Here is a 57671-nt window from a genome sequence, read left to right as displayed (position 1 = left end):
TGGAGATGTGACCTGTATCTGTGGGTCTTCTACCGTCTCGTTATTCACTCTTGACCGGGGGTGCCGACGAACGCTCGTCATCATCCCTCGATGTTCCTATTCGACGCCAGCTCGTCACGCCGGCGTTTTCACTCTGGACGAGGGGTGTCTGCCGTGCGTCAGACGCCAAGTGTCGTAATGTTTTCTCATAGAAATGATTGATTCCTCCGTTCGGGAGATACACTCTGGATTGGGGATGTGGTCTCAAACAAGTGCTCCGTTCACCGGGTAGAGATATATTCACTCTTGACCAGGGGTGTGACAAACCCCCTTCAGTCCGGCGTTTTCACTCTGGATTAGGGGTGCCGATCTGAGTTGGTAACTACCGCTCCGAATCCAATTTCACTCGGGACCGACTCGACCCTTTGTGAGGATGAAACGGCAGAGACAAAACATCAAAAGACGACCATAGCCCGATTTACACTCTGGTCGGGGTAACCAAATCATTAAGTAGATCCCTTCTGCGATGTCTGATATTGATGGCTGAGGAACCGTCTCAACTCTCTGACTTCGACGGCCGCTACGAGGATCCCGCCGACGATCCTCTCTTTGACTTTGATGAAGACAATCCCGACCGAGCCAACATTTTCGCTCGAAAGGAGCTGCTGAAGGTGGGCCATGTCCCTGAAAGTGGACGTATCGTCGGCCGAGATGGCGAGATCAAGGCCGTTGCTGCTGAACTCAGGCCGATCGTTCGTGGTGATCCACCCAACAACGTGATTATTTACGGGAAAACTGGAACTGGAAAGTCACTGGTTGCCCGTCACGTTACTGAACGAGCTCGCCGAGCTGCGGAGTCAAATGATGTATCCGTCGGCACAGTTTACGTCGACTGCGCGCAACACAATACGCAGACGCGTGTTGCCCGGACGGTGACGCGTTCACTCAACGAAACGGATGAGACTGACTTCGATATTCCACGCGCAGGGATTGGCAGTGGTGAATACTACGACTATCTCTGGGAGATTCTGGACACAGCCTACGAGTCAGTCATCATCATCCTCGACGAGGTGGACCGACTCGATGACGACGATATTCTCATGCAGTTGTCGCGGGCCCGCGAATCGGGGAAAGCTGATTGCCACCTGGGCGTCATCGCAGTTAGCAACAAGATTGAGTACCGCGACCAGTTGAATGAGCGCGTCAAGTCCAGTCTTCGCGAGGAAGAATTCATCTTCCAACCCTACGACGCGAATCAACTCCGCGAGATTATGAAGCACCGTCGGGACGCATTCCACGATGACGTTCTCTCAGATGATGTGATCCCGTTGACGGCGGCATTAGCCGCCCAGGAACACGGCGACGCCAGAAAAGCGATCGAGATTCTCCGTCACGCCGGCGAGCTTGCCGAACGAGAAAACATCGACACGGTGGTCGAGGAACACGTTCGCGATGCCCAGGAATGGGCTGAAATCGATCGGTTCGAGGAGTTGCTACGCGGGTCGACGACTCAGGTCAAATTCATCCTCTATTCTCTCGCGCTGCTCACCGAAGAGAATCCGAACGAGGACGGATTCTCCACTAACCGGATTTACGAACGGTATCAAGCGACGGCAGAGAAGGCTGATGCGAAGGTTCTCAGCGAGCACCGCGTCTACGAACTGTTGAAAGAGCAGGCGTTCCTCGGTGTCGTTGAATCAACTCGGACCGGTGGTGGCCGGGGTGAGGGAAGCTATCTGGAGCATCGACTGGTTCAGGATACCGGCATCGTGTTGAAATCCGTCCTCCGGGATAGCCGGCTAGAAGACTTGGCCTAGCTCCCGCTTCGGTCGCTCACCACACCCCTGATCACGAGTGTATCATTCGACACGTCGGAAACGTGGGATGGGTGAACCGAGGTCACCTTCTACTCCCCAACTATCGACTTTGACCGGGGATGAAACGACGGAAATGTGGGGGTGTGATCTCCTCAATCGTGGCCTCATTCCCTTCAACGACCTCCAGTACGACGGAAACGTGGGCAGGTATCTTCCCGACGACTCATTCTACCGGGTTGACTGGTCCCTTGTACTTCGACTTCACCTTATCTCCCTCCCGTCACTGCCAGTAGTAGTAGCGCTTGTCATTAATCTCCTTGATCGTGATTGTTGCCTTCGTCGGGACAACGTCCATGCGATGGTCTGGTCGTTTTATCCAGCGAAACTCTCGGCGCAGTTGGCGACGTGTCGGAGGAGTCCGTGTGCCGAGCAAGACGATAACACCGGAACAGATGGGGCTAGGTGTATATAAATAAAAGCCGACACCGGAAGCATCGGAAGCAAAGGTTAAGACGGTGGTCTGAGATAAGCTGCTTAATGGGTGATTTTAGTTTCGAGCCGACAGGTCGTATCTTCAAAGAACGAGAGGCGTTACTTGAGGCGTGGACACCAGACAAACTCGTCGGTCGGGACACCGAACTGCAGCAATATCACGCGGCACTGCAGCCTGTCATTGAGGGCGAGACGCCGTCCAATATATTTCTCTACGGAAAAAGCGGTGTCGGGAAGACGGCCGCGACGCGGTTTCTGCTAAATCGACTCAAAAACAGTGCTGAGGATATCGATGGGCTCGACCTCCATACAGTGGAAATCAACTGTGATGGGCTAAACTCGAGTTACCAAACCGCCGTCGCGTTGGTAAACGAACTTCGTGATCCCGCGAATCAAATATCAAACACCGGGTATCCACAAGCATCTGTCTACCAGTTTCTCTTCGACGAAATTGACAGTCTCGGCGGGACGATTTTGATCATTCTCGATGAGGTAGACCATATTCAGGACGATAGTTTGCTGTACAAACTGCCACGTGCGCGATCGAACGGGGATATCAGTACTGCTCGACTTGGCGTCGTCGGGATTTCGAATGACCTGAGCTTTCGTAATCAGTTGAGTTCGAAGGTTCGCTCGAGTCTTTGTGAGAAAGAAGTCTCATTCTCTGCCTACGACGCAACCGAACTCATCCAGGTGCTCCGGCAGCGCGAATCCGTTGCATTCCACGACGACGTCATCGAGGATGGCATGATCGAAGCCTGCGCTGCTTACGGTGCGAAAGACTCTGGTGACGCGCGGAAGGCACTTGATCTGTTACTTGAGAGTGGAGATATCGCTCGTGAAGAGAATGCTGATGCTGTAATCGAGAACCACGTCACGGAAGCAAGACGTCGACTTCAGACTGATCAGGTGATCGAAGGGATCAACAATTACTCCCAGCACGGGCAGCTTGTATTGTGGGCGTTAACGTTGCTCGAGGAGCGCGACGAGACGCCTGTGCGGACACGAGAGATTCGCGAACCCTATGAAGTGTTGTGTGACCGGGAAGGGTACGATCCGGTCTCAACCCGGGCCGTCCGGGAATACCTCGCAGAACTCGAAACACTAGGGATTATTTCGTCGACCGAGACTAACCGCGGGAAATCCGGTGGCAAGTTCAAAGAACATGAGCTTGAGCAACCAATTTCGAGCGTGAAAGCCGGCCTCAATGAACTTCTTGGAGCGTCGCCGTAGAAGCAACCCCACCACTTCCGCTGTTTAATTGACTGAAGATGAGGAGTAGGCAAAGGAACTTGCGGCGCTACCAACCCCACTACTTCCGATGTTACATTGAAATTTTCTTTGTTCATGAAGGAAGAACACGCCATAAAGAGAGACCCCATCACTTCCGCTGTTACATCTACAATTCAATCTGAGTGAGAGATTTAGACACCCCATTGTTTCAGCTGTTACCGTGGGAAGATTGCCACACCCACCCCACTACTTCCGCTGTTAGGTTGTGAGAGAGTCTATTTGAATACCAGTTTTGCCCACTCCATTCCTAACTCATGTTTCTAGCTGCCTAGAATAGCCTTAAGTTAGATTAGAAAAAACAATATCTGTAGGTTGTTCAACACCGAAAACAAATCACCCTCCTTCCATGGAGGGTGATGTAGCTGTTCAATCGTTAACAGCGGAAGTAGTGGGGTGGGAGGGTAGTGAATTTTAGCTCTCCAGAGGACATCACCCTTGAGTTTCATTTTTGGTCTATCAATGTCTTCCTTGAGGGTAGACGGAATTAATACCCCATATAATCCCAGCAAGGAGAATCCCTATTCTGATGATGGATTCTAACCGTACAATTTGGTTGTCAAGGATGTAGGTAGAAGCGAACACGATTATAGCCAAAAACAGAATGACGTAGACAATTTGATCGAGCGAGTTCGGTCCCAAAACCTACCGAAGAGACATGCTTCTGCGTTAGCAAACCGTATCCATAAAGCCCCTAGCTGTCTTACAAAGACCAGTTCACAGAGAGACTGATCTTAGCGATCGGTATATCCTTTGTATCTTGCAGAGGTGTCACAACCCATCTATTCTCTGTCAAAAGGAGCGTGCGAGATACAGAGAATGTATGCAGGAAGTGGTCATCGGTTTTTACGCTACCGCTTTGAGTTCTCGCCATCTGTTGATCCCGACCCTGTGCTTACCATCGAATTAATGACACTCCCCAATAGTGCTAAGACAGCGATACTGAGTCCGGCAAGCAAAAAATTCGTCGATCCTTCATTGAACGGTAACGCCGTCTGAATGGCAGCGAGAACGAGCACGATACTGAACAGGAGTATATCTGTACTGAGGGACATACTCTGATAACCCAATGGGAAACTGATAATCACATCGATCGAACAAGAGACCGAGAATGATGATTATTTGCTTTGGTTCTCTCGATTTCTCACAGCCAGAACTCTGAGAAGAAGTGCTTGCTGGCGTTTTCACGGTCGAAGAATGTCGCGTCGATAGCGGCGTGACCGCTCGGGTCGTGCAACTGCGCCGAGAGGCGCTGTAGCACTCTGGCGAGTGCTGTCTTGATCCTGTCAAACCACTTCACTAGCGTCGAGTGATGCGGGAGATCTCCGACAGAGGCATCGGCAGTTTCTCGCTTCAACTCCCTAGTTCTGACGGTCGAAGCCAACGCTGTATAGCGATTCACCAGAGCCGATACGTCGTATTCAGTTGGCGATTTGGCGATACTGACGTCACGATCCCGTTCCTCCTCGGCGCTCTCTGTGTCGTCATCGCCATTGGATGGAAACTCTACCGACGCTCCAGAAACCAGATCTCACTTGGAATCCTCTCCAACCAATCAGTACTCATCGTCGACCATACCGCGTAGGGGCCACTCACCATCAGTATCTCTTCTGATGGGCGGCCTATTTGCGATGGACTAGTTGACGTGAGTGCGAAAGTGCTCGTTGACAAATCCTCGGCCGTACTGTCGCATCGCTCGAAGCAATGGTTGTGCGGACACACGTCTGAGTATCGATTTTTCTGGTGGTGTACTGCCGGCGAGTGATGTTTCCCAGCCAGTACGCGTCTGGAGGCGTTCAGGCTCTCGTGTCGCGGCTGTACGAACAGCCTTGATGTTCATTGATTTGACCGATTGCTCCTCCAGGAGCACCTCACCGTCGACGACGACCGTTTAGATATCTCCCGCAGTCACCGAGTTCGTCAGAACCGACGGGAGATTGCTGAACGGCTGGAGGCGTGGCGTATTGACGTCGATGACGAGTAGATCAGCGCGTTTGCCAGGTTCGAGACTGCCGACTTGGTCATCAATCCCGAGTGCGCGTGTGCGCCGGCACCCATCGCCGGCGCACCACAAACACGGATGCAGGCTCCTCACTCGATTTCCAGATCCCCCGTCCCTCCTTCAGCACCCTTGCTGTTCTCGTCCCACTCGAGTTCAAACTCGATGCTCAACTCTCCAGGGCCCTCAGCGGGCCCCTCGCGTTCGGCCTTGACTTCGAATGTCGACCGCGTTGGTGGATCCATCGTGACGGATTCTGACCCTGCCTTCAGGGTGATCGAACCTCCCTGTTCAAGCTTTTCGGCGACGCTCCCGAGGTACGACGCGATTTCGTCTCGGCTCTGGACACTCTCAGATTTGAACAGCACTTCTTCGGGCATACACCACGCTCCACACTCCCCGCTCGGATAAGTGGTCCTCCCACCCTATCCCGTGGAATTCGTTGCCCTATGTTAGGTGGGAAACCTCCTCAGACACGTCGGCATCCTCAAACTCGCCACGCTCGACAGGCTCCCAATACTCACCCGGCTCTGGACTCCACCAACCGACTTGGTAGGCGCCCGGTTCGCCGAAGACCTTAACGCGTGCCGCCCCATCAGGCAGGTCGCGACGCAGTTTCTCGACGACGTGGAGGTTCCAGGTCGTGGCGGAATCGAAGCAGGCGAGCACGGCCTCTTCGTAGCCGCGTGTCTCTCGTGACTCTTGGAGTTCAACCTGGGAGTTGCAGTTCTTGCAGAACACCCCCTCGAAGGGGATGTGGGTGAACACTTCCTGCCCACAGACAGGACACCAAAGGAACTCGAACAGTGCCTCACTGTGTCGTGTGCGTACTTCGAGGCTCATTGTTTGACCAACCCGGCCACCCCGGGCCACCACCTCGTGCCCGGTCGAAAAACAGCACCCAGCGCTCACCCCACTCACTGTTCGGCGCCGTAAACGATGCGTGAGGGCGCTTCATACCCACAGTCGGGGCAAGTTGTACCACCGCTGGACCTTCGTCCCGTCAGCTGACTTCTCACCGATGATGACGTCGTCATTCGGACACTCCGGACAGCTGAGTTTCGGAGCGGGCCGCTCCCGGAACTCATCACGGAACGACTTCGCGTCCTTCGTCTCGTATCCCCGCGACCAGACCGGGTAGCCGTCGATCAGGATTGCCCCACGCTACTTGTACCGGTACGAGTCCGGCGCTCGATGCAAGACGGCTCGCGCACCGGTCTCGGTGTTCCGATACGCGAGCGTCGGTGATCGGCTCTCGCGTCGCCAATTGGAGATCCTGGGCATTGTTTAGAAATGCACGTCAGCGGGCAGGATCCAGAGCACCTCACTTTCCTCGAGGAGTCGATCCAACTGTCCACGGTGGCGAATGCCGGTTCCGTGTTCGGTGTACAGGAAGATCGTCGGGCCGTCGTACGCACCGACCTGGTGGAAGGCGTGCCGCGCGAGGTCCTCGTCGTGCATGATCTCCTCGTCGGAGAGTTCCTCGATGGCCTCTGTCACCCGGTCGAGATTACGCTCGAACTCTTCCTTCGTCGCCTCCCACCCACGCTCGAGGAGATCCTGGCCGTCGTCAGAGTCGGCAGGGGCTGCGGTCGGGAGCTCACCCCAACGCGCCTTCCCCGCAACGGACGTGTCCTCCTCGTCGAAAGTCACGTAGTAGTCGAAGACGGCGCCGGCGTATGGGTCCGCCCCGACCAGGCGGTCGAATATTGACTTTCCGGTGGCCAGCGCGTCGTCGTGGGTCGATGCCTCAACAAGTGCGTAAATCACCATATGCATCTCGAACTCCTCGAAACGCCGACGCACTGGGGGTCCGTTGCTCGCTCGCTCCTGCTGCGCCGGCACCTATCGCCGGCGCTCAAAAAACTTGCCCTGCCGGTTGAGTCTCAGGATTCGTTCGCTCAGTCGACAGTGATGGTCAGATCCCCGGGCTTGTAGTCGGCTTCGAAGTCGACGGTGAATGCGTCCGAGTCGTAGGCGGCGTGATAGGCACGATGACGCTCGAGCGATCCTGTTGGCTTGAAGTGGAAGAATGCGGCCGCCGTGTAGGGCTTGCTCTATGTTTAGACCTGCGACTCGACGGATACGGGGAGCGCGATTTGGGGCGTGCTCGAGTCGATATTCGCAGCGAACTCCTTCGCTTCCTCGACGGTTGCTTGCGAATGCGCTGGTGACTCACCGGTGAGCACGTTCACCGGGGTTTCCGTGTCGTCGGTGAACAGGACGTCTTCGAACGTGTGTGTTCCGAGGATCGCCTCGGGATTCAACTCGCAGTCGAGAAACGGGTTGTCTGAAGTCATCGAATCACGAGCCTATGGCGGGGCCCACTCGCTCATCGCCCCTGAAAAACAGCACCTGCTGAGAGTGCCGGAACATAATTCACATTACCTGTGTTCGAGATTCTCGAATCGGTCAGTACAGGGAAACGGTGTAACACAATGACCAGAGTTCTCCCCAGTATCTGGTAGCACTGGTGTGCTGAATACAGGGCGCGTTTGCAGCACGACTTTGAGATCAGTCAACGACGGCGTTGGTAGCCCCAGTAGGAAGGCGGCCGAACAACAAATCCTATCGCAGATAGTTATCCTGGAAAATTCTGCACAGATAGCGAAACGGGGCAAGTCGAACGTCGGGAAACGCGAGTAGGAATCCAGCGGTGCAACGCAGTAATACTTTAATCGTCCCGGTACTGGGCACTCTCAATGGAGTCCTGGAAGGAAATTGGGACCAATGCTCGCTGGAAGCAGGCTATCATGGGCCTTGGTACTCTCTATGTCATCCTTGGACTCGGATGGGCATACGTGGAGATCACGCAAGGCACACCACTTACAAACGCTCTGATTCTCTCTGTTTTTATTGCCGGGCCTGGTACTATCGTCCTCTATGGTGGCTATCGGTTGCCACAAACAGAGATCGCTCCGAAATTCTACTCCACAATCATGGCCTGGTGTCTCGGGGGTATCGGGGTCATGGTCAGCCTTCTAACGCTCTACCACATCCAACCTGCCGCGAGTATCAGTAACCCCGTTCGGGCAGTTCTCATAATTTCGGCGTTCGTGCTCGTCCCCTCGTTCGCCGGGGGATTCAACGATTCTCGGGCCAAATCAAACGCCTTCGTACTCGACCGGACGGTCGATCTTCTCCATAAATCAGAGCAAATCGCGGACGTCGGTGGCTGGGAGATCAACCCCGAGACGATGGATGTCTACTGGACCCAGCATCTCTTCGAGATTCTGGATGAACCCTACGCCGAAGAACCACCAGTAGACCAGGCCCTCGACATCTACCACGAGGACGACCGACCGGTCATCGAGAACGCGATCGAAGCCGCACTCGAGGCAGGCCAGCCCGTCGATGAGGAGGTGCGATTCCGGACGTCCACGGGCCAAGTTCGATGGCTCCGAGTCCAAGGCGTCCCAGAGACAGATGGCGGTGACGTCGTTTCCCTCCGCGGGGCGGCCCAAGACATCACCGAGCGTAAGGAACGTGAGCGTGAACTCCAGAACGTCCGAGAGCGCATGGAGTTGGCTCTCGACGCAACCGACGCGGTCGTCTGGGACTGGAACGTCGAGACTGACGAGGCTTCATTCTACCCGTCGGCGGAGTCGCTGTACGGAACGACGGTGGAGGACTGGGATGACTTTATCGAAATCATCCATGTAGAGGACAGGGAGAAGGCACAGGAGGCCATCGAACGATCCCTGGAGACCGGCGAACCGAAAGACGAGGAGATCCGCATCGTCCGGGATGGTAAGACTCGATGGATTGAAGCCCCAGGCCACCCCGTAGAGGGCGATGATGGCGCCACGCGGATGATCGGCGTGGCTCGCGACATCACCGAGCGCAAGACTTACGAGCAGAAACTCGAGGAATCTAACGAGCGGCTTGAACAGTTCGCCTACGCCGCGTCTCACGACCTTCAGGAGCCACTTCGGATGGTCTCGAGTTATCTCCAGTTAATCGAGCGTCGGTACGGCGATGCGCTCGACGACGACGGTGAAGAGTTCCTCGAATTCGCCGTCGACGGGGCCGAACGCATGCGTGAGATGATCGACGGGTTGCTGGTGTACTCACGCGTTGAGACCGAAGGGGAGCCGCTCGGACCGGTTGATCTCAATAAAGTGGTTGCAGACGTCCGGGACAATCTCGAGATGCAGATCACCGAAAGTGATGCCGACATAGAGGTCGATGAGTTGCCTCGTGTGCTTGGGGACGAGAATCAGTTGCGTCAAGTGTTCCAGAACTTGCTGAGCAATGCAATAGAGTACAGCAAGGACGAGCCGCCGCAGGTCCATGTTTCCGCCGATCGGAACAGTTCGATGTGGGAAGTGTCGGTTCAAGACGAAGGAATCGGAATTCCGCCTGACGAGCAAGATCGGATCTTCGAGGTGTTCCAGCGCCTCCAGTCCCAGAACGACCACGAAGGCTCGGGCATTGGCCTGGCACTGGTCGAGCGGATCATCGAACGCCACGGTGGCGAGATCTGGGTCGATTCCGAATCTGGCGAGGGATCGACGTTCTCATTTACACTTCGTGCCGAGGATACCCATGACGAGCGAGTTCGACCATTCCGAACCGGCTGATATTCTCCTGGTCGAGGACAACCCTGGCGACATTCGGCTAACGAAGGAAGCATTCAAAGACCAGAAGATAGCGAACACTCTCCACGTCGTCGAGAACGGCGTCGATGCTCTCGACTTCCTCTTCCAACGAAATGACTACGCCGACGCACCTCGACCCGATCTCGTGCTATTAGATCTGAACCTCCCCCGCAAGAACGGAGATGAGGTACTCAAAGAGCTTCACGAGGATCCAGAGCGCCGGCGAATTCCAGTCATCATTCTCACAAGCTCGGACGCCGAAATAGACATCATCCAATCCTACGAACTGTGTGCGCGCGGATATCTCACCAAACCAGTTGATCCAGACGAGTTCATCGACACCATTCGAGAGTTAGAGCGATTCTGGCTGTCCGTGATGAGATTGCCCACTGATGAAGATTTTGATTGAATAACCGGCGTTATGAGAGATCCAGCCTCTGTATTCAGCACGGCTGCGTGAACATCAACGATATCTGGCAGAAACCTCAGCAGTGTGTTCGCAGATACTCTGAGTATCTGGTTCGCTGTTCTTGGGTTGAAAACAACACCATGCGAAGAGGTGCAAAACACGCGCTCTGCCTCGTAGCAAATTACCTACGACTGGCTGTTACTCGCTTTCTTGAAGGGTGATTCCCTGGTCGGAATGAGTAGCTCCTGTCGGTCTCCGACCCGATCGGCCAGCTTCCGTTTCAGGTACTGCCTCGCCGTCGACGGCGTGAAGACACCTTTGTCGAGCATGCCGACGACGACGTCTTTGAGGGCCGCGAACTGCCCCTGCAGGTGACCGTCGCCGACCGGTTCGCTGTCGTACCAGCGCACCGTCGCGAGCGCGCCGTTCCCGACTGTCTCTCCCTGTTCGATTGTCTCCGAATCGACGGAGGACCCGACCGGACAAGCGGAACCTCCACGATACCTCTCTGAGATCCCTGCCGGAGTCGCTCCCCGTGATGTGGTCGTGCTCCCGACGCGCTCGTACGGGCGAAAGCGCGTCCTGTGGAGTGTCGACCAAGAATCGGAATACAAAGAGATCCTGACGACGCTCGGTGCGCTTGACGGAATATCCGAGGGAAACCTCGAGAGGCATGATGCGGCACCCGCACGCAGACTCGCCGACCGTCTCCAAAATCTCGACTTGACTAGTGTCGAGGTCGATTCCTCCGCTCGCGATGCACTCATCAGGCTGTACGAGCGAGCACTCCAGGCCATCGTCTCCAACGATTCGGCTGAATCGAGGACCGATCCCCCACCGTTGTTGACGTATCATCCCACGGAGGCGTCCACAGGGCTGCACGAACGTCCCCTCGAATGGCGACAACTCTCTGACGAGCCTGCCTATATCATCACGAACTCCGACGACCGCGATCCGATGCGTCGGATCTTCCACTCGATCCCCCTCGTCACCGCGGTACTACCGAGCCAGTCCGTCAACGACTCATCGCCGTTGCAATCCCGCCTCCTCACCGTTAACCGTCAGGTCCGATTTGACGAGACCGATGGGGATACCGACGATAGGGCCACCGAGAAACAGGAGGCGATTGAGCGATTGCTCCCACATCTCTTGGCGCTGAGCGAGGCCGTCAGACGTCTCGATATAGACGACGACATCATCGACAGATGGCACAATGGTCGGTTCCAGCAGGTCGAAGATGCATGGGTGGAGTACACCCTCTCCGCGGACAGACGAGAGCTTGACTCCGAGGAACGATACAGAGACGAAGACGGCTATGCGTTCTTCGTGGACATAGACGCTCCCACCATCGTGTTCGATGGTGCTCTGGGCGGGCCATCACACGACCTGACACCGTTCGGTGAGGCCCTCGCGGACCTCCTGTTGGAAGATTAACGCCAGGTCGGCATCCTCTTCGAGCGGGCCCTGACCGAGTACGACCATGATGGTGTCGACAGTCTCGACCGATTCGTCGACCGGAAGGATGCCGGACCTCTCGTAAGCCAGTACGCCCAGTTGCTCTACCCGCTGGACGAGGCCGCAGAACGAAAGCTGTTCGATGCGACCAGAGATGTGCTCACGGCGTCTGAGACGTTCCTTCGAGAAAACAGCGATGCGAAAGTCAGTCCGATGGCACGGCCCGTGCGATTCGAGTGGGATGACCACGAGTGGTCGGGGAAACCATACCCTCACGAAAGTCCCAAAGACCAGCGCACAAACCCGCAAGTTGCCTCCGTAGATCGGTAGCCGAACCCCCAACGTGAGGAATCCTCGCGCTGTAGCGCGGGGAGGATGTCAATCGATACGCTGTCGTCTGATTGGTATCTTTCATTTGGTTCGCCTCTGGGGGTACATTCGATTTCCCTGCGCCCCCTCGAGGGTCGAAAACCATCTTCAGTTGTTACCCTCTGGCGTTACTGGTCGGCTTTACTCTCGAGAATGGCAACGATATCGGCGAGATCGAATAGCCGGAGATCATCACGCTCGTCTGCAGCTTCCTCGACGGAGCGTTTGAACCCAGAGCGGCTGAACAAGGCGAATTCATACGTCTGTTCACCACCTCCGGTGGGTGTCCAATCGATTTGCTCCACATCGTCTTCGAGGTCCGCGAGCACGTCATAGCCGAGGGGGGTGTTGGTAAATTTCGCTTCGCCAGCGATCAGCGTTGACTCGTCAGTTGGTGCGACGACATCTACTTCCTGGCCCTTGTACCACCACTGGCTTGGCACCTGTGTGAGCTGGTAGTCTGCATAGAGCGCCGGCACTGCCTGGTGACAGAGCGATTCGAACGTTTCGCTGACGAAGTCGGGCAATTCCGGTTCGATGAGATCCGCATAGGCGTTCTCGCCGTAGAGTTCGTACTGTCCCCCGCGGCCGTAGAGATACCGGAAATAAAACCGGAACACGGGATCCCGAATCTGGTATCGGGTCCGCTTGCTACGTGCCGGGTCGGCGAGTGCTGGATGGTGTTTCTCGATCTGGAGCGTTTCCAGCCGGTCAAAGTAGTACGACGTGTTGGTGCTCTCGATGCCGGCTCCCTGGGCGATCTCGTTTCGACTGCGGTTCCCGCTGGCCATCGATTCCAGTACGGAGAAGTACGTATTTACCTCGTTGAGTTCCATCTGGAGGACGGTTTCGGGCTCGTCGTGGAGTGGGCCATCCGGGTCGCACAGCAGCCGCGTGATGTTCTCCCCGAGGTTCTGTGATGGATCGAGTGGGCTGAGATATCGGGGTGTACCGCCGAAGACGCCATAAACGAACACCCGTTCTTCGGGATCGTACGTCGGCACGAACTCTTGGATGGAGCGAAACGGCAGCTGGGTGAGTTCGAGGCGGCCATTCGGTGTCTGGGATACCCGTCCGTAGAGTGGCGCACCGCCATCGAGGACGTGGATATGGATCATGCCGATTGCAGAGCCTGTGAGTACGAGTGTCGCCTGACTCTCGTCGATAGCTGTATCCCACAGATGTTGAATGACCGAGGGAAGTCCCTCGTTCGATTCGATGAGGTACGGAAATTCGTCGATGACGATGACGGCGTCTCTGTCGGTGAGGTACGTTAAGAGCGGTTCCCATTCCTCTTTGACGGCCGTGATATCTGGATAGGTCGACGCTGCTGCCTCGACGAATCGCTTGAGCTGTGTCGTCGCTGTCCCTTGGACTGCCTGATAGTACACGGCATCGTCGCGGTCGGCAATCGATTGGCGGACGAGTTCACTCTTGCCGATCTGGCGGCGCCCATAGATGATTGCGAGTTCTGCAATACCACTCTCATAGAGGGTCTGCAACCGATCGAGTTCATCGATACGATTGACGAACTGGTCCATACCTCCTGGTCGTGGCGGGAGATACATATGCGCTCCGAAGTTAGGAACCAGACTATAATAGTCTGAACTATAATATTCTAATCCCTAATACGGTGGGTCAATCATTCGATCCTTCATCTACAGGTGGTCAAGGTAGAGTGCCTCGGGGCTTGACCCCGAGGGTGAATGCGAGGACTGGGAACCGACACTTCGTGTAGCCCGCCGTCTGTATATCGAGTTCTTCGCCGGATTCGAGGTAACCAGCGAGTGTTCGGAGAAACTCGTGTGTCACGATCCTGCCGTCGTAATCGGGAAGACCGTCTTCCCGGACGGCGTAGACCTCGAAGTCGTCGAAGCCCCAGATCGTGAACTCTCTGTCCTCGTCCACCTCCCAGTTCAGCGTCCCGAAGCAGTAGCTCTCACAGAGCTCGCAGACTGCCTATGGATCCGATACGATTGGGCCGGTCGACGTCGTTGCAGCTTGCAGTGTGGCCATATCTGGACCTTGCGGGGCGACCCCTGCACCCCTCTTGGGGGCGATAAACCGACGCGAGAGGTGCCTCCCGAGGCGTGGTCGGGGGTTCCAGTTAGGAGTCTGCGTGGGCATCCGCCCCAGCTCCGTCGCCCGGCTGTGTGAGAAGGCTCACCTCTTCCAGGAGGTCTCTCGCGGTCTCGACTCGCTCACGATCCGCGTCGTCCAACCGGTCGACGTCAAGCCGGCTGAGATTGCTGAGCACACGATGCATCCGGTAGCCCTGTTTGAACTCTTGCTCCATCGGAAGCGCCTCACCGCTCGCCGGCTCACAAGGTCTGGCTCAGGAACGGTTTCGTATGGATGAGCCTGTAATAGCCCGTAGCGCGAAAAGCACGTTCTCTTTGCGCTCACGGACTCGCCGGTAAAAGTACTGGAGCCAGCGAGACCCGTAGGGCACGTACTGGTAGACGTCGACTCCCTCGGATGCTAGCTCCCGCTGGGCGTCCTCGCGAACACCCATGAGCATCTGGACTTCGTAGGGCGTCCCGTACTCGTCGTGGAGTTGGGAGGCGTATTTGATCATCGCGGGATCATGGCTTCCGACTGCGATACCGTCTTCACGGTGTTCGAAGGCATCTTCGAGCAGAGTACGATAGGCCTCGTCGACGTCGGACTTGTCCTTGTAAGCGATCGATTCGGGCTCGTCATATGCTCCCTTCACGAGTCTTACTTTACCGGGGACGTCGGCGAAGCGCGCGAGGTCCTCCCGTGTCCGCCTGAGGTTTGCCTGGAGACAGACACCAATACCGCCACCGTACTCCCGAGCGAGGGCCTCGTAGGTGTCTAGGGTCACGTCCGTTGTCCCGGAGTTTTCCATGTCGATCCAGATGAACACGTCATTGGTGGCGGCCAGATCGACGATTCGGCGTAGATTGGTCTCGAACGCTTCGGCATCAATCTCCAGGCCGATCTGGGAGGGCTTGACCGACACACAAGCGTCAATCGCCGATGTACCGATTTCATCTATCAGTGAGCAGTAAGCTTCTGTGTCAGCGGCCACCTCCTCGGAGTCATCGTGATGCTCGCCGAGCAGGTTCAGAATCGTATTGAGGCCGTCCTCACGGTTCTGAGCTGCACGCTCGAGCGCGGTCACTGATGATTTACCAGCCACGAAGTTGTTCGCGATAGGCGGAATCATCATTCTCTTTATCGGAGGTACTTTTCCCTTATAAGACCGGTACCGACCAAAAGATACACGTAATCTATGGTGGAAATTACGGCGTCCGAGAATTCTCCATCCACGATAAGGCTACATCGACAGCGTTCAACCGAAAACGTCCGTCAGCAGTTAGCGAAGCGGAAGAATGCAGCGAGGGCCGCGAGATGGCAGAACAAACCACCACTTAGGTATCGTTGACAGAGATTAAAGGGAATCAGTGGCCTCATCGATCGCCGGATCGAGGAGCTTGGCCTCCGCTTTACGGAGGTGTTCGAGCAGCGTCGTCTTGGAAACCCCCGCCTCGTCGGCAAGCTCGCGGGTCGTGACTTCGCGCGGCCACGCGTAGTAGTCATGTCTACAGGCAAGTTCGAAAATCTCGCGCTGCCGCTCCGAGAGAAGCGCGATCCTGTCGATGATGTTGCCACCAGAGCTGCTCTGAGAGGCGATTTTGGTAACAGTGATCTCGGCGTCGTGAGAGTCCCGGATGTCGTCGAGACGCTCGTTGAGGCGATCCCTATCGTCGTCGGAGACGAAGACTGACCAGTATTCGGTCCCATTTTGGACTCGGACGGGGCCTTCTTGGATGAACCCGTGGGAGGCTAGCGCATCGCTGATCGTGTTCTCCGGGTCGTACTCGACGAGCAGCTCACGGGTCGCGTTGCCCGGAGGCGCGCGGTTTTGATTGACGCCGTACTGGTTTTGCATCTCGGTAACCGAGTGGGTCAACCTGGATTCGGCAGCGGTCTGTACCAAGCGATCGATGTCTTCGGTCGAATCACCGTATACTGTGAAGTGACCCTTGACGCGTCCATCCGCCGCGTTGAAAACCGTCTGTGCGAGTAGACTCGCTGGGGCTTCGTCGGTTACCTCCAGTGTCCAGCAGTCGGGATGCCATATCTCCAGCGTGAGCAACGCATCACCTGATTGTTGCTCCTCTGCCTGTGCCATACGTTATACTACTCTCAAATAGCCATAAACGTGTACACCCGACCATGGAAGGGAGGGAATACTATCGGCCCGATAGGAAGGAGTACGTATGAGTCAAACAGTCGACTCGGACGTCCACCGGAACTACATTGGCGGCGAATGGTCCCACAGCGATGGCACTGAGACCTTCGAGAGCGAGAACCCAGCAACGGGCGAGTCGCTCGCGACGTTCCAGCGGAGCACCGAAGCGGACGTCGACCGAGCACTGGCCGCCGCCGAGGACGCGTTCGAGGACTGGCGGGAACTGTCGCACATCGACCGGGCGGAGTATCTCTGGGACATCTACCACGAACTCCGCGAGCGGACGGACGAACTCGGCGAAATAGTCACCAAGGAGTGCGGTAAGGAGATCAGCGAGGGGCGGGCCGACGTAATCGAGGCGTACCACATGGTGGAGTGGGCTGCCGCTAACGCTCGCCACCCCCACGGGGACGTCGTACCCAGCGAGATCGCGGCGAAGGACGCCTATATGCGCCGGAAGCCCCGCGGCGTCGTCGGCTGCGTCACGCCCTGGAACTTCCCGGTGGCGATCCCGTTCTGGCACATGGCCGTCTCGCTCGTGGAGGGCAACACCGTCGTCTGGAAGCCTGCCGAACAGACGCCCTGGTGTGCCCAGATCGTCGCCGAGATGTTCGAGGACGCCGGTATCCCCGACGGCGTCTTCAACATGGTGCAGGGCTTCGGCGACGCCGGGGCGGCGCTCACCGACGACGAACGAGTCGACACGGTCCTGTTCACGGGGTCCGCCGAAGTCGGTCACCAGATCGCCGACAAGGTCGGAGGCGAACCGGGGAAACTGGCGGCCTGCGAGATGGGCGGCAAAAACGGGATCATCGTCGCTGACGACGCCGATCTCGATACCGCCGTCCACAGCGCCGTCATGTCCTCGTTCAAGACGACTGGCCAGCGCTGTGTCTCCTCCGAACGGGTGATCGTTCACGAGGACGTATACGATGAATTCAAGGAACGCTTCGTCGAAGTAGCCGAAAACGTTGCCGTGGGTGACCCGCTCGACGAAGACACGTTCATGGGTCCCGCTATCGAAGGCGAGCACGTCGAGAAGATTCAGCGGTACAATGAGCTAGCGCGACATGAAGGCGCGAACGTGTTGGTCGATCGTACAGAGCTCGACGCCGCAGAGATCCCGGACGGTCACGAATACGGCCATTGGGTCGGCCCGTTCGTCTACGAGATTGACTACGATTCCGAGCTCCGCTGTCTTCAGGAGGAGTGCTTCGGTCCCCACGTCGCACTACTTGAGTACTCGGGCGATGTCGACCAGGCGATCGACATCCACAACGACACAGACTACGGACTGGCCGGCGCGATAATCAGCGAAGACTACCGCAAGATCCACCAGTTCCGCGACTACGCGGAGATCGGCCTCGCGTACGCGAACCTCCCGTGCATCGGGGCCGAGGTCCACCTCCCGTTCGGCGGCGTCAAGCAATCCGGGAACGGCTATCCGAGCGCCCGGGAAGTCATCGAGGCCGTCACCGAGCGGACCGCGTTCACCCTCAACAACTCCAATGACATCGAAATGGCACAGGGATTATCGGCCGACATCACCACACAGGACAGCTGATCGATAACCCGGTAGCGACGGTCATCAGTACCCTCTCCTCGTCTCCGCTGCGATAGCCATGCGATGCACTTGTTTACTTTCTCACTCGACAGAGATATGACGGCGAGACGCAGTATCACGGGACCAGGCCGTAACAGCGGAGAAACCATGTTTGACGCAATTTCGCACATACTTTCGTCACGCAGTGTTCTCCGGGGCGGTACTCATCCGACGAGGTTCGTTGGCCTTGGGCCTCTCCCATGGGCAGGAGCCGTTACTTGGGGCCTTGGTCGTGCTGTACTTTCGTGAGCGATCCACAGTACCAGCACTGCCAGCGTGCGAGCCTAGAACGGGTTGTGCAGCCATCCTTAGTGGCGGTGGCGCGAGATGCCGTGTTGGCGGGCCCTGCGGCGACGGGTAAGGACGCACCAATCTCCGACTTTGGTGTAGCTTAGGGATCATTGAGCAACGAGCGTGCTCGCTGGACGTAGGCGTTCGCATCCCAGCTTCAGGCGGTGCTGATGTCCTCGAGAAGATCGCGGGCATCGTTGGACGTGAGGTGTTCTGCTCGTACGAACACCGAGAGCAGTGTCGGCGTCGTAACGAGTCGCGTATCGGCCAGTGACGCATGTATCAACCCGAGACGATCGAACTCATCACAAAGTGGACATAGTGGTTCAGCGAACGCGACTTGAAGGCGCTCGCACCCCTTGGTGCGCAAAAAACTCTCAGTGACTCGCGGGTTGACCTATTGTCAAGGTCGTGGCTGCGCGCGCAGCGACCACCGGGAGCGAACACGGAGCGGAGGGTGGGGCGGTGGGGTCTGGGTCGGTCCGGCACGTAGCAAAAAAGAAGGGCGCGACGACTGGCTATTCCCACCAGCGACCGCGCTCCGGGAAATGAAGGGTAGACCACCCAGTGACGGCCAACGAGACGCGTCCTTCGTACCGATTTCTCGCCGCTCCGTGGATGCGCACCTGTTCGCCTTCTTCGATCCACGGGGCATTCGATTTTTCCAAATCGTCACCTTGGTTTGCCCGCTCTCGTCAGCGATGAGGCCAACTTGAGCGATGGTTGGTGAGTCACTATCCCAGAGCACCTCGATTTGACCTTCAATACTCACCTCTTTGCGATTGACGTCCTCGAGCATCCCGATGGGAACTACCTGTCCCGGCGCCGTCTGCAACTCCTCGAACACCCCGACGACCGCGCTCATCATGTCTTTCCCACCGACCACGGCCTCACCTAACCGCCGGCCAATCGCTGCTCGCGACCAGCCATCCAGCTTCTCGGCTAGCCGCCTCGACTGCTTGTTCACCGCCGCCAACTGCTCCTGCGTCAATTCTGCACGAGGGTCGTCTCGCTCTGGGTCCGCCCACGGGTCCACGCTCGCCGCCTGCTTCTGGAACTCTGCACGCCGCTCAGCGCTCCGCTTCGCTACGATGTCTCGCGTCCGCTTCTCCCGACCTTCTTGCGTCCCCATCTCCACACGGGCACTAATGCGCTCCAGTTCAGCCTCACGCGCCCGAATGCGCTCTTCCTGTTCGAGAGTCGCACCGTAAATCCGCTCATCACTGGTGTCGACCATCCCGTCCGGGTGGTTCGCATCGACTTTTGCTTGCACCTCCATCTGCACCGTCGCCTGGCACTCCGGCGTCTCATCGACGACCTCGAAGCCCTCTTCATCGACCGCCGCTTCGTCCGCTTTTTCGAATGCCTGTTCATCGACCGAAACCTCATTACCGAAGATGTTCTTACTTGACATTGGTATCTTTCCAAGGTACCATCGAAGGCGCTCACTCGGCGTCTTCTTCCGACACCACGTCTCTCCAGCCGTGGCTGCCCACAACGACCAACTCAAACCATCTGCGCGCTCTCGCTCGCGCCTTCGTGAGCGCCCCCTGGGGCGCGAGCGAGAGCGCCAAAGGAAGGTCACCCAACCAGCACCGCCCGCACGCCCGGAATGGTCGGTCGCGAGTGACGCGGAGGGCGGAATGCGGCGAGCGGGGCGGGCCGGAGAGAAACACCAAAATAGGAGGTGTCAGTGCGCCTGCTTACCGAACCTCGATCTTGTGCTGTAATTCCTATAATTTGAGAGAACAGGCCTGCTGCATACAGAGGGTGAGTTCAGCATGACGACTTCGTTTATTTCACGCCGAACCCGATGACCAGCCCGCTCACTTCATGTGGGAATGCTACTAAATACGATATTTACTCATGAAGTCCTGCAAAACTAAGGTCCGAATACAGTATGTATCATCGTGTTCTTCGCCAATAGGGCCTGAGCAAGTCCCGGCAGGTTCACCTGCTCGTATCCGCGACCCGTCGAGAGATATTACCGGATCGGCCCGACCATAATCGAGAGACTGAGTTTGTCTTCACCTCGAGTACCCCTCTAGAGCCGGTTAGCCACACATTGTATTTCTCCCCTAAGTATATATAACATAAGTGATTATAAAATTCATGATACGACGAAGACAGGTGCTTGCCGCGATGATAGCGACCACAGTTGCGGGGTGTGGGGAAACGAATGATAACGGGATGCAGGGGGATGACTCTGAGGGAGACGACGATACCGACGATCCCGGGACGACTGGTAGCGCGAATGGGGACGACGATCACACCGGGTATCGAATAACGCGAGATATCAAGGCTGAAGAGGCTGTGACCGTCGTCCCAGGTGCACCGCTGATTGAATCCGACTATCAGGATATCAGCTCGAAGGTCCTCGCTGGGGGGCAGGTCGCCTTCGGCGCGGACGCCTTCGTCGACGGCGAATCTGTAATACAGCCCGGATCGCTCGACCTGAATGGGGCGACCGTCCTGTTTCCGGGGGATACGTTGGACGAAAGCGACTTCTCAAACCTGCTGGAGGCGCTTCCGAGCAGGGAAACGACTCCGGGAGAGGAAGAACGAGAGCCGAACCCCTGGGAGGGACTTGCGTTCCCCGGCGACACGTGGTTCCCCGGCGACGCACTCGTCCGAGAGAACGTGCGTGCGGTCGAAGGCTCGGCGCTCACGGAGACACTGGACGATGGTGTTCCGGAAGCAGAGGTCGCAGGATTCCTGGAGGCCAGTGGCGCGCTGTTCCCTGGGGATATGTGGGATCTAGCCGAACCAGCGGAGTCCGACCTACTGAGCTCTGCTGCCGTCTTCTTCCCAGGGGACTCGTTTTTTCCCGGCGATGCACTCTTCCCCGGTGATACACTCTTCCCGGGAGATACGTGGTTCCCCGGTGATACACTCTTCCCGGGAGATACGTGGTTCCCCGGTGATGCACTCTTCCCGGGAGATACGTGGTTCCCCGGTGATGCACTCTTCCGGGCGAATATGGCGTACATGCCAGGAAGTTCGACGCTCGTCGAGCATCACGACGACCTCGATGACCGCTGGGTCAGACTCCTGGACATCGGCGGTGTCTTGCTCCCTGCAGGTAGCTGGGAGGCGGCCGACGGCTCCGACGCGATCGAGGAATTCCTCACCCTCCAGGAAACTCTGGGCGAGACACTCACGGCAGCCGGGGAGATAAACAGCGAGTTCGCAACCGCACGGTCCGACCTCGAGGCCATGCTCTACGGCGTGTGGCTGGCGGACGAACTGGACCGCTTTCGCGATGCCCCGCTCCCCGACGGATTCGATCGAAAGGCGATCTTTTCGGCCACCGCGCCAGATATCGAGGACCCAGAGGACGCAGCCCTCCCGGTCCCACCTGAAACCGTCGCGGGGTGGACGCGTCACGTCGAACGATTCGAGACGTTACGGGACAAATCGGACCGCCGACGAGAGGCAGTCGCCGAGGCAGCCGACGACCTCAGGCGCCACATCGAGCAAAACGTCAACCTCTATGCCGGCCGGGAGGGCCACGACCAATCCGTGCCACTCCATCCACGATTCGCCGACAAACCCCTGCCACTTGCGACGGCTGTCTGGGGGATCGTCCACGAGCTGACACCCCTCAAGCACTCCCACCAGGAGGTCCACGCAGGCTTCGAAGATGTCGTCAAAGACGTGGGGACGGCACTGTCCGACTCATCGACAGAGACGGAGGACACTGACTGTCCACCGCCAGAGTTCAGATGCTCACAAGCCCAAATTACGATCGTCATCGGGTACGGTGGCTGGTACAACGGATTTGGACACGCGTGGATGAGACATACGGCCAAGAAACACTTTTACACGTTTACGGGGCCAGATTGTGAAGGAATCGAACACGACATTCTTCCCCCACAGATCCACTCGGAATCATGGGGTTGGTACGGGGATACCGACTTCAGAGACGACAGCGACAACAAGATACAGTGTGAAGTCCCTGCATGGGCGACGGACGACTGTTCTTCGGGGAAACTGGAACAGCCGACCACGTACGAGCAGTTCGTGGGTAACGTAGAGTATGACCTCGAGAACAAAGACAGAAACTGGCGGTTGCGGTATAACTGTCTTGATTGGGCGCTCCGGGCGGTAGAATATGCTGATGGTGACAAGTCCGATGAACTGGAGGAAAAAGCAAAAAGCGCCTGGTATACGAACTACAGCGTGCCCGATCAAATGTGTGAATTCGACTATGTATATCCCCAGCACTACGTCGACCGGAGTTGAAATGATGGGGCAAAGGAGAATGGAGTGCTGTAGAAAACCTCGATCCGTGATGGCCACCCCACAGGTGACGCGAGAGACTCAAAACCCCGGGTGTTCATAGAACTTCCTGTCCGTGTTCGTCCACGCAGACATCTCGTTCGACCGGGAAATCTCCGCGGAAGTCGTCGAACTCGAAACCGCGACGCTCGGTTCGGTTCGAGCGGTCCACGAGGGAGAACACGAGTTCGTCCGGACTCCGATCATCGAATCCGGTGGAAGGACCACGGTCCGGTTGACATTCCGGACTCGGGATGTCGTCGAGGAGTTCTCTCGGGGAAGCCACGACGTCGCCGTGACCGGCGTGTTCGGTGACCTCTCGTTCGCCAGTAATAGAGAATTAACCATCGTCTAGATCGGGAGGGAGTCGCCTCGTCGGGGAGCCCTACCACCGCTGGGGCGAAGGTATTTAAAGTAATCTTATGAATAGGAGCCATGCAACGCCGAGCATTCATCGGTGGCATCGCAACAGGCGGGGCCGGATTTCTTGCTGGCTGTCTCTCCGCAGACCGGGACGGAGGTGAGGTCAGGGGCGAGTACACGGTTGATCCAGCGACGACCGAATTCGACTACGACTGTCAGGAGGCAGAGCTCTTCGAAGACACGTTCAGGCTCTCGGGGAAACTGACCTCTCGTGTCGTCGGCCACTCGAGTGTCGAGTGGCACATCGATATGGACGCAGACAGGAGACTCAACGTCAACATCTACAGTACTGAGCCTCGCTCGAGAACCAAGGGTGGATTCCCAGCTATCGAGATCGTCGACCCGGACGGCGAGGTCGTCCTCGAGGGCCGGGATTCGTCGAACCTTTACGATATCACGACGGAAACCGGTGGTCGATACGTGGTACGGGCTCTCAGTAGAAATTTGACGAAGGGTGGAAACAGGTGGCGGCTCGAAGTTTCTTGGTACCAGAGTGCTGGCTGCGAGTGACCCGATGCTCGATTGGGTTGTGTTGCCTGCTTGTCCCCGCCATCGCTCAGTTCGCCGCTGTTCCCGTCCTCGGAACCGACACCTGTCGGCAAGGGATCGCTGCACCCACGGTCGGCGAGTCTGCCGACGGCGGGGTAAGAGTTTCACAAAAGTTGGATGAGAAACCCGAACGACCTGTGACCTCCGACATCAACCCAGACAGCAGAGCTTTCCGTGTCTACTGGTCGCTTATGAGTTTCTGTGTAATAGAGCGTGTCAACATAGGTGTGGCGACAACTATTTCGATTCCTTCACCGGCGATGGACTTGCCGAAGAGCGTCAGCAGTGGCTCTCCCGGAGATGCGGATGTATCTTTGAGCTGTCGCCAGGTCGCTCCACCCCATCAGCGCTTGGAGCGGAACGGGTGCGACTCCTTGATAGGCGTGGTAGCTGGCAGCAGTCGCCCGGAGACAATGGGGATACACTCGCCCATCAATGTCTGCGGTCTCGGCAGCCTCGTTCACTCGTCTGTTGACCGCAGTTCGTGACCGTGGAAATGCTTTGTACTGTTCGGTGAACCGTTCCGGACACAGTTCCAGCTGGAGCGACAGGTCAACGGGAACCGACCGGGCAGAGGCGACCGTCTTCGGCCTGCTCAATCTCGTCAAGGTCAACGGACATCCGGCCAGTCCCCCGCTGATTGACGATACACCTGTCGCTGGTGGCGTTGTTCCATCAGAAGTCGCCTGTATTACCATGCAGGCACGATCGCTTCGCGCCTGCACCCATTGCAGGCGCAAAAAGAACCACCGGCGACGTAGTCAGTGCAGAGGTGTGCCGATACCGATATGCCCGCTCGTGTTAGGCCCGCGAGGGGCGCAACCGACGGGGATACCCGCTGGCATCGAGACCAGATTCACTTTAGCCCGGCAGTCCGCCCGCTACTGCAGGCAGACCGCCCGGAATGGTCGGTCGCGAGCGACGCGGAGGGCGGCAGCGGCGAGCGGGGCGGGCCGTCACGTACGCACCTGTTCAGCCGGCTACGTCGCTCGGTGGGCCTTCCACTGTCCTGGCGGACTCAGAAAGGGCGAGGCCGACTCGGCCGTCCCCCGACCCCGCAAGCACCGCAGGGACGAGGCGCGTAGCGGCGTCCTCGTGAGCGAAGCGAACGAGGGCCAGCGAGACTCCGTCTCGCGCGGTCGCGGGACGTCGAGCGGCCGAGGGCTTTCGAGCGTCCTCTCCCACCAAATCAGACTAGAAATCAGTCAGCTGTGGCCGGCCACCAAGTCCTCGATGAACCGAAACCCGTTCATGAACGTCACCGAGTCACCGTACCCCTCACTCGCGAGCACGGTTTCGGCCCCTTCACCGGCCGCGATATCGGTCGTGTAGATGTACACCTCGGTCGCCGTCCCCGCGCTGAGATGCTGGGCAGCGAGGGCGGCGAGGGCGGCGTCTGCACGCTCGACCTCGTCGGCAGGGCGGTCGTCGGCGTTCGCGATGTACCGCTGGACGCCGTCCATCACCCGCGAGACGACAGGCTCGGAGAACTCGAGCGGCCCCGCGACCGTCGCCCAGCCCTCGTCGATCGCGGCGTCAATCGGCACTTCTTCGACATCGGGGTCGTCGACGGTCAATTCTTCGTAGATCCGTTCGGGCAGAACGAGAGTGATGTCGTTCCGGCGGGTGAACCGCCGAACAGCTTGGTAGCGACTGTTCGAGGGCTGCCCCATCGCGACGAACAGGCTGGTGTCAGCGATGTGTAGCTGGCTCACGCGTCGTTGGCCGCATCGCCGTCGTCGATATCCAGCTCGTCGAGCGACGCGCCCGATGCCTCGATGTCGTGATACTCGTGGACGACGGGCCTGAGCGCCTGTAGAATCATCTCTGCGGCCAGCGGCGAGATGTCGAGATCATCCGCCATCAGCCGGTGGGTCACCTCGCCGCGCTCGCGGGCGACCGCATAGGTCAGCGCCGTCGCGAGGCCGGCGACACCGTGGCGGTCGATGTAGGTGTCGATGTCGGCGTTCGTCTCGCGACGGCCGACTGCGTCGATGAGCGCCGGCGTGATCGTGTACTCGCGGTCGCCCGCGGCCGTCGTCACGGTCAGGTCGATCTGGCGGACGGCGTACCGACGGGGCTGCTCGTCCTGCGTGACGTCGACGACGCCGGCGTCGACGAGCCGGTTGACGTAGCTGTAGGCCGTCCCCTGGGCGAACTCGAGGTCATCCATCACGTCTTGGACTGTCGCTTCACCCTCGCGGGCAAGATACGCGTACAGCTGGGCGAGCTGTGGCTCTCCGAGGAGATCCGCGACTGAGAGGAAGTCGCGAACAATGTCGCCGTCGGCCCGGTTTGAAGTGCGTGACACGGGTTGTTCTTGATTACAGTTTACAGGGAAACAGTAAAGAGTGTTTGGGTCACTCCGCCGGCGCCGCGACAAGGTGCTCCTCGAGGTCGCGCGTTCAGTAGGTACGGTCCACACGACCCATAGTCCCGCTGTGTGACTTACGATTGCTAGAACTGTTCTTTGGGACCGGCTGATTTCTCGTCAACCTGCTCGTACATCTCATCCGGGAACGGGAGACTCCCCCAGATCGAGTTGGGACACTGATTCTGGCCGATGCAATAGCGCTGTAAATCGTCATCAGGTGTCTCCTCTGGTAGGTATCTCTCGACTGTTCTCAGCACCTGCTAGGACCACAGTGTCTCTATGCGTTGCTCTATTGCCGTGAGGACGGTTGAGTATACTTCGAGTGGATGGAGCGACGGGAATTCGAAGTCGGTAATTTCGATGGCAGACGGTGGCTTGTGGAAGTGTAACCGGGTGTTGTGCGTGTTCGGGTGCCGGTCCCAGCGACACTCCCAGCGTTCCCGTCCTCGTGCTCTTCGACGTAGTGGACTGAGAAATCGCCAGTCGTGAACCATCGGGTGTCGAGACGGGCTGCTGTCACTGAGTCCGGGTATCGTCCAGCGTCAAGCAGTCCACGAAGTAGTCGAGGTTCGTATGAATCCGGGTCGAACGTAGTCTCGGTGATGAGCGAATCCGACGAAAGGTGTCGCTCCAGCAGGCGCAGTGTCTGTCGATCCGGTGGGCCCGTCGAGTGTGGAGTCGAATCCGCCGGTGGCTGACTCATTTACGCTGGAATCAGATGCCCGTCATTCTGGGAGAGCTGGCGAGCAAGTTCGTACAGCCGGATATCTCGAATCACGCCCTGCCACTCACTGACTGCGGTCATCCGCTCGTGGATGGTTTCGTGACTATCGTGATCAAACACGTTGACAGCCGTTGGGTCTCTCGTCTCGAACTGCGCTTCATATTCCGTTCGCTGGGATTCAAGCGCCTCCACGCGATCGATGATCTCTTCGATAGAGAGTTCGGTTGCGATTCGACTGGCGTCCTGCCATTCGAGATACCCTTCGTTTCGTTCGTATGTTACTGGGCGGCTGTCTCTATCGGCTCGAGCGATGCCCATCTCCACCAAGCGGTCGAGATGCTTTTTGGCGGCATTCGGAGAGCAGTCCGCAAGCTCAGCGATCTCGGTGTAGGCAGTCGGAGAGGTAACGCCGAGGACGACGTCGTAGACACGACCAAACGTGTCTGTTCCCGTCTGCCACTGTCGCTGAGTATCGTCGGACGTGGGAACCGGATCGAACTCAGTCATACCTATCTGTAAGCGGCTACTCTCAATATATCTTGTGATCCTTCAAATATATGAAGGTGGGTGCTGTGTTAGGTCACTGGAAAGGCAGATTCGGTCTTGTTCAACGTAGTATTGCGGTTGCCTTTCCGACCTGCCAAACGTGTTCACCCCGCTCCAGATCACACTCCTCGGCGAGATAATCGACAGACTCTGTGAGCGTCATGGTTGAGTAACTCCTCTCTCAGCGTATGAAGTTGATGTCCCTAAAATCGGCTCACACCGGAACCAGCCCTGACCGAATCTCGAGGTCAACACGTCGGAGATGCTTGCAGCCATTGTCTGGCTGCCGATGTTCGAAGTCCGGACAGGTACACGTCTCCATCTCGATATCAATCTCGTACACATTCTCGCTCTCGCTGCGCACCTGGTAGTGAGGGCCCACGGAGACGAAAGACACCTTCATGTTTTCGGTGAGTGCACGACGTGTTCGCGGGTGGTTGATCGAGTATCCACCACCTTCGAGTGGCGTCGGGTGGTGATGGCGTTTCGCACTGTTCGACAAACTCATCACGTTGATTCCGTTCCTGGCCACAGTTCCGGCAGCGCCAGTAGCGTGTCCGGTACTCGTAGCTGTCGGTGAGATCAATCTCGTATGGTGTCGGCTCGTTCCAAGGCAGCCATTCATCGACTGCAACGAGTTCGTGCCCGTTCAGCCGGGCGACATCACCTGTGTACCATTGCGTTCGGTCACGTGTTCCGTTGTAGTCGTGGTCCTGCTGCTCCTGGCTGATCGGTTGATCAATACTCATGAATCATCTCGAGGCACACATATTCGCACCTCACCCGATAGGCGCGAAAAAACCAACCTAGAGGTTGCTAGCGGGATTACAAGACGTTTCTGTCAAAGATGGAGAACACTGACTGTTGAGTTTGCACTCGTGAATTCGACATCCAATATGGATGGAATAGCCTTCTATCGAGAGATATTCTTAAGCAGATCGATGAGTGATATTGTAGTAGGAAACCGAGATGAGTAGGACCAACGATCCACGGCCTCCGCTTCCGGAGTGGATCTTGGATGCATACGACTATCTATGCGCTCATAGTCTGCACTCCGACGAAAATGGAGCCATCGAGTCGATCAACCGGGAGCAAGCACTTGAGGCCCTCCGCGGTTCGGATGACCTGTCCCTCGAACCCGAAGACGCAACCCACGCACTCACTCGATTACTCGAACGTGGGTACTTCTATGAAGTTGACGGTGAACTCCGCGTAACGATGCCGGAGGAAGAACCGTAGCCTGACTCCTCGTTAGCTCACAGTAGATGGTAGTACGGTTTCTTTATTTGGGATACTCCTAGAACAGAATCGGATGATTCGGTAAATACAGATGCGAACTTACTGCGAGAGTAGTCTCTTATAGATTGTAGCTTTTCTGCTGTTCCTCCTCAAGTCGTTGACAGCCAATAACTAATGAATCGGGAATGCTGGACGCTTCCGCATGAAGTGCTTCGAAAACAACAGCGACTTCATCGAACTTTGGACCGCGAAAGGCAATCCACGGTTCTGTCTTCCAGGTAATGAACCCCGAATCCGCTAACATCGGCAGGTGGACGTGGTGTAAATCCAGACGAAGCACTTCGGAGTCGAGGGGAACGTTGGGCATAATTGCACTCTCAGGTAATGGAACTGATTGATCTGGTTCAGCGTCTAAAAGAGAAACGATCAGTTGCCGACGCGGCTCGGACGAGAGAACGTTGAAGACGGTATTCCAATTCTCGATAATTTGTTTACCATTTTCGTGATGTGTTCTCCCCATGGTAATAGGTAGCACGTTCTCCTTCTTATGTCTGATGTATGTTATAAAATGGGATACAGATTCATTAGCGATATCTCGTCGGTCCACACACTCACATATACATAGTCTCTACCGCATAGCATGCACTTCACCTATACTTGGCAGTGTTTTCAACTCCTATTCTGAATAAAGAAATCGTATTGCTAACTACTATTAAAAATCGACGTACTGTGACTCCCACTCTCGCCGCTCCTGCAGTTGCTTGAGACCCTTGTCAGTAATATCGTAGTAGTTAGTACGGCGATCCAGTTGCCCTTTCTCGACTAAGTCTTTGTTGACGATTGTGTCGAGGTTGGGGTAGAGCTGCCCATGATTTATTTCTGACTCGTAATATGTTTCTATTTCTTCTTTCACGTCCTGGCCTGAAGGCTGTTCAGTGCCTGCAATTGTATGCAGGAGGTCTCGCTGGAAGCCAGTCAGATCATCCATAGGCCCTCTGTACTGTATTGGCTATTTGTTATCCTCCTTGTACATTCATTTGACGAGTCATATAGTGTCGATATACACCACAAATATAATTACTAGGATTCTCTGTTTTGTGGTTTCTAATTTACTAAGATAATATAAATATGCCTACAAGAATGATTATACTGCATTATTCGTGATGTCAGGCATGGGCCAAGATACAATAGTTGAAAAGCAGACTGGTATTGATCAGCTTTCGAATCTTGTAACGATTGTTAGACACGATGGCTCCCTCAAATCTCGAATTCTCGACTTCCGGCGAGTTCGAAATGGTTGCAGACATCCCGTAGAACAGGCTGTCATCGTTTCTGGTGGGGAGGTAGAGACTCATGTGCGAATATTCGACCTGTTGACTGGAATGGCGTTCTGGCACCGGAGACCACGAGTATGCCGATCATACGCATCGATATGGTGTTCTTGAACGGCAAATTTGCAAGAACAGAATACAGTGGATCTGATCTACAAATTTTCAGGCCTGCATTTGAAGGAGCAGGTCTAACTAATGGATGAGTGGACTTTTTCGATTACTCGTAGTAGTCATGGCGCTCAGTAACTTCCCCGAACGCTACATTCGGGCTGGCGTTTTTGATCTCAATCGTCACTCTCTCATGGACTTCGGTATCTGGGACGATGACAACATATCCTCGTTCGATACGGGCGATACCGTCTCCCTGTTCACCGATACTTTCTATTTCGACGGTACGCTTCTCACCTATTTCGACAGGTGATTCAGATTCTGTGGGACCCTGAGTTTGCTCTATTGTATTTGAGGCTTCTTCCTGATCTTCTGGCGGAGAAGCCTCTGTTCGAAGTACTGCTATACGATACTTCTCATTTGGTTCCAACTGGCCTTTCGTCACGTCCTGGGCAGGTACTTCGATAACATAGCTTCCATCCGCTTCTTTTTCTAACTGTGCCGTGAAAAGGCAGAGCAAGTTTTTCGGGATTTCCATAAGAAAATCTCTTTTCTGGAAAGTGGGTCACTGGTATCTTGGTTCTACCGGCGGAGATACGACCAGTGGACCAATCCTTTACTGATCTATTACCAGCAGTCATTCGAATCTTCGGTCTTGGGTCTTTGTTCGGCCGCTTTTCCCACTCGTCATTGGTTGCTTTCGGTAGCAAATGTGTGGTTTCAGAATTTCTCTGGGCTATATAAGGGGCATGGATTATGGCATCAGAGGTCGTCGGATTAATTCTACAGAGATACAGCGAGAGTGCCTCGGGGTCGTCCGAAACAGCGTAGCCGTTTCGTGATGACGAAAGACTGTAGGTCTCTCGAACCACTGACCCCGAGATTCTTCACGATAACTCGGTAACCCGTACGTCGGACTGGGTAACGAAAGCACGATACTCTCCAATCGAAAATCGAATTTCAAGATCGCTACTCTCGGTCACCGAATTCACGAGTTGCTCGAGCGCTTCGACATCAATCACTCGCTGCAGTTGATACTCGTCCGGATTGAGCCCTTCCGTTTCGAATGCGTCGAGAATCGCAAAAAGGAGCCTCTCGCTACTCATGACTGACCACCTCGTCGACGGTGTCGATGAGTTCCTCAGCGGTTGCACTGATCCGCTCGAGTCGATCGAAAATTGCCACTGGTTCGTCACTCTCCCACGCAGCGAGGTAGAATGCCGACCCACTCGTATCGAGTCCGAAGTACCGCCCCACGATGTACGCGACTGATTCGGCCTCGAGTTCGCGTTTCGAGCGTTCGGTTTCATCATTGATATCGCTGTGTAAGAGTGCATGGGCGTATTCGTGGACGAGCGTCACTGCGAGGGCAGCGCTGTTTTCACGCTCACGAACTTCGACCAGGGGTCGTTCTCCAGAAGACGTGGGTCGGTACTGGCAGACACCGTTGGCGTCGCCGTGGGACCACTCCCATTCAGGGACGACGTCCACGTCTACCTCGAGTCGGCCACCAGCCTCGAGAAGCGCTGGGAGAAGGTCCCCAGCGTCGCCAGTCGCCGCTGTCTCGAGTTCCGGAAGCGGCTCACCGTCAGTTTGCGAGACGTCGAATACGGGTGCTGGCCGAAATCCGACAAGTCCCTTCGACCATGCATCGGGTTCCGTTTCGGTGTAGTCGCAATCGCTTCGATCGTGGTAGTTCGGCGAGTTCTCACACTCTGGACACTGTTTCGTGATGATCGGCGCCCAGATCCAGATCACCGACTCGCCCTCCTAGACGTGCCGGTCGAACTCCTCTTGCCACGTTCGATAGCCGGCGACTCGAGTCGCATGTGGACACTGCCTGGTGATCAGCAGCGTATTTCGATGTGAATAGTCGTGAAAGCGGCTCTGGGTGTCGAGCCATCGCTGGAACTCCTCGCTCGCGACTGCGTCAGTGACGTCCTCGAAGAGATTTTCGACCCATGCTTCGATCGTACTCTGCATCTCGTCATGTCTGGTGTCCGAATCGCTGAAGGACACCTGCTGGTAGTAGCTCGTAGCCATTGTTCTCGACGACGGGCGCTTACGTATGAAACGCCCCTCGCCGCTCTGGGGGTGAAAAAACGGATACAGGTTACGGCGCAAGTGAACTGCCTCGAGTCCACGTATTTTGAGTCATTGAAGGATCTTGATGTCACAAGAGATATTGGTCTTCCCAAACTCTCTCGGTAGACGTTTCCTGTTTGTGCATCTAGTTTCCACTGATGTAGATCGACGGCACCGTTTCATTTCTTAGCCCAAACTAACTTAGCTGGGACTAAGATAGGTGAAACAATTTTACTTCCTCCCCGCATGAGTTGATAGACTCTGTACAAGTCCATCCTGCAATCTGGGGCCTGGGAACAGAATTAAGTAATGCGAGATAGAAGTATTACTTATGTCAAGTAATACTTCGTCTAATGGTGAGGAGCGTGTCGTTTCCGTCACGGAAAAGGGCCAGGCGACGATCCCCAAACAACTCCGGGAGAAACACGGGATTCCTGCGCCAGGACGAGTCAAATTTGTCGAGAATGAGGATGGAGAAATCGTTGTCCGTCCAGTCGGCTCAATGCGGGAATTCCGCGGTCTTGAGCGCGATGGCGACGACGAACGTCCCGCGACTGCAGTACTTCGTGAAGAACGTGAGCGTGACAAGCAACGGGATGATGATGTTGTAGAGCGTTTCTCCCGTGACACGGAGGATCAATGACGGACACGATTGTTTTTGATACAGAACCACTCATTGCGTATTTAGATGATGAGCCGGGAAGTGATGTCGTAGAAGAGTGGATTGATCGAGTTGCGTCTGGAGAGAGTAAGGGATACATCAGTCCTGTAACGAAAACTCAGGTACTATATGTCGGCTCTCGGGTCGGGTTCCGACCTGAAGCTGTCCGGGCAAGTCTCGAGCGGCTCGAAGAGTTGGGTGTTACAGTGTCTGATCCTCGAGAGTGTTGGGACGGTGCAGCTATGCGTAAGGATGCGTATCCAATGGCTCTCGGTGATGCATATGCGCTTGCGACGGCAGACGCTGTCAATGGCACACTTCTCGTCGGAGCCGACGATGATTTCGATAATGTCGAAGAGGACGTTGTGAGGTTCCGAGAAGAGCCAGCGTGATATCCGTTCGTTACCTTGGGTGTCGGATACCCCAATCATTTGACCAGAACGCTGCCAGTTATCGTGGTGTCCAAGCGTTCCAAGTTTCACTCGTGATCCCTCACTTGATCCCGATACTCCCGCATTCACCGCGTACAGGTTGCCACCGTTGCTGATAACGAAGACAGTTCCACCAACTACTGTCGGTGAGGAAAACACTATCGAACCACCGGTCTGAAAAGCCCATTCTTCGTCGCCGGATTGTGCGTCAACCGTTTACAGATTGGCATCGTTGCTTCCGACGAAGACTGTGCTATCGACTACTGTCGGTGATGATCCGACCTTTGCCCCAGTTTTGAAAGCCCAATTTTGGCTGCCATCGTGCGTTAGGGTGCGTAGGGGATTGCCTGATTCATCCTGACCCTAAAGGTCTGGCATTCACCTCGAACTCTGTAACTGGAGTCTGAAGCAACTAAAGAACTCTGTGTGAGCGTCGAGATCAGACTCGTGGGCGGTGACAAACAGCGGATAGCCACCGTGGGTCCAGATATAGTCTGAACCGATGGCAGTGAATGCGTAGTCCATGCCTACAAACTGCGGGAAGATGTGCACTTCTGAGATTGACAACACCGAAATGTCTGCTGATGCCGTCAGGAACACGAAACATTTTTGTTTCCATCAGAATTAACCAACGAAAAAGTTTCATAATATAGTCTGTTGGTTAAAGAACCCGTATGAGAATTTGATGTCAAGTATAGTTTAAAGAAAGGGGGCCTGTATTGACTGTTCACTACATAGTGAATGGGCTTTGGCTGATTCTATGGCACGCTCTGAAAGAGCTACGCAGTTGATCTGAGGCAAGTCTCACCGTGATCGCTGAAGTATCAGTATCGCTAACACGACCGAGAGTACAACGGTAATGACACCAAACCCCGGTGTGCTCAGGTCCGACACCGAATCGCTATTGTCGGCGTCTTCGGACCGATTCTCAGAGGATGTGCCGCGGTCGGATCCATCGTCTGCAGTCGACCCATCGGCTAACGAGTCGGTATCGGAACCACCTCCGTCACTGTCGCTATCTTCCGGCGCCGTCTCAACCTCTTCGGCGACCGTAACCCTGTGCACTACCAGCCCCCGTACTGTGACAGTATACTCGCCCGTTTCCTCGAACGTCTCCGTTACTGTAATCTGACCGGTACCATCCGGGTTCATTTCTGTCTCGATCTGTTCGGTCTGTTCACCAACACCTGCCTCTATACTGAACGGGAGGGAATCTATATGGTCCTCTTTCCACCGCACATTGACGTCGAATTCGGCTTCGGTCCCGACCTCGACCGTTTCAGGTGCCTCAACAGATTCTATGAGGATGGAACAGTAATCCCGCAATTCAGGACCACAACGGGCGACCACCGGCTGATCGAGCCGAGACTTGTCTTGGACCACGAGCGTGTGAGTCGTCTCAGTCGAGCCGTCAAGCACGTCTCGCTCATCGGAGATCACGGCTCGGAGTTCATACTCCCCGGGATCCTCGGGTGTCGTGATGTCGAATCCCTCACTGACACTGGACGATGAAATCGTTGTTACCTTTTGACCAACCAGTTCTCCGTCGAGGTATAGTTTCATTTCTACAGGAAGACTCAGTCCATAGGGATCTGTGATCGCCGCCGGAACGTGTACTGTCGTCGAGGTACCAGTACTCACTGGCGTCTCAATGTTCGTCCCACCTTTGAGCGAGGATTCAACCGAAATACCGCCGTACTGCGGCGACAGATCGGCCGTGACTTTTTCAACGATATACACGACATCTTCCTGGGATTGTACGCCACCCATCTGAATCTGATAGCGATGGTTCCCAGCCTCGAGACCATCGGGAAGACCGTGTGAGAGCGTCACAGGCCTGGTTTCGCCAGAGGCAACGGTCACCCTTGTCGAATCGACAACTTCACCCCGGAACAGCAATTCGACTGTCTCGGAGCCACCAACCCCTCCGTCATTGCCGACGGCAACGTCGACGGTTAAGTTCTGTCCGGGGACCGCAGCGATGTCTCCCCACGAGTCGCTCCCTGAGTAGTCAAAGGTGCCCGTTCCTTCTTCGACGGACTGGATGCTGTACTTGGGCGCGACGGCAGGAAGCAATGTTTGTGCAGCCTCAAGTCGCTCTCCATCGACGGTGACGTACAGCGTCACTGTCTTGTCGACGGGGTCCTCGATCGTCCGAGTCACAGTCGGCCCGGTTGCGTCGATTTCGCCATCGCTGTCGAAGTCCCACTCGTAGGACTCGACCTCACCGTTGTACCACGTTCGGCCGATCGCTTCGATAGCGTCGGGCGTCCGCGCGTCGAAGGTGACTTCCGAACCCCGCTCGACAAGGAACGGGTCGTAGGTGAACCCCGGTGACGAGGCACCACCGTCTTGCATCCGCGCCTTCTGCTCGTCGAGTTGGGCGTAGAAGTCCTCGATGATCGTCGAGTACTCTTCGTCAACAACCGATTCAAGCTCGCGAGGGTGGTTATTGGTGTACAGCACGTCATACCCCTCACGGCCGTACTCGTGGAGTACGTACTCGGTGAACAGCGCTAATTCGTCGTACTCGTCGCCGTCTGCGTTTTCGTCGGTGAAGTAGATTGCATCCCGATCGAACGATGCTCTCTTGGCGATTTTTTCAGGTGGTGTCGTTATGTGCTGGGCGGTTCCCTCTACGACGACTTCCGGTGTAATCGCTCCCGGAGCGAGGCTGAACGCGTCGTCTTGGAACCGGTGTGTCAGCTCATGGAAAAACACCGTTCTATCTGCAGATGTCAGGACGATTCTTGACCCGACTCCCTTGTAACAACCCGCTCGTTGGACCCCGTCACACTCGACGGTGTTGCTCGCGACGACTTCGACAGCAACTCGTCCCTCAACCGGCGCGACGCCGAAGCGCTGGAACAGTAGTTTATAATACTCGTCGGCGTAGGATGCAATATCCTCCGCCTCGGCACGTTCGTTTTCTTCATAGGTTATCTCGAAATAATCCGTACGGATCACGTCTGATTGAGCAGTTGTTGTACTCCCCGCAAGCGATCCACTATCAGTCATGGGAACCGCTACGCTGGATTCGTGGGAAACTGAATCTCCCACAGCAGTCACGCCGGTGGTCCCAACTACTGTCCCGGCCACAAGCAAAAGTAACAAAAATGCACGTATGTGACGAGTATACTTCATGATTAGAAAGAACCAAGCCCATAGAAAATCCTATCGTTTCTGCTAACTATCATCCTTCTCTAAGAGAGTTCCATAGGCTGAGCAGTGCGAGTGCTTTGGAGTTAAACACGGAAGATATTCACTAGACTGTGACAATTGTAACCGCATTTCTGCATTACTCGATCCACCAGATAGTATAGAATAGAACCCTCTCTTCAGTATTCGCCGGGTGGAGTTCACTTACTCCCTCGCATTTCTTATATCTTTCAGTGATATGTGGCTCACCCATATTATCGGAATCCCTTCACCAGAAGAACTCCTCACCGAAACGCTCATTCACGGAACTGGTTTCTATCTCGGTTTCACTTTCATCGCCTTGTTCAACATATCAACTGAAACCACAAACTGAACAACTCGTGAATCTACGCAACAGACAGTTCATCAGAGGTTCGGTGAACAAAGTCCTTGTGAATAATTCTATGAGGCCCTCGTCACCTGAATAGTACTGGAGCAGAAATGTTAGAATATCTGATGGGATTATACTTCTGTGGTCTCACAAAGTAACTATGTCGAACGATCGGGTTATCGACCTGCTCAAGCAGGCGTATCACGACGAAATGGAAACGGTGATGAACTATCTGGCGCTCTCGACCGTTCTCGATGGTATTCACGCGGAAGAGATCAAAGAAAGCCTCTGACAGGACGTTCAGGAGGAACTTGGTCACGCCGAACAGTTCGGCAAGCGGCTCAAGCAACTGGATTCCAGTCCACCGGGCTCTGAAGCGTTCGTCCCACGTCAGGAGACACTCCAGCTGCCAGCGAATACCACAGATATTGCCTCGGTTATTAACGGTGTCCTCGATGCCGAATAGGATGCGATCGACACGTATCGTGAATTGATCGACGCGGCCGAAGCCGCAAATGACCCCGTCAGCGAGGATCTCGCGGTGACGCTACTCGCTGATGAAGAATCGCACCGTGCAGAGTTCTGCAGCTTCAAGAAGGAATACAGAGGTAACTGACCGAGTTTCGCCGAAACATTTTGTGAAACGTCGTTTTGTGGTCGAATTGGTGGTGAATCGCTATACTGCGATTGATTTCGCTGTCTAGCCAAGCGCCTGGGGGATCACACCGAGAAACTGGCGTCGAATTCGCGACCGAATCCCCCAAAGATCGACCGGACGAATTTTGACCGGTCGCTTACCGGCGGTCTCAGAATCAGGCTGACTCCTCTGCGTACACCAACCACTCACCATCGTGTTGCCGAAGTTCGACCTCGTACTGAGCGGAGACGTCGTCTTCGACACGCTCTCGTCCATAATGAACGAAAACGGAACCGTCTGTAGGGTTTCGGACCTCGTGTATGCGGGTGAATTCCCACTCGTAGTAGGGATCGTTGGCACGCATTCCGGAGTCGGGGTGAAGCAATTTCTCCTTCTCTTCAGCTGTTTCATACTCTACCCACGACTGGACCAACGGTTTGACGTCCGACTTGCTGATCGACTTCTCGGCATCCTCACCGTTGCCATCGGTGTCATCACCGTTGCCCCCACCGTTGCTACCATCATCATTACCATTTCCCCCACCGTCATCACCGAGACAGCCAGCAGTCCCGACAACTGCTGTGGAAACGACACTGAGATATTCTCGTCGCGACCAATCAGTAATCTTATCTTTCATGAATACTGCTAAGAGCGGGTGGTGATAAATGTTCGGGCCCTTCCGATTCGACTTGATCCTAGCGATGAGTGTGTGTGGCAGACCGTGAGATTTCTTGAAAATGGACTCATTACACAACTATTCTCTGACGACACATTCAGTGCTTCTGAGCGGACGTATGAAGAAAATACAGTGAGTGTACCTAAATGCCAGACATCTCGCGCATTACTGGCTGATCAGGGACACATTGGGACACATCAATTCAAGATACGGTCGAATCCAGATCGTTACTATTCTCGTAGATTGTTGAGTTTAGCGTTGACGAATTTCAAACCTTTCATCTATTCCCTATCAATGACTATCATGTAGCCTATTTTCTGGCCGTTCCGGGTTATCGCTACCTCTTCCGGATTCGGTAAGGAATGCTCGAAATTGACCGTACGTGTTTCACCAACCGAGACATCGACAGCCACACTCTCCAGGATGGATTCGTCTACCCGGAGGCACAGTTCGACCTCAGTCGAACTGTCGCCGATGTTCGTGACCGTAACCGTCGCCTCGAATTTACTGCTTTTAGGATGTCCGTTTTCAGGAACCGGAGTGGTTTCCAAGGGCGGCGAAGTAGTTACTTTGAGGTAACCAAATCACCAACATATTGGTTAGCTAGTAATTATTCATATCGAGCCATCACAAGATGGTATGCGCGGAAGTCGATTTGTCGTCTTCGTACCGAGGCATCAGCGACGGTCAACCAGTGAATCAAATCGTGTAACAAGACGCCAGAGAGGTGAACTCCCGTGCCACTGATTATGTCAGGGTGTGAATCGATGGCTCCCGAGAAGGAGGTGATCGAAACGGCATTGCCGTTACAGAGCGTGACCAATGGTGAACCGGCGATCGTCGCCGTCATCGCCGGCACGTTTATTGTTGGTCTCCTCGGCGCCTATATCGGCTACTCGCGCTACCAAAGGAGCAAATTGATCGAGGAGACTGAAACTGCTCCAATAGGATCGGTCACGCAGGGGCGCACCGCGATCAGTGGCACTGTTCGTCCAGTGGAAGAACCGCTCGAATCACCGGTCACTGAGAGTGATTGTGTCCAGTACTCGTTTTCGGTCAAAGATCTCGTCGAGACAGACACTGAGGGAGGCTCGTCGTCCGATTCGGACGTCGTCGATAGTGAGAAGGAGTGGAAACGTATCGAAAAGGGATCCGACGAAACTCCATTTTACGTCGATGATGAGTCTGGGGCCGCTCTGGTGGAACTCGAGGATGGTATCACCTACAATATGTCTTCAGACAACCAGGAGTTGGTCGACGATCGCCACGGCGATGGAATGCACGGCCTCTCCGACGACGACATCCCAAACGATGTAATCAAGCGCCAGTACACCGAGTCGGTGCTTCCTATCGGCGAAGAGGTCTGCGTGCTCGGCGAGTCGAGACGACCATCCGAGGCAGAAGAGGGAGCAGACATCATCATTGGCCGAGATCCTGAATCCGACCTGTTTATTGTGGCTGATAAAACGAAGACCGAACTCGCTGATTCCATGTCCATCACCGGCCCGCTCATCGCCCTCGGGGGACTTGCTGTAAGCGGTGTGATGCTCATCATCCTCGTCAACGACTTCGTTCTGGTGTGACTTCTCCCACGACCGAAATCGTGGCCGTTCTCCTCTAATTTTTGAAAAATGAGTATGTTCAATAGAAAATTTCCGTATTCCCTCTCGAGTCACTTCACTGTTGAATGATGAAGCGAGGGTCCGATACTATCATCATGAGATGGTCGCTGAGCGTACTATCCGATCTCCTTCTACTCAGTCGATAAATTGATATCTCTCCTGCAAACTAATAAGATATCGTATGCGTATGGGGCCAATTGAGGAATTCCACATTAGGGTGCTATACCTCATCGGAGCTGTGAGTGTACCCATATTGCTACGTAAACCGATACGATATCCTGAAAAACCGGGTAGCAAATGGTTCGCGGTGACGATTGGTGCTGTCAGCCTCTGGTTGGGTTCGGTCGGGCTCTATTACTTCGTCCACAGCCTTTCCGGGTCGTTAGTACTCTACAACCTGGTTATGTTTTCGGTTACGATCTGTTTCGCCGGTTGGATACTGATTGCGGTCGAATTCGCGACGGGAAAGAGCGCTCCGCGGATCATTCTCGGCGCCCTGGCTACGTTCGCACTGGTTCACTTCGTACTGCTCTGGACCAATTTCTTTTGGATGCATGAACTCTTCTTCGAGTCGACTGCGTTTGTCGATGACGGCGGTGGTCTCAACGTACCTCGCGGCCCGCTGTTTTGGGTTCATATCGTAATTGTGTACATCCTCGTGTTCCTCTCGACCGTCCTGTTCGTTGGGGAGTGGGCTAACTCGAGCGGCCTTCGTCGCCGACAAGCGGGGATACTTGCAGTCACTCCACTGTTCGGCGTGGCGGCGAGCCTGCTCTGGTTTGCCGAGGTATTACCGTTTCTGCACGATCCAACGCCGGTTGGAGTCACCATCGGCGTGGTTCTGTTGAGTTGGGCGCTGTATCGAGCCGAGTTCCTCGAAATCGTCCCGGTCGGCAGGAAGACGGCCGTAGAAGAGATGGTCGATGCCACGATTATCCTCGGCGACGAGAATAGAATCCTCGACTGGAACAGCGCTGCCCGTGCCCTCTTCGAGCCAACGGATGCGACAGTTGGAATGCCCGCAGACGCGTTCTTTGAGCCGGTTCCGCCCGAAATGTTGACAGCGTTCACGTCTGCGAGTCAGACTGATACGCAAGTTTCTTTCGAACTCGACGGTCGGGAACGACACTTTTCGGTGTCGACCACGCCCCTGGAGAGCGGTCACGCGGACCCGCTCGGCTCTGTCGTCGTCGTCAGGGATATCACCGACCTCAAGCGCCGCGAGGAACAACTCTTGCAGCAGAACGAGTACCTGGACCAGTTCGCGAGTATCGTTTCGCACGACTTGCAGGGTCCGCTCATGGATATCCGGGGAAGCGCCGAAATGGCAGTTCAGTCCGGTAACGTCTCGCACATCGACCACGTCCTCGATGCGACGGACAGAATCGAGGGCCTGATCGACGACCTGCTCCGACTCGCACGGACTGGACGACAAATAGAGTCGGTCGAGCCTGTCGAGATATCGACAGTTGTGGAGTCGGCCTGGGGTCGCGTGTGGGGTCAGAACGCGGAACTGATCGTCGACACAGACCGCTCGGTACATGCGGATCCAAATCGCTTGCAACAGTTGCTCGAGAATCTGTTCCGGAACGCCGTCGAACACGGTTCGACGGACCGAAACTCGCTGACGTCCGAGGACGCCGTCGAGTATAGTTTTGCCGAAACTCGCGACGGGGAAGGGAGCGTGATCGGATTCGACGACCCTAATGGGACTGATACCGGTATTCGGGATGCTGCCGATTCGAACGGCAGCGTACGTATTACGGTCGGCTTGCAACCGGACGGATTTTTCGTCGAGGACGACGGGTCGGGGATTCCCGAAGCGGCTAGAGAACGGATTTTCGAACGCGGCTATACGACGTCAGAGGACGGAACAGGCCTCGGTCTCGGTATCGTTCGACAGATCGCCGGTGCTCACGGATGGTCGATTCATGTCAGGGAGGGACGAAGTGGTGGCGCACGATTCGAAATTACAGACGTAGACGTCGTTGAGTGAACTACCCACGACCACTCGCTGCCGAAATCACGTGGCGCGATTTCACCGTTCGGTCACTCGATTCGATCGAGCGTAATCGTTACCACCGTTCCCCGCGGATCGTTATCCGTAATGTCGAGGTCGCCGCCAATCCTCTCGAGAACGGTCCTGACGAAGTACAGCCCTGCGCCGGCTGAGGCCTGATTTCCGACCTCGGGGTCGAGGATGGCCTCCTTTCGCTCGTCAGGAATGCCGACGCCGTCGTCGGCAATCGAGACAGATGCAGTGTCGTCAGTCGCTTCGACGGTTACAGCGATCCGTGCGATATCACCGTTTCTGTGTGTGGCTGCGTTCGAGAATACGTGTTCGAACACCGATCCGAGTATCGGCGTTCCTGCGACCGGTATCGGCGTCGAGGGTGTGTCGTTCCACTTGATGGAGAGTTCGACGTCGTTTTCGTGCCTGATACGGTCAAGTTCTGCCTCGACGATCGTACTGAGATCCGTCGGCGTCGGTTCGACGGTCACGTCACCCGTTATGATATCCACCAACTCGGCAGTCGTATCCGAGAGTTCCAGTGCGTGTCGGCTCGCCTTGAGCAACGGTTCGACGATGTCCTGATCGACTGGGTCGTCACTATTCCGGAGCTGGTCAGCGAGACCAACGACGATGCTGAGGTCGTTCCGAAGGTTCGACCGAAGGATCTCGTTTGTAAGTACTAGACGGTGCTTTCGATCCCGAAGCTCGCGGCTGATCTCGGACCGTTCGATCGCATATCGAATCGTTTTGAACAACAGTTCGGCGGTGAGCCGCCCTTTGACGAGGTAATCCTGGGCCCCTCGTTGAATCGCTTCAACCCCCACGTCGGTCCGACCGGTCAGGACGACGATGGGTATAGACGGTACCCGTTGCGTCATCGCTTCGATGGTATCGACACCGCTACTGTCCGGCAGCTCGAGATCCAGAAGCACGAGATCGATCGATGTGCCGGAGATCGTTGCGAGCCCATCGTGGAGCCTGTCCGCGTATTCAATTGATTCGATCTCGACTTTCCCCCCGGGTCGCTCTGTGCCGGCCGGTGCGTACTCGAGGAGCAATCGTTCGACGATCCGCGCGTCGTCTGGATCGTCCTCGATTAGCAGTACGGTCACCGCCGGCGGAGAATTCATGATTCCTCGGTACGGCCATAGGTCACTTTACAATTCTGCCAGTTAGTTGTCACACTTGATTGTCAAGGAGGTTACGTCGTGGTAAGCCGTCCGTTACGAATGTCTCAGCGAGAGATTATGTGGTCGGGAGATACAGTTCGCAGTAAGAGTGAGAATGATAATCGTAGGCGCACCGAGGCATCCCCGGGAGAGTGGTAGATCATGAACAGTCGGCAAAACGAATCTACAAACCGCGTGGAGAACAACCGATCCGCTTCCGGTCCGAGCACTACGTCCGTCGAAGCCACACCTTCCGGCAGTCCTGGATCCGGTCATGAACCTCGCCGTAGATGTATACTGAAGGCTGTCGGTGGTGCCTCACTCGTCGGTATTTCTAGTTCCAGCTCTACAGTTGCCAGCGCCCAAAAGGGGACACAGTCTGGTGATGTGAGCTGGCGGTTCGAGGCCGACGGCTTCGTGGAATCGTCACCGACGATCGTTGACGGAACTGTTTACGTCGGCGACAAGGGGGGTTTCGTATACGCTATCGACGCTACAGACGGAAGCGAACGCTGGTCCTATCGGACAGGGAACCAGATCCGTAGCGACGCCCAGGTCGTCGCCGGAACGGTATACATCGGTAGTACAGACTACCACATCTACGCGCTGGACGCGGAGGACGGTACAGAGCAATGGCGTTTCCGGACCGGTTCCTATGTCAACTCCTCGCCGACGCGCGTGACCGACGCCGTCTATGTCGCCAGCGAAGACGGTACCGTGTACGCCCTCGATGCCGACGATGGGACTGAGCGGTGGCGTTATTCGACTGGAGACAGCATCAGGAACGCACCGACTGTCGTCGACGGCGTCGTTTATATTGGCAGCCGAGATGGAAATGTCTATGCGCTTGAGGCCCAGACAGGCGCCCTCGAGTGGCAGTTCGAGACTGATCTGGGGATCAGTTCTGAAGTGACGGTGGTCGACGGGACCGCGTACGTGGGCAGCGATGACTCGACGCTGTATGCCGTAGATGCAGAGAACGGAACGCGCGAGTGGGCATTCACGGAACCGGTCGCACATGTTATTACCGCGACGACGGTTCACGACGGCGTGGTGTACGTCGGGACGGACGATACGACCTTCGGCATCGCAGATGACCCCACCGACGCAGTGGTGTACGCCGTCGACACCGCTACGGGCGAGAAACTGTGGGAATTCGGCGTCGCAGTGCCGGCCGACACCGACACTGACTGGCAGTTCCACGCCGCGCCCACGGTGGCCGATGGGAGGGTGTACGTCGCGAACATTCAGGGAACGGTCTCAGGGCTCGATGCCGACACAGGGAAGCCAGTCTGGGAATTCGCGTTCGACGACCCGATCTGGAGTTCACCCACGGTCGTCGATGGCGTGCTCTACGTCGGCTGTGACGACGGCTACCTCTACGCTATCGACGTGGATGGGGAAGGATCGAGCGAGGATTCGAGGGTTCGGCTCGGAACGCTCGGCCACCATGACGCGTGGGCCGAGACAGCTGTCGGCTCGATAGACGAAGAAGCCGACGAATCCGAGAGCGCTGCCGAACGGTACCGGACGACGCGAGACATCGCGGTCGAGGAGGTCGCGACGATGGTCCCGGGAGAGACGATCTTTGGCCCGTCCCCGACGGCTGGTGCGACCGGCCTCATCGAGAATCGGTCGGTGGCATTTCCGGGCGGTACTTGGGTCCACAATCGAGATCTCGTTCGTGTCCCGTGGACTGATCAGGGTACGGACACGGCAGTTCTGTTTCCGAGCGATACGCTCGAGACACACGGACTTGCGGGACTCGAGGACGCGATCTCGACATCGGAGTTGGTCTCGTCGGACGGGACGGAGCTGTACGACATCGGATCGGAGTTCTCGGGACCGTCGTTCATCCGACCCGAAGTGTCGTACGTACGAGGAAACGCGAAACTCGAAGAGTACCACGAACTCGAATACCCGTGGCTCGCGCTCTTCGATGAGGGTGGCATCTATCTCCCAGAGGGGAGTTTCGACGTCGCCCCGTACCCTGTAGCTGACGAGTCTTACGAAACAGTACGCGACGTGGGGACTGACGAAACCGTTCTATTCGCAGAATTCGAAGCGCTTTTTGAAACTCCTTTCGATGACATTCTCGACGAAGCGCTCGAGTACGGCAGCGTGGCCGTCCCTGGCGAGTCGATTGTAAGAGACGGGGCCCTTACGTCCTTCGCACGGCGATGGCTCCCCGACGCGACGGTGTTCTTCCCCGGCGACACCCTCGCGGAACAGGGGCTCTCCGAACTCGAGGCGGCTCTCTCCGATGACGAAATCTTTCCCGGGGGAACCTGGTTCCCCGGAGACGCTCTCCTTCGGGATGATGTCGTCGCCGTTCAGGGCGGATCACTGGTGAGTGGAGACGCCACGGCCGCTCCGGAAGCGGAAATCGTGACGCTGCTCGGACACGCCACGACGCTCCTCGAGGACGCCACGTGGGTACGAAAACGGGACCTGTCCGAGTACGAGGAGATCATCTCGGATGGACTCGTCTTCTTTTCCGGTGATACGCTTTTCCCAGGAGATACGTTGTTCCCAGGCGGTACCTGGTTCCCCAGCAATGCGTTATTCCCGGGCGGTACCTGGTTCCCCGGCGACGAGTTGTTCCCAGGAGACGCCCTCGTTCGGGAGGATCTCGAACTTCTCACGACCACGATGCTTGAGGGGGCCCTCAATAAGGGCGTTCCGGAGGCAGAAGCGGCGATTCTCCTCGAAAACAGTCTAGTCGTCGCCCTCGAACCGGGAGACAACGGATTCCTCACCGCAACGGCCGACGCTCACATCAGAGACCGATCGATGGTTCTCTTTAAGGAAGCTCCAGGAACGGGAGATGCCGATGACCAGCTCGCTTCACTCGAGGAGAGCATCGCGGCTTTCCTCGAGGACCCATCCGGAGAACTCAGCGAGAGCGAGGCGGCCCTCCTCGCGGATGGAACCGTCCTATTCCCAGGAAAGACGCTGTTCCCGAGCGACACCTTATTCCCAGGCGATACGCTATTTTCGGGTGACACGCTCTTCTCCAGCAACACGGCGCCACCCCAGGAAGACATCTACCAGCCTCCCCAGGAAGACATCTACCAGCCACCCCAGGAAGACATCTACCAAATCGTCGCGAACGGGGAGCGTTCCCCAGGAACGCCGGGGATGCTCTTCCGGGATCGAACGGCCGTGGTTCTGGGCAACGCGTACCTCGAGGAAACCCACAACGAGCAACAATTCGCGCTGCTCGAAGAGGGCGGGGTGGTACTTCCCGAAGACAGTTGGGAGGCCGTTGACGGCGGGAGTTCGGTCGACTCCTCCGATGACTCGTTCTCGGACGACGGGTCGAACGAAGGCGGAGAGGCGGAGATGGACGACGCTACCGACGCCGACTCGAGCGACGATGGTGACGATGTCGAAACCGGCGATAGGAATGCCTCCGAGAGGACCCCCGATCTGGACGACGAAGTTCCAGGCTTTGGCGCCGGATCCGGGCTCGCAGCCCTCAGTGGGGTAGCCTACGTCTTGAAACGACGGATCGTCGGAGGTGCCGAAAGAGAGAACCCTATGGATCCCCAGAAGAGACAGCGATGACTGATCTCGATACGAACGGGGAGAAAAGCGGATCCGGTCGACTATGCCCGGAGAAAGTCGCGTGCGAATTTCACTGGGTGTCTCGTTCCAACCGGTTTTCGAGTTCGTCACAGAGGTCGCGATAGCGATCGTCATTTCGGAGTCGTTGGGTGGAATAGACCGACTCGAACAGCGCTCGTTTCGCTTTCAGGGAAGATACCGTACGCTGTTCGGCCGATTCCCCCCGCCTCGAGAGTTGTTCGTCGACCGTGTCAATCAGCTCTTCGTGGACGATCGGTTTGTGTAGCAGCTGGTCTACCGATACCGAAATGAGATCGAACGACGGGCGATCGTTCACGAGGAGTATCGTCCGGCAGTCGTGATCGAGTTCCGATACGAACGTCTCGACATTGGTTCCTGGCAGGTTCTCGTCGAGGAGAACGATATCGATTGGTTCGTCGAGGCGCGAGCGGACTTCATCGGTGCCTCGGGCAGAGACGATCCTGTATCGAGTACGAAGCCACTGGCTGTACAGATCAATGATTCGATGATCCGTATCGGCCACGAGTACTCCTGGCTTTTCTGTCTCGAGGTGGCGCTCTCCCCAGTCAGATAGTGCGTCGAAGATCGGCTCGAAATCGCGACCTGCGTTCGTGAGATGGTATTCCACACGCAAGGCGGTTTCGCTCAACTCCCTGCGTTCGACAAGACCGGCTTCCCGAAGGTCTTCGAGCGTCTCAGAAAGGACCTTCCCGGAGAGATTGGAATTCGTCTGGAGGAGATCGTTGAATCCCTGTGGCCCGTCGTGAAAGAGCACTGCCAGTACAACCGGGTGCCATTTCTTCGAGACCACCGATACTGCCTCGATTGCCTGTTTGTACTGAGATGGAACGGTGACCTCGCGACGGGTCATACCCGCGTTTGTAAGTGTTGTTATATATTCGTTCGGGTCCCGGTGAGACGCTGAACATCAGGTGGATCGATCTGTCACGCAGGGTTCGGTGGAACTCTCTGTCTAATTCCGGTCTCGAAAGCGTTGAAGTGCTCGAAGTCATCATCGATGGTCACTACGGTAGTGATGCATTCGGCCGTCGACACGTAGGCGTAGAGCCCGTCCCAGTCACAGACTGTTTGCCTTGCCCCTCTGCGCGACCCCCCGAACCAATTCTTCGTTTGTCTCGTCGTACCAGTGAATTCGCTTCGCGTACACGAAGTTCCCCAACTGCCGGGAAGCATCCACGTTCGACAGGCCGTAGTACATCGTCGAGACATTGTGAGAACCGAATACAGCTGCGTATGACACGACGCTGTCGACCTCGTCGCTGATGGTACTCTCGGCATCCGCACAGCAGACCCCCACCAGCCGAAGACGCAGACTTCGCTATGACGATCGATGACGAACGGTGGCTCGACGTCCTGGCCTGCTACTTGGAATCGTTCGCTGGCGGTCACGAGGCCGTCGTCGAACGCTTACCAATACGATCACCGGCACTGGTGGCACGCTGCTTGCCAGCGCCGCAACAGCCGCCGCCTTCGGCGTCCTCGCGTTCGCGCTCTCACCCCCACTCCAGTGGTTCGGTATCGTGACTGGACTGGCGATTCTATTCGCTTTCGCAGCTGTCGGATGATCCTACCCGGTCTACTCGTCCTTCGAGAACGGGTGCTCGAACGGTGGAATATGCGAGAGTAGTCAGCATTCTAAAACCATCTACAGACGGAGCAGGGCGAGTGCCTCGGGTTCAAGCCCGTTAAGGGATTCCTTAAACCCCGAAATAAATAGATAATTGACATGTTCCCACGGCTACAGCCGTGGGGTTCCCCCACTGGGGGTTGCACCCACGGAAACGGAGAGATTCGCAGGTTCGTTGTCACGTTGAACCATGACCTACGTTTCGGGCCGTGCCGGTACAGCCCCGCCCCGGACAGCGGTTTCGAGAACTTTCCCACGCCTCGTTTTCATCCCACGACTTTAGTCATGGGCTTTCGCCTCGCAACCGCTGTACCGACCACGACCGATAGGCGACATAGACCGATAGGCGACATAGTTCCGTCGCGGGGTCTTCCGGATCCGTATGGCATGATGTTGTCGAGAAGTTCGATTGCTCGCCATACTGTTGATCGAGTAACCCCAGTTGCATCGACGAGTTCCGGTATCGTATATTCCGTTTTGTGGTCGTCGGCCAGAAGACGGAGGATATCATCTGCAGCTCCGATTCAGAAGACCTCTGTATCCGTATCTGGATACGCATCGATACACACTGTTATATCTCGTTGCGCAGTTTCAGACACTATCTGATTCTGTGCAACGGGTTATACATAGATGGTGACGTCAACTTACGGTTCATTGCACCAGAAAGGAACATCCCTGGTCTCGAGTTCAGCCACAGTTTGTAACCGACCCCGCCCTACTTCGCTCGGGTTGATGCCCTCGCTTGTTGAGGTCAGGGGCTCCACCTCAAAGATACTGACATCACACACAAAGCCATACAGGGCAGCCACAAGCGCCTCAAAAGAACAGTGAGTGGTCACAAGTGTGTCTGAGTGCGAAACGAGTCGAATACTTAACGTTCAGGGACTCGATACGACAGGTATGGCTGGACAGCCATCTTCGCGTCCGACGAGAGCACTGAAAGCAGGTGGGCCACCAGCGGCCATCACCGCAGCTATCGGCGCTGGAGCAGCTGGCGTTGCCGGCAACGGAATCAAAGCACAAACAAAACCCATCGGCGATGGCGTCGCACAAACCATCGGCCTCGGCCCGCAGTTGGGCCCCGTTCTGCTTCTGGTACTCGCTGTGCTCGTACTCCTCTTCGCGTTCGTCGTCCCCGGCATCTTCGAGGGCACGTGACGTAGACGGTCGGTTTGTCAGTCTCACTCGTCATGGTCGCTCACCGCCCGCCGATCTTCCCTTCCGACGGCCGGTCGTTGGTCTCCACAATAGATGCGTTAGCACACGACGTCGCCGCTGTCCTATTGCTTGAACGGCAGGAACGCCAGAAGATGAAACCGTCCCTCTCACTGCATACAGCATTCTGGCGCAGTTCATAAATAGTATGAAGACGTAGTCTGAAATAGAACGATGGCGCGAATCACCGGGTCGTATCCAAACGACCTCGACCTCCTCATTGAGGGTGCTGTCGAGGCTGGTGTATTTGGTGGCAAGAGCGATGCGCTGCGAGAGTTCGTGCGTGAATATTTCGAGGACCATGAAAACGAGCGTATTGCAGCTGCAGTCGCCCTCTACGAACGAGAGCGGATCACGCTCGGTGATGCTGCGAGACTCGCTGATGTCGACCGCTGGACAATGCGTGATATCCTCCGCGAGCACGACGTCGAACTCCGGCTTGGGCTAGCAGATGAGGAAGATGCGGCCTATGAGGTAGAGGCAGCAAGCGAACTCGAATTCGGTGATAAGGGCTCGGGCGACGAGGAGTCACGTGCGAATGACAGGTGACGATATCGATATTCCAGCAGACCCGAGCGTACTGAACACGACTATCCTCTCGAATTTTGCGTATATCGACCAGCTGTGGGTGGTTGAAGAACTGTCTGGTATCTGCGCGGTTCCAGTCGTTCGCAAGGAACTCAAAAACGGCGTTGATAGCCATCCATATCTCCAGTCAGCACTCGATACACTCGAAGACGAGATTCCAGTCGCGACGATTTCGGACACGGTCGCAAACAGAGAGGCAGTCGTCAGTAGTCATCTTGATCCCGGTGAAGCACAGGCGTTCGCCCTCGCTGATGCACACGACGGCCGACTGCTAACCGACGACGGGGATGCCCGATCGTTTGCGAAAGAACAGGGCGTGACCGTTGTCGGGTCAGTTGGGGTTCTGTTGGCTGCAATCGATGCTGGGAAGATCGATGAAGCGACTGCTGACGAGTGGCTGTCTACGTGGATCGATGAAATTGGGTACTATGTCCCCTATCGTACGATCTCGGAATATCGATGACGGGCTTGCTCGGAATTAGCGGACTGGTAACTGCGACCGCAACAATCACGCATTCAAACCCCATTGGACGTCTTCTCCAACAGCCTGCAGTTCGCGGTCTGCACGTATGACTCGGTCTCGACCAACGAGTTCAATCGCACTCTCCCGATCGATTTCGCCGTTTACGTACCGCGAGAGGACGCCATCCATCCAGAGGTCCTCGACACCGCGTTCCAGTGCCTGCTGGAGGATCTCCGATTCGGGCATGTCTCGCGCTTCCGCGATTTCTTGCACCCGTTCGGTGAGATCCGTGGCCATGTCTACACGATCGCTCTACGGTGAGGTAAACATCCCTGGATGGTCTATGCTGTATTTGGTTCGAGGACCCATCACCTCTCTCAGGGAATGGCAAACGGAACAGCACCAGTTTACTTTCAGTCGGGACAATTCCCGAACAATCGTTTTGTCTTTCTCCACACGGACGTTGCCTTGGACTCACTCTCGCCCTCCTTCGTGGTGGCTGTTCGTTCCCCAAGACTCACGTCTGTGTCTCGGTTACTGTCTCCGAGTTCAATTTTGAGTCGTTCAATCTCTTCCTCAAGTTCGGTAATTCGCTCGGTTTTTCGCTCAACCGTGGCCTCGAGTTGTCTCCTTGCCACACTACCCCACGAAACGGCGTCCGCCCACCGCGCTGAATCACGTAGCAGAGTAGCCGGCCCTTGAAGAACTCGCCCGGAGGCAATCCCAAGCCAACGCCCTTCCCTCGATCGCAGATCGCCACAAGATCATCATCGAAGAAACCCTTGGCCAACGATCGACCATCGCCTTAACGTCGCTATCGAGGAGTTCCAACAGTCGCTTCTCGAGTTCGTATTTGACGACGCGCCGTTGCCGCTCCCATTTTCGCATACTGAGAGAACAGTGGTGACCCATCATAGCAGTGACTTGAAGTGTTCCGATTTACGGACCGAGTCCTTTGTCCGAAGCTGAGACCAACGTAGGCGATGTACGACCCAACCGTAGAGATGAGCTCTTGATAGCTATCGCACTGATTGAGTACAGCCTCCACTACGAAGCCGTGGATCCGGAGCTATCCCGATGGGCGTGGCAGTTAGCTGCTGATCGATTCGTAGAGCATGACGTCCGGCCTGAGGAAGCCGACGACGAACTCGAGATTGGATAACCGCACTCGAATACCTCAACCTGCCCGGATGGGCACGAGGAGAGATTGCCGCCGGGCTGGTTGGGACGAGATTGGTGGGTGCCTGTTGGGAGCTGTCGCGTATCGGGGAACGCGACAATGAATATGTTCGGCATGAACAGTATCAATCTCTTCGCGATTCCGAGTGTGTTGGAATCGTCCAAAGGCAGAGTTCCCACACGTGGTCCGCGTTTCTCGAAATTCACTCTCGAACGTCTTGGTTAACCTCCTCGATCATCTACTCCTCGAGACACACTTCCAACACCCTAATCCGACACTCCTGAGCCAATAGCACCGACATCAGAAACGGCTCCATCACCATCATCTCGTTTTGGACCCCTGCAGCATCCGCGAACTGCCGTGCGTTATCAAACAACTGGTCGAACTCCTCCTGGTATTGCACGCGCAGCGCCCGCCGGAATGGCTGCCAGTCTTCTTCGAGCCGGCGCAACTGGTCGCGATAGGTAGGATTCGTCTTCCCCATCTACGCCACCTCTCGGATCGATCCCGCGGTGATCGGCGACGGATACGCTGGCTCACGCGCCTCGAGTATTTCATTCCAGAACGCGAGTGTCGTCTGGACCATCCCGTTGCCGACGGGATAGACCAACGACTCGAACTCTCCACCAATGAATCGAGCACCCTCATCGGTCTCGAGACACTGGATTCGCTCGTCGACGAAATTGTCGATCGGCGCCGCGAACTCATCATCGCGAGCCTTCGAGATCAACACCAGACACTCGTATTGTCGAGCCGCAGCTGCCAGTCGAGCCAGCGCCGACACGACCATCCTCTCAGCCTCAGTTCCGTCGAGATCGTCATCGCGATAGAGGCCATCCACCGCCGGCACCACGATCAGGCCGACGTCGTTCCGGTCGACACTCGCAAGCACACCGTAGTCGGAATCCTCCAGAAGCCTCGAGCACAACGTGTAGTGCTGATACGCGGTGAATGCACGCGCGATCTGGATGTTCCTAAGGACGCGCCGACTCGGTGTGACGTCTGCAAGCAGTGCGGTCTGTGCGTGGCCATGCGTATCGATCCACCACGCCGTCCCCGGTCGCTCGAGAAGCAGATGGTCGACGACGAGTGCGTGGAACGCACCTTGCGAGGATGACTGTGCTGCGATGGTCGGGGACGTACTGGTGGATCACGTTCAGGAGGCAACGATGGAGACTAGTCGTCCGGATGTCTTTGAACGTGCTCGTGAAATCCTGGCGACGATCACTCGCGGCCGGTATCGGTTGGACTTCAACGAATCCGTCGCCGAGTTCTATGCATTTGACGAATCGAAACAAAAGGGACTCGCGCTAAACGAGCTTTCGAGCGGTACTCGGGTGCAGGTCCTGCTCGCTGTCCGAATCGCCTTCGTCGAACAGCAGGAACAGGGAGTTCGGATTCCGATTCTCCTCGACGAGACGCTCGCAAACACCGACGACCGCAGGGCGAAGACAATTATCGAGTCGACGATCGAACTCGCTCGAAACGGTCGTCAGGTCTTCTATTTCACCGCTCAGGGCGACGAAGTGGCAAAGTGGACTGCTGCACTGGAGAGTACGAACGGTGTTGCCCACGAAATTGTCGACCTTGCAACGGTTCGTGATGTCGACGATTCGGTCCACATTCCCGATCTGGAATCTGTCGAATCGTTCACTCCGAAGGCGCCCAGTCCCGACAGTCACGACCACGCCTCGTATGGGGACGAACTCGCGGTGGATTCGTTCAATCCGCACCGAGGCATCGGGACAGCGCACCTGTGGTACCTGGTCGATGATGTCGAAACCCTCCATCAACTCTTGGAGTTCGGGACCGAGCACTGGGGTCAGCTGAACAACCTGCTCCAGTGGGGCAACGGAGACCTCCTCTCAGTCGATTCGGGACAGATTACGGTAGCTCAGGAGAACGCTGCAGCGCTGAACGAGTTCGTCGACGCTTGGGAGGTGGGTCGTGGCGAGCCCGTTGATCGGGAGATTCTCGAGGACTCTGGCGCCGTGAGCAGTAACTTCATCGACAAAGTCACGGGCCTTGCTGAATCCGTCAATGGGGATGGCAGGCAGATTGTCGAGTCCCTCCATGACGGCGAAGTGAACCGGTTCCGTAGCGGTAAGGCGAGCGAACTGGAAACCTATCTCGAGGAGAACGGATACATCGACCCTCGGGACACGCTAGAGTACGGCCAAATTCGTGCTCGAGTCATTGAGCGGTTCATCAATGAAGATGTCCCCCGCAAAGAGGCCCAAGACAGGACTGACGAACTACTTTCGCGTCTGGGCGAGAACTGATTCCCTCTTGTGGGGCTGAAAAGAAATCGAGATAAAGAGAAACACCGAGTGACGTCAGACCCGGAGTTACTGAGATCACACGAACTGTCACCGATTAGGCGCTAACAGTATCGAAGAATTCACATACTCCGATTGCCAAGCCGAGTAAGTAAAACACTCCGAGGTTAGAGCCCGACTGTCAAAGTTTAGTTGCGAACGACACGAAACGTGCATGAGTTAAATTCACCTCACTCGGTCCAAAAACACCGTTCAACTTTCCTAACCACTTTACAGGTTGATTAGTAACCCACAATATGCCGCCAAATCGGGTTTCCCGTCGGGAAATGCTCGCGTTATTAACCACAACCAGTGCTGTCGGGATTGCCGGGTGCAATGAAGGCGGTACAGGTACAACTCCCACCGAACAGGACACTAGTCAACCAACGCAATCAGAGACGAACACGTCCACGGAGACGACGACCGATTCGGAATGGGACTTCGAGATCCAGGATTTCGTTGGGCGTGACGGAACCGAACTCCACGTTGACGGGGACCCATACCGGTTCAACGGAATGATGGCGCTGCTCACGCACACCAAATTGGGCCAAAAGTGGACAGATCGGACGATGGAAGCAGCCGCGGACCACGACATCATGGCGTACCGGTGTTGGGGATTCCCCGCCCCGTGGAACAACGTACAAGCGACGCATCAAGCGCCTAGCGAATTCAACGACGAGTGGTTCGAATACTTCGACTACACGGTCGCCAAGGCGAAGGAAACCGGTGTTCGACTCATCGTGCCGCTGTTACAGGCGTTCACGTTGACGCGTCCAAGGACCGTCTGAACTACGCACCGAGCCCCGCGGCCTACGGGACATGGTCAGATACCGCAGACTACTCTTACAACACGAAGGCGTTCATCGAGGACAAGCAAGCAAACGAGTACTTCAAGGAGCACATCGAGTACTTCCTCACCCGCGAAAATCAGTACACAGGGGTTGAGTACCGGAACGAACCGACGATCCTGATGTGGGAATGCGCGAACGAACTCGAATACAATTCACGAGATACCGAAGATCGCTCGCTCGCGTTCTGGTATGAGGACATCGCATCGTACATCAAATCCATTGACTCGAATCACCTCGTGAGCACCGGGATGCATGGTTCCATGGGAGAAGTCTATGAGCCATGGATTCGGCGGTGCGCGTTTGTCGAAGACCACCAGGTTGATGAGATAGACGTGTGCTCGTTCCACGATTACCCGATCCACCCGTTCCGTGACGGAGTACAGATTCGGTCACCGGAACTCGCCGGCCGGTACGCAGAACACAAAACCCGCCTCGCACACGACGAGATCGGGAAACCAGTGTACGCCGGGGAATACGGCATTCACTTCGTCCCGGACGCTGACACCGGGTACATCTCGACGATAGAAACAGAGGAATCAGCCAGCGATGTGGAGAGCAATCGGAACTACCCACAGGCCTACCACGATCAACACGATGATAGCGTTCTCGTTACTCGGCAACAGGACATTCAGGGTGTGGATCTGACCGACCGGAACGAGTACTTCCGGAATCTCACAGAGGTTGCAGCTGACAATGCGATGGACGGGGTTGGGTTCTGGCGATTGTTACCGAATACAGTTGGGGAGAATGCATCAAGGGAAGAGAGCAGGGAGCACCGGGCGAAACACGGTTCCCTCGCTATTTACCCGGCCGACACGGAGACACTTGCAGTGATTCAGGAGTACTACTCTTCGGTCGTTGGTTGAGATGTGGAAGAAGCCGCGGATCACACTCTCACAGTTCCTGGACTGGTTGGATAGGGAGCTGGTCGCCCTCCTGTAATTCTCGTTCCGGGTTCGCGTTTCCTGTGAGGCTTCACCGCCTGAACCCGCTGATTTCTCCTGGCTTTATCGTTCGTAGTCATATTTTCGCTGTAGTTGATAGGTAGACCGGGATCTTCGCGGTTTTTGCCGTGTGGGGCGCTGAGAAGGGTAGTTCTCGTGCATGTTTTGACCGTCATTCGCAGCGTAACCGTCAAAGGAATAGTATAGCATAATACGGTTTATTCATGCTACGCATTATATCGGCTATCCCAACGTGGGTTACGCAGACTCTCCGACTTGCTGATCCCACATCCGCAAAATGTCGCGCTTCACCCACGCGATAGTACGTCGACCCAGCTCAGCCTCAATCCAACGCCCCGAATCCTTCTTCCTCCATCAGTTCAGCTACCTGCTCAGGGTTGTGAAACGCTGCGAGAAGCGCAAATTCACGGGCATCGGTCTTTGATACTTCGCTCGTTCCGAGCTGCTCAGCGAGTTCATTTCGGAACTGGCCCTCCTGGTTCGCGACCTTGTCTCGGACGTGGATCTCGAGTCGCGTATCCCGCTCGTCACCGACGTTACTCCGCCGAACGAAATACGGATATTGCGTTGTAGAACTACTGGCCGTAACAGATCGTTCCGCAGAGGACGGGTCTGATGGCGGTTGATCGGACCTCCCTTCGGTCTCAGTAGATTCCGATCTCGACGAGGCCAATGAAGCCGATCCTGGCGGTGTAGAGTTGGCTTCACTGGTTTCGTCTTGTGGTTCCTCGCTTTCAGTGTTTGTTTTGGACGTCTCATCATCGTCATCACCATCGCTACCTCCGAAATCTAGATTCCCGGATCCGGATTTGAAATTGCTCATGCGGTCGTCGCCTCCGTTGTGTCGTCCTCACGAAGATCGATGGCTCTCGTCTCGTGGTCTCGAATATCGAGCTCGAGGATCGGATTAACGTCAGCATCGAACGTCTCCGTCGCGACGAACCAGGCGAGTTCGTATAACTTCCGTAGTGTCTCGATTTCTCGATCATGAACCCGCCGTTGGCCGGGTTCGCTCACCATCTGATCGTCTTTCTCGAACGTTTTCCACCGTTCTTCAACCACTTTAAACGCTGAGCCTCTTGCTTCCCACATCGCGTCCATGAGACTCTCCCGGTTTCCGATAGTCACTGGTGTCGCGAATGCCTCCGTATTCTCGAACTGCTTCTGGTACTGCTGGTGAGCATTTGTCTGCCCTACTCCAGACGGGACGACACACGATAGCCCGATCTCGATATCTAATTGGGACTCCATGTTTCCAACGAGTTCCTCGAGGCCTTCGAGGCTCAGATTGCCCTTTCCGGCAGGTTTGACCGGGGCAACGAGCGTCCGAAGCGCAAAAATCGCGTTGTACAGTAAGTCCTCCGCACGTGCGTTCGGATCGATGAGAACAGCGTCGTACTTTTCGTGGAGTTGCTGCTTATCCCAGAGAAGTTTATACAGAAGCTCGAATCTGGGGTAGTCATCACGGCTCATGTTCTTCATTCCCGTCTCATAAGAGATTTTTTGCTCGAGATTCGAGGTGAAGTCTCCAAGCATATCATGGCTTGGGACGACATCGACGCCTTCAGCCGTCGTTTCAATTAGGTCTTGAAAATCGCCGTCTGGCATATCGAGGATATGCTTGACCAAGTTATCGGCGTCTGGATCGTTCCGATATTCGCCGACGTCGAAGAGGCTAGTCAGATTTCCTTCTTGCGGATCGAGATCAAGCACGAGGGTATTCTGCCCCATTCGCTCGAGTGCGACAGCCAGATTTGCCGTCATCGTCGTTTTGTACGTCCCGCCTGATTCCGAGTAGACTACGGCCGTAATCATGCGCACCAGGTTATGACTCCTATAGCATAAATCTGTGTCAGACGTTAGCGCCAAATATCTGTAACAGATGTCTGTAATAGAGTTCTGTATTAGCTATCTGTGAACTGACTG

48 protein-coding genes and 14 pseudogenes are annotated in these 57671 nt (G+C 55.9%); 25 read left to right on the top strand and 37 right to left on the bottom strand.

Going from position 1 to position 57671, the window contains the following annotated elements:
* The first annotated feature begins 518 nt into the window (after positions 1 to 518).
* On the top strand, positions 519 to 1796 hold the full coding sequence (locus tag HYG82_RS42125; RefSeq protein WP_235218111.1) for a Cdc6/Cdc18 family protein: 1278 nt from the start codon (positions 519 to 521) through the stop codon (positions 1794 to 1796).
* Between the two features lie 537 nt (positions 1797 to 2333).
* Positions 2334 to 3521: an orc1/cdc6 family replication initiation protein gene (locus tag HYG82_RS42120; protein WP_235218110.1), complete on the top strand. Its 1188-nt coding sequence runs from the start codon at positions 2334 to 2336 to the stop codon at positions 3519 to 3521.
* A gap of 1222 nt (positions 3522 to 4743) precedes the next feature.
* On the opposite strand, the pseudogene HYG82_RS42115 reads toward HYG82_RS42120, so the two are convergent.
* From HYG82_RS42115 to HYG82_RS42085, 7 genes and pseudogenes are all read right to left on the bottom strand, one after another.
* Positions 4744 to 4902, bottom strand: a pseudogene (locus tag HYG82_RS42115) (IS5/IS1182 family transposase); the annotation flags it as partial.
* Positions 4903 to 5469: 567 nt separating this feature from the next.
* The gene (locus tag HYG82_RS42110) at positions 5470 to 5673 is read right to left on the bottom strand and encodes an amidohydrolase family protein (RefSeq protein ID WP_235218109.1); all 204 of its coding nucleotides are present in this window, start codon (positions 5671 to 5673) and stop codon (positions 5470 to 5472) included.
* On the bottom strand, positions 5670 to 5957 hold the full coding sequence (locus HYG82_RS42105) for an amphi-Trp domain-containing protein (RefSeq protein WP_235218108.1): 288 nt from the start codon (positions 5955 to 5957) through the stop codon (positions 5670 to 5672). The genes HYG82_RS42110 and HYG82_RS42105 overlap by 4 nt, the downstream gene beginning before the upstream one ends.
* Before the next feature lie 67 nt (positions 5958 to 6024).
* Positions 6025 to 6420, bottom strand: a complete 396-nt coding sequence (locus tag HYG82_RS42100; protein WP_235218107.1) for a DUF7567 family protein — start codon at positions 6418 to 6420, stop codon at positions 6025 to 6027.
* Positions 6421 to 6494: 74 nt separating this feature from the next.
* A pseudogene (locus HYG82_RS42095) lies at positions 6495 to 6861 on the bottom strand (DUF7568 family protein).
* A gap of 3 nt (positions 6862 to 6864) precedes the next feature.
* Positions 6865 to 7356, bottom strand: coding sequence for a DUF7995 family protein (locus HYG82_RS42090; RefSeq protein WP_235218106.1), 492 nt, complete (start codon positions 7354 to 7356; stop codon positions 6865 to 6867).
* Positions 7357 to 7478: 122 nt separating this feature from the next.
* Positions 7479 to 7877 (bottom strand): annotated as a pseudogene (locus tag HYG82_RS42085) (DUF8025 family protein).
* Positions 7878 to 8279: 402 nt separating this feature from the next.
* On the opposite strand from HYG82_RS42085, the gene HYG82_RS42080 reads away from it, so the two are divergent.
* Together HYG82_RS42080 and HYG82_RS42075 are read left to right on the top strand one after the other, a co-directional pair.
* Positions 8280 to 10160, top strand: a complete 1881-nt coding sequence (locus HYG82_RS42080; protein WP_343233125.1) for an ATP-binding protein — start codon at positions 8280 to 8282, stop codon at positions 10158 to 10160.
* The gene (locus HYG82_RS42075; protein ID WP_235218105.1) at positions 10126 to 10587 is read left to right on the top strand and encodes a response regulator; all 462 of its coding nucleotides are present in this window, start codon (positions 10126 to 10128) and stop codon (positions 10585 to 10587) included. Before HYG82_RS42080 ends, HYG82_RS42075 begins: the two co-directional genes overlap by 35 nt.
* Before the next feature lie 185 nt (positions 10588 to 10772).
* Here HYG82_RS42075 and HYG82_RS42070 read toward each other — a convergent pair.
* A pseudogene (locus HYG82_RS42070) lies at positions 10773 to 11063 on the bottom strand (DUF6735 family protein); the annotation flags it as partial.
* Positions 11064 to 11133: 70 nt separating this feature from the next.
* Here HYG82_RS42070 and HYG82_RS42065 point away from each other — a divergent pair.
* Entirely contained in the window at positions 11134 to 12021 is an 888-nt protein-coding gene (locus HYG82_RS42065) for a hypothetical protein (RefSeq protein WP_235218240.1), read from the top strand.
* Between the two features lie 180 nt (positions 12022 to 12201).
* Positions 12202 to 12372 (top strand): annotated as a pseudogene (locus HYG82_RS42060) (IS200/IS605 family transposon protein TnpB); the annotation flags it as partial.
* A gap of 167 nt (positions 12373 to 12539) precedes the next feature.
* Here the strand turns inward: HYG82_RS42060 and HYG82_RS42055 are convergent.
* The 5 genes and pseudogenes from HYG82_RS42055 to HYG82_RS42035 form a co-directional block, all read right to left on the bottom strand.
* Positions 12540 to 13952: an ATP-binding protein gene (locus tag HYG82_RS42055; RefSeq protein WP_235218104.1), complete on the bottom strand. Its 1413-nt coding sequence runs from the start codon at positions 13950 to 13952 to the stop codon at positions 12540 to 12542.
* A gap of 127 nt (positions 13953 to 14079) precedes the next feature.
* Positions 14080 to 14427 (bottom strand): annotated as a pseudogene (locus HYG82_RS42050) (hypothetical protein).
* A 91-nt stretch (positions 14428 to 14518) separates the two neighbouring features.
* Positions 14519 to 14707 carry a DUF8012 family protein gene (locus tag HYG82_RS42045; protein WP_235218103.1) on the bottom strand — a complete coding sequence of 63 codons (189 nt, stop codon included), beginning with the start codon at positions 14705 to 14707 and terminating at the stop codon, positions 14519 to 14521.
* A gap of 39 nt (positions 14708 to 14746) precedes the next feature.
* The gene (locus HYG82_RS42040) at positions 14747 to 15604 is read right to left on the bottom strand and encodes a proline dehydrogenase family protein (RefSeq protein ID WP_235218229.1); all 858 of its coding nucleotides are present in this window, start codon (positions 15602 to 15604) and stop codon (positions 14747 to 14749) included.
* A gap of 225 nt (positions 15605 to 15829) precedes the next feature.
* A complete protein-coding gene (locus HYG82_RS42035) occupies positions 15830 to 16573 on the bottom strand; it encodes a helix-turn-helix domain-containing protein (protein WP_235218102.1) in 744 nt (247 codons plus the stop codon).
* Positions 16574 to 16661: 88 nt separating this feature from the next.
* Between HYG82_RS42035 and HYG82_RS42030 the strand changes: the two genes are divergently transcribed.
* The gene (locus HYG82_RS42030; protein WP_235218101.1) at positions 16662 to 18197 is read left to right on the top strand and encodes an aldehyde dehydrogenase family protein; all 1536 of its coding nucleotides are present in this window, start codon (positions 16662 to 16664) and stop codon (positions 18195 to 18197) included.
* 848 nt (positions 18198 to 19045) lie between these two features.
* Here HYG82_RS42030 and HYG82_RS42025 read toward each other — a convergent pair.
* Positions 19046 to 19941: pseudogene (locus HYG82_RS42025) on the bottom strand (SOSS complex subunit B family protein).
* Between the two features lie 698 nt (positions 19942 to 20639).
* On the opposite strand from HYG82_RS42025, the gene HYG82_RS42020 reads away from it, so the two are divergent.
* From HYG82_RS42020 to HYG82_RS42010, 3 genes are all read left to right on the top strand, one after another.
* A complete protein-coding gene (locus HYG82_RS42020; protein WP_235218100.1) occupies positions 20640 to 22772 on the top strand; it encodes a hypothetical protein in 2133 nt (710 codons plus the stop codon).
* Between the two features lie 112 nt (positions 22773 to 22884).
* Positions 22885 to 23163 carry a hypothetical protein gene (locus HYG82_RS42015; protein ID WP_235218099.1) on the top strand — a complete coding sequence of 93 codons (279 nt, stop codon included), beginning with the start codon at positions 22885 to 22887 and terminating at the stop codon, positions 23161 to 23163.
* 80 nt (positions 23164 to 23243) lie between these two features.
* A complete protein-coding gene (locus HYG82_RS42010) occupies positions 23244 to 23741 on the top strand; it encodes a hypothetical protein (RefSeq protein ID WP_235218098.1) in 498 nt (165 codons plus the stop codon).
* Between the two features lie 290 nt (positions 23742 to 24031).
* Here HYG82_RS42010 and HYG82_RS44750 read toward each other — a convergent pair whose 3' ends face one another.
* From HYG82_RS44750 to HYG82_RS41980, 8 genes and pseudogenes are all read right to left on the bottom strand, one after another.
* Positions 24032 to 24478: a tyrosine-type recombinase/integrase gene (locus HYG82_RS44750; RefSeq protein ID WP_425495436.1), complete on the bottom strand. Its 447-nt coding sequence runs from the start codon at positions 24476 to 24478 to the stop codon at positions 24032 to 24034.
* Positions 24479 to 24752: 274 nt separating this feature from the next.
* Positions 24753 to 24965, bottom strand: coding sequence for a hypothetical protein (locus HYG82_RS42005; RefSeq protein ID WP_235218097.1), 213 nt, complete (start codon positions 24963 to 24965; stop codon positions 24753 to 24755).
* A 20-nt stretch (positions 24966 to 24985) separates the two neighbouring features.
* Positions 24986 to 25495, bottom strand: a complete 510-nt coding sequence (locus HYG82_RS42000; RefSeq protein ID WP_235218096.1) for a PIN domain-containing protein — start codon at positions 25493 to 25495, stop codon at positions 24986 to 24988.
* A complete protein-coding gene (locus tag HYG82_RS41995; RefSeq protein WP_235218095.1) occupies positions 25492 to 26091 on the bottom strand; it encodes a helix-turn-helix domain-containing protein in 600 nt (199 codons plus the stop codon). The genes HYG82_RS42000 and HYG82_RS41995 overlap by 4 nt, the downstream gene beginning before the upstream one ends.
* 146 nt (positions 26092 to 26237) lie before the next feature.
* A pseudogene (locus tag HYG82_RS44830) lies at positions 26238 to 26387 on the bottom strand (hypothetical protein); the annotation flags it as partial.
* Between the two features lie 27 nt (positions 26388 to 26414).
* Positions 26415 to 26857: pseudogene (locus tag HYG82_RS41990) on the bottom strand (toxin-antitoxin system TumE family protein).
* Positions 26858 to 27385: a winged helix-turn-helix domain-containing protein gene (locus HYG82_RS41985; RefSeq protein ID WP_235218094.1), complete on the bottom strand. Its 528-nt coding sequence runs from the start codon at positions 27383 to 27385 to the stop codon at positions 26858 to 26860.
* 253 nt (positions 27386 to 27638) lie between these two features.
* A pseudogene (locus HYG82_RS41980) lies at positions 27639 to 28173 on the bottom strand (hypothetical protein).
* Positions 28174 to 28393: 220 nt separating this feature from the next.
* On the opposite strand from HYG82_RS41980, the gene HYG82_RS41975 reads away from it, so the two are divergent.
* Complete coding sequence (locus HYG82_RS41975; RefSeq protein WP_235218093.1) at positions 28394 to 28663, top strand: hypothetical protein; 270 nt, start codon at positions 28394 to 28396, stop codon at positions 28661 to 28663.
* A gap of 118 nt (positions 28664 to 28781) precedes the next feature.
* On the opposite strand, the gene HYG82_RS41970 is transcribed toward HYG82_RS41975, so the two are convergent.
* From HYG82_RS41970 to HYG82_RS41950, 5 genes and pseudogenes are all read right to left on the bottom strand, one after another.
* Positions 28782 to 29183 carry a hypothetical protein gene (locus HYG82_RS41970; RefSeq protein ID WP_235218092.1) on the bottom strand — a complete coding sequence of 134 codons (402 nt, stop codon included), beginning with the start codon at positions 29181 to 29183 and terminating at the stop codon, positions 28782 to 28784.
* Positions 29184 to 29375: 192 nt separating this feature from the next.
* Positions 29376 to 29651 carry a PadR family transcriptional regulator gene (locus tag HYG82_RS41965; protein ID WP_235218091.1) on the bottom strand — a complete coding sequence of 92 codons (276 nt, stop codon included), beginning with the start codon at positions 29649 to 29651 and terminating at the stop codon, positions 29376 to 29378.
* A 560-nt stretch (positions 29652 to 30211) separates the two neighbouring features.
* A complete protein-coding gene (locus HYG82_RS41960) occupies positions 30212 to 30640 on the bottom strand; it encodes a TRAM domain-containing protein (protein WP_235218090.1) in 429 nt (142 codons plus the stop codon).
* A 349-nt stretch (positions 30641 to 30989) separates the two neighbouring features.
* Positions 30990 to 31208 carry a HalOD1 output domain-containing protein gene (locus HYG82_RS41955; protein WP_235218089.1) on the bottom strand — a complete coding sequence of 73 codons (219 nt, stop codon included), beginning with the start codon at positions 31206 to 31208 and terminating at the stop codon, positions 30990 to 30992.
* A pseudogene (locus HYG82_RS41950) lies at positions 31201 to 32145 on the bottom strand (DUF955 domain-containing protein). Before HYG82_RS41950 ends, HYG82_RS41955 begins: the two are co-directional and overlap by 8 nt.
* A gap of 373 nt (positions 32146 to 32518) precedes the next feature.
* Here HYG82_RS41950 and HYG82_RS41945 point away from each other — a divergent pair.
* On the top strand, positions 32519 to 32830 hold the full coding sequence (locus HYG82_RS41945) for an AbrB/MazE/SpoVT family DNA-binding domain-containing protein (RefSeq protein WP_235218088.1): 312 nt from the start codon (positions 32519 to 32521) through the stop codon (positions 32828 to 32830).
* Positions 32827 to 33240 (top strand): type II toxin-antitoxin system VapC family toxin, encoded by a 414-nt coding sequence (locus HYG82_RS41940; RefSeq protein WP_235218087.1) that lies wholly within the window; start codon positions 32827 to 32829, stop codon positions 33238 to 33240. Before HYG82_RS41945 ends, HYG82_RS41940 begins: the two co-directional genes overlap by 4 nt.
* A gap of 843 nt (positions 33241 to 34083) precedes the next feature.
* On the opposite strand, the gene HYG82_RS41925 is transcribed toward HYG82_RS41940, so the two are convergent.
* Positions 34084 to 36297, bottom strand: coding sequence for a hypothetical protein (locus HYG82_RS41925; RefSeq protein WP_235218086.1), 2214 nt, complete (start codon positions 36295 to 36297; stop codon positions 34084 to 34086).
* 671 nt (positions 36298 to 36968) lie between these two features.
* Between HYG82_RS41925 and HYG82_RS41920 the strand changes: the two are divergent.
* Positions 36969 to 37424: pseudogene (locus HYG82_RS41920) on the top strand (ferritin-like domain-containing protein).
* Positions 37425 to 37620: 196 nt separating this feature from the next.
* On the opposite strand, the gene HYG82_RS41915 reads toward HYG82_RS41920, so the two are convergent.
* Positions 37621 to 38082, bottom strand: coding sequence for a hypothetical protein (locus tag HYG82_RS41915; RefSeq protein ID WP_235218085.1), 462 nt, complete (start codon positions 38080 to 38082; stop codon positions 37621 to 37623).
* 806 nt (positions 38083 to 38888) lie between these two features.
* Here HYG82_RS41915 and HYG82_RS41910 point away from each other — a divergent pair.
* Together HYG82_RS41910 and HYG82_RS41905 are read left to right on the top strand one after the other, a co-directional pair.
* The gene (locus HYG82_RS41910) at positions 38889 to 39704 is read left to right on the top strand and encodes an E3 ubiquitin ligase family protein (protein WP_235218084.1); all 816 of its coding nucleotides are present in this window, start codon (positions 38889 to 38891) and stop codon (positions 39702 to 39704) included.
* 220 nt (positions 39705 to 39924) lie between these two features.
* Complete coding sequence (locus HYG82_RS41905; protein WP_343233124.1) at positions 39925 to 41739, top strand: histidine kinase N-terminal 7TM domain-containing protein; 1815 nt, start codon at positions 39925 to 39927, stop codon at positions 41737 to 41739.
* A gap of 53 nt (positions 41740 to 41792) precedes the next feature.
* On the opposite strand, the gene HYG82_RS41900 is transcribed toward HYG82_RS41905, so the two are convergent.
* Positions 41793 to 42887 (bottom strand): hybrid sensor histidine kinase/response regulator, encoded by a 1095-nt coding sequence (locus tag HYG82_RS41900; protein ID WP_235218082.1) that lies wholly within the window; start codon positions 42885 to 42887, stop codon positions 41793 to 41795.
* Positions 42888 to 43313: 426 nt separating this feature from the next.
* Here HYG82_RS41900 and HYG82_RS41895 point away from each other — a divergent pair, with 426 nt between their 5' ends.
* Positions 43314 to 46496 (top strand): outer membrane protein assembly factor BamB family protein, encoded by a 3183-nt coding sequence (locus tag HYG82_RS41895; protein ID WP_235218081.1) that lies wholly within the window; start codon positions 43314 to 43316, stop codon positions 46494 to 46496.
* 70 nt (positions 46497 to 46566) lie between these two features.
* Here HYG82_RS41895 and HYG82_RS41890 read toward each other — a convergent pair whose 3' ends face one another.
* Positions 46567 to 47388: a winged helix-turn-helix transcriptional regulator gene (locus HYG82_RS41890; protein ID WP_235218080.1), complete on the bottom strand. Its 822-nt coding sequence runs from the start codon at positions 47386 to 47388 to the stop codon at positions 46567 to 46569.
* Positions 47389 to 47941: 553 nt separating this feature from the next.
* Between HYG82_RS41890 and HYG82_RS41885 the strand changes: the two are divergent.
* Positions 47942 to 48165: pseudogene (locus HYG82_RS41885) on the top strand (MMPL family transporter); the annotation flags it as partial.
* Between the two features lie 345 nt (positions 48166 to 48510).
* Here the strand turns inward: HYG82_RS41885 and HYG82_RS41880 are convergent.
* Positions 48511 to 48764: pseudogene (locus HYG82_RS41880) on the bottom strand (HTH domain-containing protein); the annotation flags it as partial.
* Between the two features lie 301 nt (positions 48765 to 49065).
* Between HYG82_RS41880 and HYG82_RS41875 the strand changes: the two are divergent.
* The 3 genes from HYG82_RS41875 to HYG82_RS41865 all read left to right on the top strand — a co-directional run bounded on the left by HYG82_RS41875 (position 49066) and on the right by HYG82_RS41865 (position 50431).
* On the top strand, positions 49066 to 49323 hold the full coding sequence (locus tag HYG82_RS41875; protein WP_235218079.1) for a hypothetical protein: 258 nt from the start codon (positions 49066 to 49068) through the stop codon (positions 49321 to 49323).
* A 231-nt stretch (positions 49324 to 49554) separates the two neighbouring features.
* A complete protein-coding gene (locus HYG82_RS41870) occupies positions 49555 to 49929 on the top strand; it encodes a UPF0175 family protein (RefSeq protein WP_235218078.1) in 375 nt (124 codons plus the stop codon).
* On the top strand, positions 49919 to 50431 hold the full coding sequence (locus tag HYG82_RS41865; protein WP_235218077.1) for a PIN domain-containing protein: 513 nt from the start codon (positions 49919 to 49921) through the stop codon (positions 50429 to 50431). The genes HYG82_RS41870 and HYG82_RS41865 overlap by 11 nt, the downstream gene beginning before the upstream one ends.
* Positions 50432 to 50476: 45 nt before the next feature.
* Here the strand turns inward: HYG82_RS41865 and HYG82_RS41860 are convergent, their stop codons facing one another.
* On the bottom strand, positions 50477 to 50728 hold the full coding sequence (locus HYG82_RS41860; protein WP_235218076.1) for a hypothetical protein: 252 nt from the start codon (positions 50726 to 50728) through the stop codon (positions 50477 to 50479).
* A 715-nt stretch (positions 50729 to 51443) separates the two neighbouring features.
* Here HYG82_RS41860 and HYG82_RS41855 point away from each other — a divergent pair.
* Positions 51444 to 51593: a hypothetical protein gene (locus tag HYG82_RS41855; RefSeq protein ID WP_235218075.1), complete on the top strand. Its 150-nt coding sequence runs from the start codon at positions 51444 to 51446 to the stop codon at positions 51591 to 51593.
* Positions 51594 to 51849: 256 nt separating this feature from the next.
* Here the strand turns inward: HYG82_RS41855 and HYG82_RS41850 are convergent, their stop codons facing one another.
* Positions 51850 to 52095: a DUF8156 family protein gene (locus HYG82_RS41850; protein ID WP_235218074.1), complete on the bottom strand. Its 246-nt coding sequence runs from the start codon at positions 52093 to 52095 to the stop codon at positions 51850 to 51852.
* Entirely contained in the window at positions 52096 to 52503 is a 408-nt protein-coding gene (locus tag HYG82_RS41845; protein WP_235218073.1) for a hypothetical protein, read from the bottom strand.
* Between the two features lie 277 nt (positions 52504 to 52780).
* Here HYG82_RS41845 and HYG82_RS41840 point away from each other — a divergent pair, with 277 nt between their 5' ends.
* The 3 genes from HYG82_RS41840 to HYG82_RS41830 all read left to right on the top strand — a co-directional run bounded on the left by HYG82_RS41840 (position 52781) and on the right by HYG82_RS41830 (position 55646).
* Positions 52781 to 53893: an ATP-binding protein gene (locus HYG82_RS41840; RefSeq protein ID WP_235218072.1), complete on the top strand. Its 1113-nt coding sequence runs from the start codon at positions 52781 to 52783 to the stop codon at positions 53891 to 53893.
* Positions 53894 to 54186: 293 nt separating this feature from the next.
* Positions 54187 to 54717 (top strand): hypothetical protein, encoded by a 531-nt coding sequence (locus tag HYG82_RS41835; protein ID WP_235218071.1) that lies wholly within the window; start codon positions 54187 to 54189, stop codon positions 54715 to 54717.
* A complete protein-coding gene (locus HYG82_RS41830) occupies positions 54609 to 55646 on the top strand; it encodes a glycoside hydrolase 5 family protein (RefSeq protein WP_235218070.1) in 1038 nt (345 codons plus the stop codon). Before HYG82_RS41835 ends, HYG82_RS41830 begins: the two co-directional genes overlap by 109 nt.
* Positions 55647 to 56067: 421 nt before the next feature.
* Here the strand turns inward: HYG82_RS41830 and HYG82_RS41825 are convergent, their stop codons facing one another.
* Both HYG82_RS41825 and HYG82_RS41820 read right to left on the bottom strand, forming a co-directional pair.
* Complete coding sequence (locus HYG82_RS41825; protein ID WP_235218069.1) at positions 56068 to 56568, bottom strand: DUF7970 domain-containing protein; 501 nt, start codon at positions 56566 to 56568, stop codon at positions 56068 to 56070.
* Positions 56565 to 57560 (bottom strand): ParA family protein, encoded by a 996-nt coding sequence (locus HYG82_RS41820; protein ID WP_235218068.1) that lies wholly within the window; start codon positions 57558 to 57560, stop codon positions 56565 to 56567. Before HYG82_RS41820 ends, HYG82_RS41825 begins: the two co-directional genes overlap by 4 nt.
* Positions 57561 to 57671: the final 111 nt, after the last annotated feature.

The organism is Natrinema halophilum, assembly GCF_013402815.2.
GTDB classification, from domain to species: domain Archaea; phylum Halobacteriota; class Halobacteria; order Halobacteriales; family Natrialbaceae; genus Natrinema; species Natrinema halophilum.
This window is presented reverse-complemented; position numbering and strand designations above follow the sequence as displayed.

Excerpts from the sequence above, each read along its gene's own strand:
- HYG82_RS42125 (WP_235218111.1), top strand. The coding sequence starts at position 519 with ATGGCTGAGGAACCGTCTCAACTCTCTGACTTCGACGGCCGCTACGAG.
- HYG82_RS42120 (WP_235218110.1), top strand. The coding sequence starts at position 2,334 with ATGGGTGATTTTAGTTTCGAGCCGACAGGTCGTATCTTCAAAGAACGA.
- HYG82_RS42105 (WP_235218108.1), bottom strand. The coding sequence starts at position 5,957 with ATGCCCGAAGAAGTGCTGTTCAAATCTGAGAGTGTCCAGAGCCGAGAC.
- HYG82_RS42100 (WP_235218107.1), bottom strand. The coding sequence starts at position 6,420 with ATGAGCCTCGAAGTACGCACACGACACAGTGAGGCACTGTTCGAGTTC.
- HYG82_RS42090 (WP_235218106.1), bottom strand. The coding sequence starts at position 7,356 with ATGCATATGGTGATTTACGCACTTGTTGAGGCATCGACCCACGACGAC.
- HYG82_RS42080 (WP_343233125.1), top strand. The coding sequence starts at position 8,280 with ATGGAGTCCTGGAAGGAAATTGGGACCAATGCTCGCTGGAAGCAGGCT.
- HYG82_RS42075 (WP_235218105.1), top strand. The coding sequence starts at position 10,126 with ATGACGAGCGAGTTCGACCATTCCGAACCGGCTGATATTCTCCTGGTC.
- HYG82_RS42055 (WP_235218104.1), bottom strand. The coding sequence starts at position 13,952 with ATGGACCAGTTCGTCAATCGTATCGATGAACTCGATCGGTTGCAGACC.
- HYG82_RS42045 (WP_235218103.1), bottom strand. The coding sequence starts at position 14,707 with ATGGAGCAAGAGTTCAAACAGGGCTACCGGATGCATCGTGTGCTCAGC.
- HYG82_RS42040 (WP_235218229.1), bottom strand. The coding sequence starts at position 15,604 with ATGATTCCGCCTATCGCGAACAACTTCGTGGCTGGTAAATCATCAGTG.
- HYG82_RS42035 (WP_235218102.1), bottom strand. The coding sequence starts at position 16,573 with ATGGCACAGGCAGAGGAGCAACAATCAGGTGATGCGTTGCTCACGCTG.
- HYG82_RS42030 (WP_235218101.1), top strand. The coding sequence starts at position 16,662 with ATGAGTCAAACAGTCGACTCGGACGTCCACCGGAACTACATTGGCGGC.
- HYG82_RS42020 (WP_235218100.1), top strand. The coding sequence starts at position 20,640 with ATGATACGACGAAGACAGGTGCTTGCCGCGATGATAGCGACCACAGTT.
- HYG82_RS42010 (WP_235218098.1), top strand. The coding sequence starts at position 23,244 with ATGCAACGCCGAGCATTCATCGGTGGCATCGCAACAGGCGGGGCCGGA.
- HYG82_RS44750 (WP_425495436.1), bottom strand. The coding sequence starts at position 24,478 with ATGGTAATACAGGCGACTTCTGATGGAACAACGCCACCAGCGACAGGT.
- HYG82_RS41985 (WP_235218094.1), bottom strand. The coding sequence starts at position 27,385 with ATGACTGAGTTCGATCCGGTTCCCACGTCCGACGATACTCAGCGACAG.
- HYG82_RS41975 (WP_235218093.1), top strand. The coding sequence starts at position 28,394 with ATGAGTAGGACCAACGATCCACGGCCTCCGCTTCCGGAGTGGATCTTG.
- HYG82_RS41970 (WP_235218092.1), bottom strand. The coding sequence starts at position 29,183 with ATGGGGAGAACACATCACGAAAATGGTAAACAAATTATCGAGAATTGG.
- HYG82_RS41965 (WP_235218091.1), bottom strand. The coding sequence starts at position 29,651 with ATGGATGATCTGACTGGCTTCCAGCGAGACCTCCTGCATACAATTGCA.
- HYG82_RS41960 (WP_235218090.1), bottom strand. The coding sequence starts at position 30,640 with ATGGAAATCCCGAAAAACTTGCTCTGCCTTTTCACGGCACAGTTAGAA.
- HYG82_RS41955 (WP_235218089.1), bottom strand. The coding sequence starts at position 31,208 with ATGAGTAGCGAGAGGCTCCTTTTTGCGATTCTCGACGCATTCGAAACG.
- HYG82_RS41945 (WP_235218088.1), top strand. The coding sequence starts at position 32,519 with ATGTCAAGTAATACTTCGTCTAATGGTGAGGAGCGTGTCGTTTCCGTC.
- HYG82_RS41940 (WP_235218087.1), top strand. The coding sequence starts at position 32,827 with ATGACGGACACGATTGTTTTTGATACAGAACCACTCATTGCGTATTTA.
- HYG82_RS41925 (WP_235218086.1), bottom strand. The coding sequence starts at position 36,297 with ATGACTGATAGTGGATCGCTTGCGGGGAGTACAACAACTGCTCAATCA.
- HYG82_RS41915 (WP_235218085.1), bottom strand. The coding sequence starts at position 38,082 with ATGAAAGATAAGATTACTGATTGGTCGCGACGAGAATATCTCAGTGTC.
- HYG82_RS41910 (WP_235218084.1), top strand. The coding sequence starts at position 38,889 with ATGGCTCCCGAGAAGGAGGTGATCGAAACGGCATTGCCGTTACAGAGC.
- HYG82_RS41905 (WP_343233124.1), top strand. The coding sequence starts at position 39,925 with ATGCGTATGGGGCCAATTGAGGAATTCCACATTAGGGTGCTATACCTC.
- HYG82_RS41900 (WP_235218082.1), bottom strand. The coding sequence starts at position 42,887 with ATGAATTCTCCGCCGGCGGTGACCGTACTGCTAATCGAGGACGATCCA.
- HYG82_RS41890 (WP_235218080.1), bottom strand. The coding sequence starts at position 47,388 with ATGACCCGTCGCGAGGTCACCGTTCCATCTCAGTACAAACAGGCAATC.
- HYG82_RS41875 (WP_235218079.1), top strand. The coding sequence starts at position 49,066 with ATGGCTGGACAGCCATCTTCGCGTCCGACGAGAGCACTGAAAGCAGGT.
- HYG82_RS41870 (WP_235218078.1), top strand. The coding sequence starts at position 49,555 with ATGGCGCGAATCACCGGGTCGTATCCAAACGACCTCGACCTCCTCATT.
- HYG82_RS41865 (WP_235218077.1), top strand. The coding sequence starts at position 49,919 with ATGACAGGTGACGATATCGATATTCCAGCAGACCCGAGCGTACTGAAC.
- HYG82_RS41860 (WP_235218076.1), bottom strand. The coding sequence starts at position 50,728 with ATGGCCACGGATCTCACCGAACGGGTGCAAGAAATCGCGGAAGCGCGA.
- HYG82_RS41850 (WP_235218074.1), bottom strand. The coding sequence starts at position 52,095 with ATGGGGAAGACGAATCCTACCTATCGCGACCAGTTGCGCCGGCTCGAA.
- HYG82_RS41840 (WP_235218072.1), top strand. The coding sequence starts at position 52,781 with ATGGAGACTAGTCGTCCGGATGTCTTTGAACGTGCTCGTGAAATCCTG.
- HYG82_RS41835 (WP_235218071.1), top strand. The coding sequence starts at position 54,187 with ATGCCGCCAAATCGGGTTTCCCGTCGGGAAATGCTCGCGTTATTAACC.
- HYG82_RS41825 (WP_235218069.1), bottom strand. The coding sequence starts at position 56,568 with ATGAGCAATTTCAAATCCGGATCCGGGAATCTAGATTTCGGAGGTAGC.
- HYG82_RS41820 (WP_235218068.1), bottom strand. The coding sequence starts at position 57,560 with ATGATTACGGCCGTAGTCTACTCGGAATCAGGCGGGACGTACAAAACG.